55 protein-coding genes, 1 pseudogene and 1 riboswitch (2 of these 57 only partly in view) are annotated in these 55,983 nt (G+C 72.8%); of the genes and pseudogenes, 32 read left to right on the forward strand and 24 right to left on the reverse strand.

The genetic code is table 11. The features are described 5' to 3' along the window. Positions 1 to 694: the 5' portion of a serine hydrolase domain-containing protein gene (locus AB0B41_RS02355; protein ID WP_358198018.1), read on the reverse strand. 578 nt of this gene lie to the left of the window's left edge; 694 of the gene's 1,272 nt are visible here — the first part of the coding sequence; the start codon lies at positions 692 to 694; the stop codon falls past the left edge of the window. Positions 695 to 1,030: 336 nt separating this feature from the next. On the opposite strand from AB0B41_RS02355, the gene hutU reads away from it, so the two are divergent. Genes hutU through hutI form a run of 4 tightly spaced genes read left to right on the forward strand, consistent with a single transcriptional unit; the run spans position 1,031 to position 6,526 of the window. Then, positions 1,031 to 2,698: a urocanate hydratase gene (hutU, locus tag AB0B41_RS02360; protein WP_358198020.1), complete on the forward strand. Its 1,668-nt coding sequence runs from the start codon at positions 1,031 to 1,033 to the stop codon at positions 2,696 to 2,698. After that, positions 2,695 to 3,921, forward strand: coding sequence for an allantoate amidohydrolase (locus tag AB0B41_RS02365; protein WP_358198022.1), 1,227 nt, complete (start codon positions 2,695 to 2,697; stop codon positions 3,919 to 3,921). The genes hutU and AB0B41_RS02365 overlap by 4 nt, the downstream gene beginning before the upstream one ends. Beyond that, positions 3,918 to 5,351: a formimidoylglutamate deiminase gene (locus AB0B41_RS02370; protein WP_358198024.1), complete on the forward strand. Its 1,434-nt coding sequence runs from the start codon at positions 3,918 to 3,920 to the stop codon at positions 5,349 to 5,351. Before AB0B41_RS02365 ends, AB0B41_RS02370 begins: the two co-directional genes overlap by 4 nt. After that, entirely contained in the window at positions 5,348 to 6,526 is a 1,179-nt protein-coding gene (gene hutI / locus AB0B41_RS02375) for an imidazolonepropionase (RefSeq protein ID WP_358198026.1), read from the forward strand. Before AB0B41_RS02370 ends, hutI begins: the two co-directional genes overlap by 4 nt. Positions 6,527 to 6,547: 21 nt before the next feature. Here the strand turns inward: hutI and hutH are convergent, their stop codons facing one another. Both hutH and AB0B41_RS02385 read right to left on the reverse strand, forming a co-directional pair. Then, on the reverse strand, positions 6,548 to 8,113 hold the full coding sequence (hutH, locus tag AB0B41_RS02380) for a histidine ammonia-lyase (protein ID WP_358198027.1): 1,566 nt from the start codon (positions 8,111 to 8,113) through the stop codon (positions 6,548 to 6,550). 190 nt (positions 8,114 to 8,303) lie between these two features. Further along, the gene (locus AB0B41_RS02385; protein WP_358198029.1) at positions 8,304 to 8,885 is read right to left on the reverse strand and encodes a hypothetical protein; all 582 of its coding nucleotides are present in this window, start codon (positions 8,883 to 8,885) and stop codon (positions 8,304 to 8,306) included. A 148-nt stretch (positions 8,886 to 9,033) separates the two neighbouring features. Between AB0B41_RS02385 and AB0B41_RS02390 the strand changes: the two genes are divergently transcribed. The 11 genes from AB0B41_RS02390 (at position 9,034) to AB0B41_RS02440 (ending at position 19,567) form a co-directional block, all read left to right on the forward strand. Next, complete coding sequence (locus AB0B41_RS02390; protein ID WP_358198031.1) at positions 9,034 to 9,633, forward strand: TetR/AcrR family transcriptional regulator; 600 nt, start codon at positions 9,034 to 9,036, stop codon at positions 9,631 to 9,633. Positions 9,634 to 9,711: 78 nt separating this feature from the next. Next, a complete protein-coding gene (locus AB0B41_RS02395) occupies positions 9,712 to 10,425 on the forward strand; it encodes a GntR family transcriptional regulator (RefSeq protein ID WP_358198033.1) in 714 nt (237 codons plus the stop codon). A 402-nt stretch (positions 10,426 to 10,827) separates the two neighbouring features. Continuing rightward, complete coding sequence (locus AB0B41_RS02400) at positions 10,828 to 12,084, forward strand: MFS transporter (RefSeq protein ID WP_358198035.1); 1,257 nt, start codon at positions 10,828 to 10,830, stop codon at positions 12,082 to 12,084. A 12-nt stretch (positions 12,085 to 12,096) separates the two neighbouring features. Further along, entirely contained in the window at positions 12,097 to 13,254 is a 1,158-nt protein-coding gene (locus AB0B41_RS02405) for an amidohydrolase family protein (RefSeq protein ID WP_358198037.1), read from the forward strand. Between the two features lies 1 nt (position 13,255). Further along, the gene (locus AB0B41_RS02410; protein ID WP_358198039.1) at positions 13,256 to 14,479 is read left to right on the forward strand and encodes an alpha-hydroxy acid oxidase; all 1,224 of its coding nucleotides are present in this window, start codon (positions 13,256 to 13,258) and stop codon (positions 14,477 to 14,479) included. Next, positions 14,476 to 14,973: a Rieske (2Fe-2S) protein gene (locus tag AB0B41_RS02415; RefSeq protein ID WP_358198041.1), complete on the forward strand. Its 498-nt coding sequence runs from the start codon at positions 14,476 to 14,478 to the stop codon at positions 14,971 to 14,973. The genes AB0B41_RS02410 and AB0B41_RS02415 overlap by 4 nt, the downstream gene beginning before the upstream one ends. Continuing rightward, positions 14,970 to 16,136: an amidohydrolase family protein gene (locus AB0B41_RS02420; RefSeq protein ID WP_358198043.1), complete on the forward strand. Its 1,167-nt coding sequence runs from the start codon at positions 14,970 to 14,972 to the stop codon at positions 16,134 to 16,136. The genes AB0B41_RS02415 and AB0B41_RS02420 overlap by 4 nt, the downstream gene beginning before the upstream one ends. Further along, entirely contained in the window at positions 16,133 to 16,930 is a 798-nt protein-coding gene (locus AB0B41_RS02425; RefSeq protein WP_358198045.1) for an aldolase/citrate lyase family protein, read from the forward strand. Before AB0B41_RS02420 ends, AB0B41_RS02425 begins: the two co-directional genes overlap by 4 nt. After that, positions 16,927 to 17,955 carry a phosphotriesterase-related protein gene (locus AB0B41_RS02430; RefSeq protein WP_358198047.1) on the forward strand — a complete coding sequence of 343 codons (1,029 nt, stop codon included), beginning with the start codon at positions 16,927 to 16,929 and terminating at the stop codon, positions 17,953 to 17,955. The genes AB0B41_RS02425 and AB0B41_RS02430 overlap by 4 nt, the downstream gene beginning before the upstream one ends. Beyond that, positions 17,952 to 18,896: a PDR/VanB family oxidoreductase gene (locus tag AB0B41_RS02435; protein WP_358198049.1), complete on the forward strand. Its 945-nt coding sequence runs from the start codon at positions 17,952 to 17,954 to the stop codon at positions 18,894 to 18,896. The genes AB0B41_RS02430 and AB0B41_RS02435 overlap by 4 nt, the downstream gene beginning before the upstream one ends. Before the next feature lie 98 nt (positions 18,897 to 18,994). Further along, on the forward strand, positions 18,995 to 19,567 hold the full coding sequence (locus AB0B41_RS02440) for a helix-turn-helix domain-containing protein (protein WP_358198051.1): 573 nt from the start codon (positions 18,995 to 18,997) through the stop codon (positions 19,565 to 19,567). A gap of 55 nt (positions 19,568 to 19,622) precedes the next feature. Here the strand turns inward: AB0B41_RS02440 and AB0B41_RS02445 are convergent, their stop codons facing one another. Further along, complete coding sequence (locus tag AB0B41_RS02445; RefSeq protein WP_358198053.1) at positions 19,623 to 20,207, reverse strand: TetR family transcriptional regulator; 585 nt, start codon at positions 20,205 to 20,207, stop codon at positions 19,623 to 19,625. Positions 20,208 to 20,442: 235 nt separating this feature from the next. Between AB0B41_RS02445 and AB0B41_RS02450 the strand changes: the two genes are divergently transcribed. Genes AB0B41_RS02450 through AB0B41_RS02470 form a run of 5 tightly spaced genes read left to right on the forward strand, consistent with a single transcriptional unit; the run spans position 20,443 to position 24,653 of the window. Next, a complete protein-coding gene (locus AB0B41_RS02450) occupies positions 20,443 to 20,967 on the forward strand; it encodes a DUF4242 domain-containing protein (protein ID WP_358198055.1) in 525 nt (174 codons plus the stop codon). Next, positions 20,964 to 22,004, forward strand: coding sequence for an acyl-CoA dehydrogenase family protein (locus AB0B41_RS02455; protein ID WP_358198057.1), 1,041 nt, complete (start codon positions 20,964 to 20,966; stop codon positions 22,002 to 22,004). Before AB0B41_RS02450 ends, AB0B41_RS02455 begins: the two co-directional genes overlap by 4 nt. Further along, positions 21,980 to 22,696 (forward strand): ABC transporter ATP-binding protein, encoded by a 717-nt coding sequence (locus AB0B41_RS02460; protein WP_358198059.1) that lies wholly within the window; start codon positions 21,980 to 21,982, stop codon positions 22,694 to 22,696. The genes AB0B41_RS02455 and AB0B41_RS02460 overlap by 25 nt, the downstream gene beginning before the upstream one ends. After that, complete coding sequence (locus AB0B41_RS02465; RefSeq protein WP_358198061.1) at positions 22,693 to 23,880, forward strand: ABC transporter substrate-binding protein; 1,188 nt, start codon at positions 22,693 to 22,695, stop codon at positions 23,878 to 23,880. The genes AB0B41_RS02460 and AB0B41_RS02465 overlap by 4 nt, the downstream gene beginning before the upstream one ends. Further along, a complete protein-coding gene (locus AB0B41_RS02470) occupies positions 23,877 to 24,653 on the forward strand; it encodes an ABC transporter permease (RefSeq protein WP_358198062.1) in 777 nt (258 codons plus the stop codon). Before AB0B41_RS02465 ends, AB0B41_RS02470 begins: the two co-directional genes overlap by 4 nt. A 69-nt stretch (positions 24,654 to 24,722) precedes the next feature. On the opposite strand, the gene AB0B41_RS02475 is transcribed toward AB0B41_RS02470, so the two are convergent. After that, positions 24,723 to 25,478 carry a class I SAM-dependent methyltransferase gene (locus AB0B41_RS02475; protein WP_358198064.1) on the reverse strand — a complete coding sequence of 252 codons (756 nt, stop codon included), beginning with the start codon at positions 25,476 to 25,478 and terminating at the stop codon, positions 24,723 to 24,725. A 211-nt stretch (positions 25,479 to 25,689) separates the two neighbouring features. Further along, a riboswitch (SAM riboswitch) is annotated at positions 25,690 to 25,780 on the forward strand. A gap of 167 nt (positions 25,781 to 25,947) precedes the next feature. Here AB0B41_RS02475 and AB0B41_RS02480 point away from each other — a divergent pair. The 7 genes from AB0B41_RS02480 to AB0B41_RS02510 all read left to right on the forward strand — a co-directional run bounded on the left by AB0B41_RS02480 (position 25,948) and on the right by AB0B41_RS02510 (position 28,769). Further along, the gene (locus AB0B41_RS02480) at positions 25,948 to 26,172 is read left to right on the forward strand and encodes a hypothetical protein (protein ID WP_358198066.1); all 225 of its coding nucleotides are present in this window, start codon (positions 25,948 to 25,950) and stop codon (positions 26,170 to 26,172) included. A 98-nt stretch (positions 26,173 to 26,270) separates the two neighbouring features. Then, positions 26,271 to 26,399: a hypothetical protein gene (locus AB0B41_RS02485; RefSeq protein ID WP_358198068.1), complete on the forward strand. Its 129-nt coding sequence runs from the start codon at positions 26,271 to 26,273 to the stop codon at positions 26,397 to 26,399. Next, positions 26,396 to 26,512, forward strand: a complete 117-nt coding sequence (locus AB0B41_RS02490; protein WP_358198070.1) for a hypothetical protein — start codon at positions 26,396 to 26,398, stop codon at positions 26,510 to 26,512. Before AB0B41_RS02485 ends, AB0B41_RS02490 begins: the two co-directional genes overlap by 4 nt. Before the next feature lie 157 nt (positions 26,513 to 26,669). After that, positions 26,670 to 27,134: a 2OG-Fe(II) oxygenase family protein gene (locus tag AB0B41_RS02495; protein WP_358198072.1), complete on the forward strand. Its 465-nt coding sequence runs from the start codon at positions 26,670 to 26,672 to the stop codon at positions 27,132 to 27,134. Positions 27,135 to 27,172: 38 nt separating this feature from the next. Continuing rightward, entirely contained in the window at positions 27,173 to 27,370 is a 198-nt protein-coding gene (locus tag AB0B41_RS02500) for a hypothetical protein (RefSeq protein ID WP_358198074.1), read from the forward strand. Positions 27,371 to 27,394: 24 nt separating this feature from the next. Then, complete coding sequence (locus tag AB0B41_RS02505; RefSeq protein ID WP_358198076.1) at positions 27,395 to 27,934, forward strand: hypothetical protein; 540 nt, start codon at positions 27,395 to 27,397, stop codon at positions 27,932 to 27,934. A gap of 10 nt (positions 27,935 to 27,944) precedes the next feature. Beyond that, a complete protein-coding gene (locus tag AB0B41_RS02510; RefSeq protein WP_358198078.1) occupies positions 27,945 to 28,769 on the forward strand; it encodes an LLM class flavin-dependent oxidoreductase in 825 nt (274 codons plus the stop codon). Positions 28,770 to 28,929: 160 nt separating this feature from the next. On the opposite strand, the pseudogene AB0B41_RS02515 reads toward AB0B41_RS02510, so the two are convergent. The 12 genes and pseudogenes from AB0B41_RS02515 to AB0B41_RS02570 form a co-directional block, all read right to left on the reverse strand. Beyond that, a pseudogene (locus AB0B41_RS02515) lies at positions 28,930 to 29,151 on the reverse strand (MFS transporter); the annotation flags it as partial. Further along, positions 29,148 to 29,960, reverse strand: coding sequence for a hypothetical protein (locus AB0B41_RS02520; protein ID WP_358198080.1), 813 nt, complete (start codon positions 29,958 to 29,960; stop codon positions 29,148 to 29,150). The gene AB0B41_RS02520 and the pseudogene AB0B41_RS02515, both read right to left, overlap by 4 nt. Positions 29,961 to 30,048: 88 nt before the next feature. Further along, a complete protein-coding gene (locus AB0B41_RS02525) occupies positions 30,049 to 30,360 on the reverse strand; it encodes a hypothetical protein (RefSeq protein WP_358198082.1) in 312 nt (103 codons plus the stop codon). Then, positions 30,246 to 31,601, reverse strand: a complete 1,356-nt coding sequence (locus AB0B41_RS02530) for an FAD-binding protein (RefSeq protein ID WP_358198084.1) — start codon at positions 31,599 to 31,601, stop codon at positions 30,246 to 30,248. The genes AB0B41_RS02525 and AB0B41_RS02530 overlap by 115 nt, the downstream gene beginning before the upstream one ends. Before the next feature lie 55 nt (positions 31,602 to 31,656). Beyond that, the gene (locus AB0B41_RS02535) at positions 31,657 to 33,006 is read right to left on the reverse strand and encodes an NtaA/DmoA family FMN-dependent monooxygenase (RefSeq protein WP_358198086.1); all 1,350 of its coding nucleotides are present in this window, start codon (positions 33,004 to 33,006) and stop codon (positions 31,657 to 31,659) included. Further along, complete coding sequence (locus tag AB0B41_RS02540; protein WP_358198088.1) at positions 33,003 to 33,902, reverse strand: ABC transporter permease; 900 nt, start codon at positions 33,900 to 33,902, stop codon at positions 33,003 to 33,005. The genes AB0B41_RS02535 and AB0B41_RS02540 overlap by 4 nt, the downstream gene beginning before the upstream one ends. Continuing rightward, complete coding sequence (locus AB0B41_RS02545; protein WP_358198090.1) at positions 33,899 to 34,711, reverse strand: ABC transporter ATP-binding protein; 813 nt, start codon at positions 34,709 to 34,711, stop codon at positions 33,899 to 33,901. Before AB0B41_RS02545 ends, AB0B41_RS02540 begins: the two co-directional genes overlap by 4 nt. Then, complete coding sequence (locus tag AB0B41_RS02550; RefSeq protein ID WP_358198092.1) at positions 34,708 to 35,766, reverse strand: ABC transporter substrate-binding protein; 1,059 nt, start codon at positions 35,764 to 35,766, stop codon at positions 34,708 to 34,710. The genes AB0B41_RS02545 and AB0B41_RS02550 overlap by 4 nt, the downstream gene beginning before the upstream one ends. A 49-nt stretch (positions 35,767 to 35,815) precedes the next feature. Continuing rightward, entirely contained in the window at positions 35,816 to 36,796 is a 981-nt protein-coding gene (locus AB0B41_RS02555; RefSeq protein ID WP_358198094.1) for a TauD/TfdA family dioxygenase, read from the reverse strand. A gap of 230 nt (positions 36,797 to 37,026) precedes the next feature. Then, positions 37,027 to 38,262 carry an ROK family transcriptional regulator gene (locus tag AB0B41_RS02560; protein ID WP_358198096.1) on the reverse strand — a complete coding sequence of 412 codons (1,236 nt, stop codon included), beginning with the start codon at positions 38,260 to 38,262 and terminating at the stop codon, positions 37,027 to 37,029. 66 nt (positions 38,263 to 38,328) lie between these two features. Next, entirely contained in the window at positions 38,329 to 38,439 is a 111-nt protein-coding gene (locus tag AB0B41_RS02565; RefSeq protein ID WP_358198098.1) for a putative leader peptide, read from the reverse strand. Between the two features lie 168 nt (positions 38,440 to 38,607). Then, positions 38,608 to 39,447, reverse strand: coding sequence for a helix-turn-helix transcriptional regulator (locus AB0B41_RS02570; RefSeq protein ID WP_358198100.1), 840 nt, complete (start codon positions 39,445 to 39,447; stop codon positions 38,608 to 38,610). A gap of 233 nt (positions 39,448 to 39,680) precedes the next feature. Here AB0B41_RS02570 and AB0B41_RS02575 point away from each other — a divergent pair, with 233 nt between their 5' ends. Next, the gene (locus AB0B41_RS02575) at positions 39,681 to 40,625 is read left to right on the forward strand and encodes an SDR family oxidoreductase (RefSeq protein ID WP_358198102.1); all 945 of its coding nucleotides are present in this window, start codon (positions 39,681 to 39,683) and stop codon (positions 40,623 to 40,625) included. A gap of 59 nt (positions 40,626 to 40,684) precedes the next feature. On the opposite strand, the gene AB0B41_RS02580 is transcribed toward AB0B41_RS02575, so the two are convergent. Next, on the reverse strand, positions 40,685 to 42,295 hold the full coding sequence (locus AB0B41_RS02580) for an NAD(P)/FAD-dependent oxidoreductase (protein ID WP_358198104.1): 1,611 nt from the start codon (positions 42,293 to 42,295) through the stop codon (positions 40,685 to 40,687). A gap of 33 nt (positions 42,296 to 42,328) precedes the next feature. After that, positions 42,329 to 43,225 (reverse strand): alpha/beta hydrolase, encoded by an 897-nt coding sequence (locus AB0B41_RS02585; RefSeq protein ID WP_358198106.1) that lies wholly within the window; start codon positions 43,223 to 43,225, stop codon positions 42,329 to 42,331. Between the two features lie 194 nt (positions 43,226 to 43,419). Between AB0B41_RS02585 and AB0B41_RS02590 the strand changes: the two genes are divergently transcribed. Together AB0B41_RS02590 and rph are read left to right on the forward strand one after the other, a co-directional pair. Continuing rightward, positions 43,420 to 45,183, forward strand: a complete 1,764-nt coding sequence (locus AB0B41_RS02590) for a helix-turn-helix domain-containing protein (RefSeq protein WP_358198108.1) — start codon at positions 43,420 to 43,422, stop codon at positions 45,181 to 45,183. Positions 45,184 to 45,391: 208 nt separating this feature from the next. Further along, positions 45,392 to 47,965: a rifamycin-inactivating phosphotransferase gene (gene rph, locus AB0B41_RS02595; protein WP_358198110.1), complete on the forward strand. Its 2,574-nt coding sequence runs from the start codon at positions 45,392 to 45,394 to the stop codon at positions 47,963 to 47,965. A gap of 31 nt (positions 47,966 to 47,996) precedes the next feature. Here the strand turns inward: rph and AB0B41_RS02600 are convergent, their stop codons facing one another. The 3 genes from AB0B41_RS02600 to AB0B41_RS02610 form a co-directional block, all read right to left on the reverse strand. Then, positions 47,997 to 48,794 carry an SDR family oxidoreductase gene (locus AB0B41_RS02600; RefSeq protein ID WP_358198113.1) on the reverse strand — a complete coding sequence of 266 codons (798 nt, stop codon included), beginning with the start codon at positions 48,792 to 48,794 and terminating at the stop codon, positions 47,997 to 47,999. A 125-nt stretch (positions 48,795 to 48,919) separates the two neighbouring features. After that, the gene (locus AB0B41_RS02605; protein ID WP_358198115.1) at positions 48,920 to 50,266 is read right to left on the reverse strand and encodes an MFS transporter; all 1,347 of its coding nucleotides are present in this window, start codon (positions 50,264 to 50,266) and stop codon (positions 48,920 to 48,922) included. Between the two features lie 263 nt (positions 50,267 to 50,529). After that, entirely contained in the window at positions 50,530 to 51,222 is a 693-nt protein-coding gene (locus tag AB0B41_RS02610; protein WP_358198117.1) for an SDR family NAD(P)-dependent oxidoreductase, read from the reverse strand. A 452-nt stretch (positions 51,223 to 51,674) separates the two neighbouring features. On the opposite strand from AB0B41_RS02610, the gene AB0B41_RS02615 reads away from it, so the two are divergent. Beyond that, positions 51,675 to 54,281, forward strand: a complete 2,607-nt coding sequence (locus AB0B41_RS02615; RefSeq protein WP_358198120.1) for a Pls/PosA family non-ribosomal peptide synthetase — start codon at positions 51,675 to 51,677, stop codon at positions 54,279 to 54,281. Here the strand turns inward: AB0B41_RS02615 and AB0B41_RS02620 are convergent. Together AB0B41_RS02620 and AB0B41_RS02625 are read right to left on the reverse strand one after the other, a co-directional pair. Continuing rightward, a complete protein-coding gene (locus AB0B41_RS02620; RefSeq protein ID WP_358198123.1) occupies positions 54,205 to 55,014 on the reverse strand; it encodes a methyltransferase domain-containing protein in 810 nt (269 codons plus the stop codon). The genes AB0B41_RS02615 and AB0B41_RS02620 overlap by 77 nt on opposite strands. Further along, a complete protein-coding gene (locus AB0B41_RS02625; protein ID WP_358198125.1) occupies positions 55,007 to 55,381 on the reverse strand; it encodes a pyridoxamine 5'-phosphate oxidase family protein in 375 nt (124 codons plus the stop codon). Before AB0B41_RS02625 ends, AB0B41_RS02620 begins: the two co-directional genes overlap by 8 nt. Before the next feature lie 146 nt (positions 55,382 to 55,527). Here AB0B41_RS02625 and AB0B41_RS02630 point away from each other — a divergent pair, with 146 nt between their 5' ends. Continuing rightward, positions 55,528 to 55,983 carry the 5' portion of a TetR/AcrR family transcriptional regulator gene (locus AB0B41_RS02630; RefSeq protein ID WP_358198126.1) on the forward strand. It continues 168 nt past the right edge of the window, so 456 of the gene's 624 nt are visible here — the first part of the coding sequence; the start codon lies at positions 55,528 to 55,530; its stop codon lies off the right edge, out of view.

The raw sequence follows: 55,983 nt of genomic DNA on the forward strand, positions 1-55,983 counted from the left end.
GGCCCAGCACCTTCTGGCGCAGGAGCGAGGCGACGTCCTGCCCCGTGATCTTCTCGAGGGCGAGTCCGAGAATGACGTAGTTGGTGTGCGAGTAGTTCCAGTTCGTTCCGGGCTCGTAGAGGAGCGGGTGTCTGGTGCTGATCGCGATGAGGTCCTCGGGGGTGACGGTCCGGAACGGGTTCGCGTACTGCGCGTCGTCCAGCTCGGGGGTGGTCACGTAGTCCACGTATCCAGAAGTCATCTGGGCCAGCTGGCCGAGGGTCACCTTGTCCGTGTAGGGGATGTCGGGCAGCCACGTCGACACCTTGTCGTCGAGGCTCACCTTCTTCTCGTCGACGAGTTGCAGCAGCGCGGTGGCGACGTAGGAGATGGCCACGGCGCCGTTGCGGAAATGCATGTCCGTCGTCGCGGGCACGCCGGGCATCGAGTCGCCGACGGCCCGGGTGGCGATCTCCTTGCCGTCGATGGTGACGCGGACGATCACGGCTTTCAGATGGGCTTCGGCCCTGGCGTCCTCGACGACCTTCATCACGGCGTCGGCCTTGGCCGGGTCGGCCGACACCGACGAAGGGCCGCTGCTCGACGGCGAGGACGGCGGCGGCGCGGTGCCCGACGTGCACGCAAGGCACACGCCGAGGACACACACCAGCACGAGAAGCGTGCGCGGCAGCACCCCTCTGGTCATGACGTCCATCGCCGCCTCCAGCTCGAGAGCATGGTGCGTGGCAGCAAGGCCTCGACGGTCCCGCTCGGCCGTCACCCCGACTCGACGGCCTCCTGAACTGCAAGCCTGCTGGCCCACGGAGGCTCGTCGATCGGGGTGGAGAACCTTACCCGCACTTCAGGGACCTGTCCTCCACCTCGGCCGGGCCGTCGGCGAACGCGGCTGTCCGCTGCTCGGCATCGCCCGCGCACGTTCCGCATCGACGTCTCGGATCCGGGACAGTCAGCACTCCGTCGAGGTAGAGCGAGCGAGGGGATGTGAGGTCCACTAGCAGCACCACACGCCACGTGAACCGGGACGGTTTCGATGACTGACACATCCGCCGCGCGTACCGTGCGCGCGGCCCGCGGCCCGCAGCTGTCGTGTAAGGGCTGGCAGCAGGAAGCGGCGCTGCGGATGCTCATGAACAACCTCGACCCGGAGGTTGCCGAGCATCCCGACGAGCTCGTGGTCTACGGCGGGACGGGTCGAGCAGCGCGGAACTGGGGCGCGTTCGACGCCATCGTCGCCTCGCTGCGAGAGCTGGAGAACGACGAGACCCTCCTCGTCCAGTCCGGCAAGCCGGTGGGGATCCTCCGCACGCACGAGTGGGCCCCACGCGTGTTGCTCGCGAACTCGAACCTGGTGGGGGACTGGGCGAACTGGGAGCACTTCCGCAAGCTGGAGGCGGCCGGCCTGATGATGTACGGCCAGATGACGGCCGGCTCCTGGATCTACATCGGCACCCAGGGCATCCTCCAGGGCACCTTCGAGACCTTCGGTGCCGTCGCCCGCAAGCGCTTCGGTGGCTCGCTGGCCGGCACCATCACGCTGACCGCCGGCGTGGGAGGTATGGGCGGCGCTCAGCCGCTCGCGGTCACCATGAACGGCGGGGTGGTCATCTGCGTCGACTGCGACCGGACACGGATCGACCGCCGTATCGAGCACCGGTACCTCGACGTCCGCGCAACGGACGTCGAGGACGCGCTGCGCCGCGCGATCACCGCTCGCGACGCCCGCCGGCCACTGTCCATCGGTCTGGTCGGCAACGCGGCCGAGGTGTTCCCCGGGCTCCTCGCCCGGGAGGCGCCGATCGACGTGGTCACCGACCAGACGTCGGCCCACGACCCCCTCTCGTACCTGCCCCGTGGCGTCGCCTTCGAGGACATGAGGACGACCGCGGAGAAGGACCCCGCGTGGTTCACCGAGCAGGCTCGGCTGTCCATGGCCGCCCATGTCGAGGCGATGGTCGGCTTCAGGGACCGTGGGGCCGAGGTCTTCGACTACGGGAACTCGATCCGCGACGAGGCCCGCAGGGCCGGCTACGCGCGGGCCTTCGACTTCCCCGGCTTCGTGCCGGCCTACATCCGGCCGCTGTTCGAGGAGGGGCTGGGCCCGTTCCGGTGGGTCGCGCTGTCGGGTGACCCCGAGGACATCGAGGCGACCGACCGGGCGGTCCTCGACCTGTTCCCGGACAACGAGCACCTGCGGCGGTGGATCACCCTGGCCGGCGAGAAGGTCGCCTTCCAGGGGCTTCCCGCCCGCATCTGCTGGCTCGGCTACGGGGAGCGGCACCGTGCCGGGCTCCGCTTCAACGAGATGGTGGCCGCCGGCGAGCTGAGTGCTCCCGTCGTCATCGGCCGCGACCATCTCGACTCCGGGTCCGTCGCCTCGCCGTACCGCGAGACCGAGGCCATGATCGACGGCTCGGACGCCGTGGCGGACTGGCCGCTTCTGAACGCCCTGGTCAACACCTCGTCCGGTGCCTCATGGGTGTCCATCCACCACGGCGGCGGTGTCGGCATGGGCCGGTCCGTCCACGCCGGGCAGGTGACCGTCGCCGACGGGACCGAGCTGGCCGCACAGAAGCTCGCCCGCGTGCTGACCAACGATCCCGGGATGGGGATCCTCCGCCACGTCGACGCCGGGTACGCCCATGCTGCCGAGGTCGCCGCGGAGCGAGGGGTGCGCATCCCGATGCGGGAGGGCGGATGACGGAGTTCGAGACGCTCTGGTCGGAGATCGCCGGGATCGGACGGGTCGGTCGACTCGGCGGCTACCGACGCTTCGCCTGGACCGAGCCGGACCTGGTCCTGCGACAGTGGTTCGTCGACTGCGCCGACCGGCGCGGGATGAGCACCGAGCAGGACCGCAACGGAAACCTGTGGGCCTGGTGGTTCCCGCCGGGCTGGGCCGGCGACCCACGTGACGCCTTCGTCACGGGCTCGCACCTGGACTCCGTGCCCGACGGCGGTGCCTTCGACGGGCCGCTGGGCGTGGTGTCGGCGTTCGCCGCGGTCGCGCAGCTGCAGGAGGCCGGCTTCGAGCCGAGGACCCCGATCGGTGTCGTCGCCTTCTCCGACGAGGAGGGCGCCCGCTTCGGTGTCGCGTGTGTCGGCTCGCAGCTGTCGACCGGTGCGCTCGCGCCGGAGCGCGCGTTGGGCCTGCGTGACTCCGACGGCCGGACGCTGGCCGAGGTGCTCGAGGCCGCGGGACGCGACCCGAGGTCGGTCGGCCAGGATCGGCGGCTGCGTGATCGCGTAGGGGTCTTCGTCGAGCTTCACGTGGAGCAGGGACGGGCGCTGGACCTGCTGGACCGTCCGTTGGCAGTGGCCTCGTCGATCTGGCCCCACGGACGATGGCGGCTGTCCTTCACCGGGCAGGCCAACCACGCGGGCGCGACCCGGATGGTGGATCGGCGCGACCCGATGCTGGCCTATGCAGCCTCCGTGGCATCGGCGCGGTCGCGTGCCGTCCAGCACGGGTGCGTGGCGACCTTCGGCAAGCTCACCGTGCAGCCGAACGGGGCCAACGCCATCGCCTCGTCGGTGGAGAGCTGGCTGGACGCGCGCGCGGGATCGCAGAACGCCCTGGATCTCCTCACCCGAGAGATCTTCACCGACGCCGCGGAGCACGCCGCAGCCGAAGGTGTGCAGCTCCAGGTCAGCGCCGAGTCCGAGTCCCCGATCGTGGAGTTCCCGCGCGCCCTGCGCGACCGCATCGCCCGGGCGCTGACGGCCTTCGGCGAAGTCCCGGTCCTGGAGTCGGCCGCAGGCCACGACGCCGGCGTCCTGTCCGCGGTCGTGCCCAGCGCGATGGTGTTCGTGCGCAACCCGACGGGCGTGTCCCACTCGCCCGACGAGCACGCCGAACCGTCCGACTGCCGCCTCGGGGTAGCGGCACTCGCTGCGCTGATGAAGGAATGGGCAGCGGCATGACATCGCCGTCGAACGCCCTGCACCGCGCAGCCGATGCCCTGCGGTCGGACGACCCGGAGGAGCAGTGGTGGTGCGAACACGCGTGGCTGGGTGGCGGGCCCGTGGAACACGGGGTCCTCCTCACGGTCGCCGAAGGCCGCTTCACCCGTGTCGTGACCGGGGTCGAGCGCCCCGCTGCGGTACCCGTCCTGCGCGGGCTGGTCCTGCCCGGCCTGGCGAACGCACACTCCCACGCCTTCCACCGGGCACTGCGATCCCGCACGCAGCACGACCGAGGTTCCTTCTGGACCTGGCGTGACCTGATGTACCAGGCGGCGGACAAGCTCGACCCCGACACCTACCGGGATCTCGCCACGGCGGTCTTCACGGAGATGGCGCTGGCGGGGGTGACCTCGGTCGGCGAGTTCCACTATCTGCACCACGGCGCCCGCGGGGTGCCCTACGACGACCCCAACGCCATGGGCCGGGCACTGGTCGAGGCCGCAGCCTCCGCAGGCGTGCGCCTGACCCTCCTCGACACCTGTTATCTGAGCGCGAGCGTGGACGGATCCCCACTCGGCGACGTGCAACGTCGCTTCGGGGACGGCTCCGGCGAGCGTTGGGCGGAGCGCGTCGACCTCCTTCGTCGCGAGTTCGGCGGCTCGGACACCGTGATCGTCGGCGCGGCTCTGCATTCGGTACGCGGCGTGCCGCTGCAGCACATGCCCCCGGTCGTCGAGTGGGCCGACGCCCACCGCGCCCCCCTGCACGTGCACTCCTCGGAGCAGACGGCCGAGGTGGAGCAGTGCGTGGCCGTCCACGGACGAACCCCGACAGCCCTGCTCCACGACGCCGGCGTCCTCGGTCCGCGCACCACAGCCGTGCACGCGACGCACCTGACCGAGTCCGACCTGGCCATGCTGGACTCCACCGCCACCGGGGTCTGCTTCTGCCCGACCACCGAACGCGATCTCGGCGACGGCATCGGGCCCGCGTCCGCCCTTCTCGCCCGCTCGGCCGGCCTCTTCTCCGTGGGCTCCGACAGCCACGCCGTCATCGACCTGTTCGAGGAGGCGCGCGCGGTCGAGCTCGACGAACGACTGCGGTGCCGCGAGCGCGGGATCTTCCCCGCCGACCTGCTGCTGAAGTCGGCGACCTCGGACGGCCAGCACGCCCTGGGCTGGACCGACGCCGGGCACATCGTCCCCGGACACCGCGCCGACCTGGTCGCGGTCGACATGGAATCCGTGCGGACCGCGGGCGGTGGCCCGCGAGCCGAGACGGCGGTGTTCGCGGCCACCGCCGCCGACGTGACCGACGTCGTCGTCGACGGGCGGCCGGTGGTCCGGGACCGGGGCCACCTGGTGGTGACGGATGTGTCCCGCCGGCTGGTCGACGCAGCGGACCTGTTGTTCGGGGAGCACAGCAGGCAGGAGGGGGCCGTGCGGTGACGGTGCTGTTCACGAACATCGGTGAGCTGACCACGAACGACCCGACGCAGGGCGACGAGTCGCGGTTGGGCCTCGTCCGCGACGCGGCCGTGCTGGTCGACGGCGACCGGGTCGCGTGGGTCGGCCCCGAGAAGTCGGCCCCGGCGGCCGATCGACTGGTCGACGTCGGCGGGTGCGCGGTGATCCCCGGATTCGTCGACTCCCACGCACATCTGGTCTTCGCCGGCGACCGAGCGGAGGAGTTCGCCGCGCGCATGACAGGAGCCAGCTACGACGCCGGCGGCATTCAGACCACTGTGCGGGCGACCCGTCGGGCGGACGACCACGCCCTGCTCGCCACCGTCACCACGCTGCGACAGGAGATGCTGGCTCAGGGCACCACGACCTTCGAGTGCAAGAGCGGGTACGGCCTGACGGTCGACGACGAGGCCCGGTCGCTGAGGATCGCCGCCGAGGCCACCTCCGAGGTGACCTTCCTCGGCGCACACGTCGTGCCGCCGGAGTATCAGGGACACAGGGACGACTACGTGGATCTCGTCCGCGGGCCCATGCTCGACGCGTGCGCCCCACTGGCCAAATGGGCCGACGTGTTCTGCGACCGAGGGGCCTTCGAGGTCGACGAGGCCCGCGCGATCCTCGAGGCCGCAGCAGAACGCGGACTGCAACCGCGCCTCCACGCCGGCCAGCTGCAACACGGCCGAGGCATCGCACTGGCGGTCCAGCTGAAGGCGGCCTCCGTCGACCACTGCACCTTCGTCTCCGACGACGACCTCGAAGCCCTGGCCGAGGCCGGCGACGTCACCGTCGCCACGTTGTTGCCCGGAGTCGAGTTCTCGACGCGCTCACCGTGGCCCGACGGCAGACGGATGATCGACGCCGGAGTCACGGTCGCGCTCGCGACCGACTGCAACCCCGGCAGTTCCTACACCTCCAGCATGGCCTTCTGCATCGCGCTGGCGGTTCGCGAGATGGGACTCAGCCCTGCCGAGGCCCTGTGGTCAGCGACCTGTGGCGGCGCGGCGGCACTGCGCCGCAGCGACGTCGGCGTGATCGCACCGGGACGACGAGCCGACCTCCTCACGCTCAAGGCGCCGTCCTACATCCATCTCGCCTACCGCCCCGGCGTTCCGCTGATCGGCGGCGTCGTCCTCGCGGGGAACGTGGCGTGCACGTGACGAGGCGGACTGCGTCGGCGGCTACTGGAGGGGGCCGACCGCGGACTCGGCCGCTCGCACGACATCACCACGACGAACCAGTTCGGTGACCTGCTCGAGCTCGGGGGAGAGCCGACGGTCGGCGCCGACTCCGGCGATGCTCCGGCGCAGCAGGGTCACCACCGCGGTGGACGCGGCCCCGGGCTCGAGCGGAGCGCGAAGTTCCAGCCCGCGTGCCGCGGCGAGAATCTCGATGCCGATCACGCGCTGCAGGCCGTCGATGGCTCTGCGCAGCTTTCGCCCGGCCGACCAGCCCATCGACACGTGGTCCTCCTGCATCGCGGAGGACGGGATGGAGTCGACGCTCGCGGGGTTCGCCAGGCGCTTGAGTTCGCTGACGATTGCTGCCTGGGCGTACTGGGCGATCATCATGCCGGAGTCGATGCCGGGTGACTGCGCCAGAAAGGCCGGCAGCCCGTGCGAACGGCTCGGGTCGAGCAGGCGGTCGGTGCGTCGCTCGCTGATCGACGCCATGTCGGCCGCGGCGATGGCCAGGAAGTCCAGGACGTAGCCGACGGGGGCTCCATGGAAGTTCCCGTTGCTCTCCACGCGTCCGTCCTGAAGCACCACGGGATTGTCGACGGCGCTCCCCAGCTCGATCGTTGCCACGTCGGCGGCATGCCGAAGGGTGTCTCGCGCCGCTCCGGCGACCTGGGGTGCGCAGCGCAACGAGTAGGCGTCCTGCACCACGCTGCAGTCCTCGCCACGATGACTTTCCATGATTCCGGAGCCTGCGAGCAGACGGTGCAGGTTCTGCGCCGAGGCCACCTGCCCGGGATGGGGCCGCACGCCCTGCAACTCCGGCGCGAAGACACGGTCCGTACCCAGCAGGGCTTCGACGCTCATCGCCGCTGCGACGTCGGCAGCGGTGAACAGCGCGCCGAGGTCGTGGATGGCCAGGGCGAGCATCCCGAGCATGCCGTCCGTCCCGTTGATCAGTGCCAGCCCCTCCTTGGCCGCCAGCCGGAGCGGGACGAGTCCGTGCGCGGCCAGCGCCTCGCAACTCGGCACGACGTCGCCGTCGCCCGTGCGGACCTGGCCTTCTCCGATGGCGGCGAGGGCGCAGTGCGCAAGAGGAGCGAGGTCGCCCGAGCAGCCGAGGGAGCCGTACTCGTGGACCACCGGCGTCAGCCCGAGGTTCAGCATCGCCACGTACCGATCAGCCACCTCGGACCGCACACCCGTGTGGCCGGTCGTGAAGGTCTGCAGCCGCAGGAGCATCAGGGCGCGGACGACCTCGCGCTCGACCTCCGGGCCGGTGCCCGCAGCATGGGAACGGACCAGAGCATGCTGCAGCGCGTCCCGCGACGCCTTGCCGATCCTGGTCGAGGCCAGCGCACCGAAGCCCGTGGACACGCCGTAGATCGCGCGGTCGGATGCGGCGAGCTCATCGACAGCCGCCCGAGCGACGAACATCGCCGCTGCGGCGGTGGCGTCGATCTCGACCCGGGCATCGTGCCGAGCAACCGCGACCACCTCGGGCACCGTCAGCGGCCTGCCCCCGACGACGACTCGGCGAACGTCCGCGCCTGCATCCTGCGAAGCCACGGGGTACCACTCCTCTCGCCCGCCTCACATCCGCAGTGTGCGGATCAGCCGGGCCGCCCGCCAGATCCGACTTTCCGATGCGGCGAGCAGGGCGCGCTGGCCGTGATCGACGAGGTCGATCGTGAAGGATGGCCAGCCCGACCGGCACCGATCACGACGACGTCGACGGTCGCAGTCGTGGCGGTCGTGGTCAGCGCTCTGTGGTGGGGCGGCCGAGGCGCAGCGCCGAGACGAGGAAGAAGATTCCACCGAGGGTGGCGTAGCCGGCCACGTTGACCAGCGAGGGGTGCGCCGCGCCCGCCATGAGGAGGAACCCGGTGCCGGCGACGACGGAGATGCCGCCGCTGAGCATCATCGACCACTGGCCGCCCAGCGCCCGCCGGTTGATCCCGACCACGAGCTGGATCAGACCGGCGACGATGGCCCACACGCCCCAGACCTGCAGGACCACGGGGATGCCCGAGGCGACGGCGATGCCCAGGCCGAGCGCGGCGAGAAGGCTGACGGCGATGGTGAGATACGGCCCGCGGGTCGACGAGGTCGACCCGGTCGACCTCGAGGCCCGGGCGTCGACGACGGCGGATGCCACGTCGAACAGCGGGTAGAGCACGACCAGGACGGCCGCGACGGGCCCGAACTGACGTCCGGTCAGGACCACCAGGATCGCCCAGACGATCGCGAACCCGGACCGGACGAAGTAGAGCCGCCGCAGTGCCGGGGCGAAGCCGGCAGCGGTGGAGGTGACAGCGGCGGAGGTGACAGCGGTACTCACGGATGCTCCTTCGACGACGAGGTGGTCGAGCGGGCGCGCGGCCTCGACATGAGAGAGAGAACGTTCTGTCTCGCTCGACCTGGTCGACGGTCGCAGAGGCCCGTCGCTCCTGTCAAGACTGAACGTTCTATCTGATAGTTTCTGGCGCATGGGGCGCACCGCCGGCGACCGGCCGTCCGCGGCGCGGTCGCGCCTGCTCGGCACCGCGAGCCGGATCTTCTATTCCGAGGGGCTGCACACGGTGCCCGTCGACCGGATCCTGGAGGAGGCCGACACGACCCGGGCGACCTTCTACCGGCACTTCCCCGGTAAGGAGGACCTGGTGGTCGCCTACCTCCAGGAGGCCGATCGCCGCCTTCGCGAGCGTCTCGACGAGACCCGGGCAGCGCACGGGTCGGCCGAGGACGCTCTTCGGGCCATCGGCGCGGACATCGCCGCGGATGTCCAGGCCCCCGGCTTCCGTGGGTGCGCCTTCCTCAACGCCGCGGCGGAGTACCCCGATCCGACACACCCCGTGCACCGGCAGGTCGTCGCCCATCGCGAGTGGTTCCTGGGCGCGCTCTCGGATCTCTTCGCGCAGGTCGGGGACGGCCTTGCCGAGCCTGCCGCGCGGCATTTCGTCATGCTGCGGGACGGCGCGATGGCGGCCGGCTGCCTGTCCGACCCGGTGGCCGTGAGCAGGACCTTCCTCGACGGCGTCACGGGGCTCCTGTGGTCCCGCACCGTTCCGGGTGTGCCGCGGGGCTGAGGCTCGGCCCGGGAGACGTCGACCTTGTGTCATCGCACCGTCACTGTCGGCGATCGGGCGGCTCGGTAGGATCGGCGCGTGGGTCGGACGGGGAAGGAGCAGTTGCGCGGCAACGTCGCGAGCGCGATCCGGGACCAGATCATGGGCCGGACCGTGCAGCCTGGCGAGCCTCTGCGACTCGGCCAGTTGGCGGAGCAGCTCGGGGTGAGCGTGACGCCCGTCCGCGAGGCGCTACTGCTGTTGACCCAGGACGGCTGGGTGACACACGAGCCCAACCGGGGCTTCCGGGTGTCGGCGGTGCGCCGTAAGGACGTCGAGGACACCTACCTGATGTGGGGCACCGCCGAAGGGGAGCTCGCGGCACGGGCCGCCACCCGGGCCACGGCCCGTGACGTGGACGAGCTGCGGAAGCTGGACGCGCAGATCCGCGACGCCGACCCGTCCGACGGGCACCTGGCCACGTCGCTGAACTCGGCGCTGCACCACTACGTCTCGGTGATCGCCGACGCGCCCAAGTTGGAGTGGTTCGCCGAGGCGGCGAGCCGGCTCGTCCCGTTGCAGTTCCCGGAGAACTTCCACGTCGTGCCCGGCTGGTCCGAGGTGAACCGCACCCAGCACGCCCCGTTGATCGACGCGATCGCGGCCGGGGACGTCGACCGGGCGCGCATGCTGGCCAAGGATCACTTCATGGGCACGGGCAACCTGCTCATGCGGTGGCTGGACTCCCTGGACTTCTGGGGCGAGCCGGACGCGCCGCAGACCCCGCGGGGTCCGGGGCGCCTCGCCGGCTGACCGGCCGGATCCGGGCGAATCGCGGGGCGTCCCTCCTCGCCGCGCAGTAGGCGACGTACACGCGCTGGTGCGCGGCCGCCGTCGCGCGCGGAGTCGTCCCGGCCGTGAGCCTGCTCCGTGCGCGAGGTGTTCGGCCGCCTTGGTGTGACGCGTTCCCCAGCGCTCGGCCGCCTCCCCGTGCAGAGCGCGCCCAGCGCCACCGCCGCCGCGCCGCCGAAGCCGCGGACGCTCTGGACAGCGCCACCCGAGGAACGTATATTCTTCTGCACAAGAATATACGATCGGGTGTCCCGCCTGGTCGTGCTCCCACCACGGAGGTCGACGGTGACCGATTCGCAGATTGCTGCCCGCAGCGCCGACGGCGCTCCGGTCGGTGATCCCCCTCAACGATCCAGCCGCCGCATGCGGAACCGGGTGCTCGTGTCGAGCTTCTTCGGGTCCGTGATCGAGTGGTACGACTTCTACCTCTTCGGCATCGCCTCGGCGGCGGTGTTCAACCAGCTGTTCTTCCCGGAGTTCAGCTCCACAGCGGGCACCCTGGCCTCGTTCGCCACGCTCGCCGCGGGCTTCATCGCCCGGCCGATCGGCGGCATCATCTGGGGTCACTTCGGGGACAAGGTCGGCCGCAAGGGCATGCTCGTGCTGTCCATCGTGCTGATGGGCGTGTCCACCACGGTCGTGGGTCTGTTGCCCACGTACGCGAACATCGGGCTGGCCGCGCCGCTTCTGCTGGTGCTGATGCGCCTGATCCAGGGCGTCTCCGCCGGTGGCGAGTGGGGCGGCGCCGTGCTCATGACGATGGAGCACGCACCGAAGCGCCGTGGCCTGTCCAGCTCGGTGGCGCAGATGGGTCTCTACGGCGGCATCCTGCTGGCCAACGGCGTGTTCGCCCTGGCCGCGGCGCTCGCCGGGGACGCCTTCCTCGACTGGGGCTGGCGCATCCCGTTCCTGATCTCGGCCGTGCTCGTGGTGATCGGCCTGTGGATCCGGCTCGGGGTGCAGGAGAGCCCGATCTTCACGCAGGCCCGCGAGGAGGCGCAGCGGGCCGAGGCGCCGAAGGTGCCGCTGGTCGAGGTGCTCCGCCGGCCGAAGAACCTGCTGCTGTCGGTCGCGCTCGTGCTGGGCGCGTTCGCGGCGAGCGCGGTGTACGGCACCTGGATCGTCAGCTACGGCATCCAGGACGGCTTCCCGCGGGCGGACATCCTGAACGCCGTGCTCGTCTCCGCGGCGATCGGCCTGGTGTTCCAGCCGGTGTTCGCCTACCTGTCCGACCTCTGGGGCCGCAGGCTCGTCGTCGGCGTCGGCGCCGTCCTGCAGGCGCTCAGCATCCCGGTGATGTTCGCGCTCATGGACACCGGCAGCGTCGGAGCGATGTACCTGGGCATCTCGCTCGCGGCCTTCACGCACGCCATCGTCTACAGCCCGCTCGGGGCGTGGCTGGGCGAGCTGTTCCCCACGACCCAGCGCTACACCGGCGCCTCGCTCGGCTACCAGATCGCCGGGACGGTCGGCGGCGGGTTCACCCCGTTGATCTGCGCCTCGCTGCTCGCCGCCTCGGGCGGCGGTACCGCCGGCATCTCCCTGTTCATCGGCGCGACCTGCCTGCTCACGGTGATCGCGGTGTTCTTCGCCGCCGAGACCAGCCGCAGCGCCCTGTAAGGAGCACCTCTCATGACCCTCACCGACGTCCGGCCGGCCGCGACCCCGGTCGAGGAGAAGCTCGGCATCATCGACACGGACTTCCACCCGATGCCGCTGCCGACCGACCCGCAGGTCGCCGAGCACCTGCCGCAGCGCTGGCGCGACTACATCGCGCGCTACGGGCTGGGCGGCTTCGGCGGCGGCGTGGCCCCCTCGCAGCGCGAGTTCACCCACCGGCTGGACGCGGTGGACGAGCAGGGACGCGTCGGCGTCGACCCGCACCTGGCCGTGGAGCAGGTGGTCGACAAGTACGACATGTCCGCGGTCGTGCTGACCTGCCCGCAGACCTACATCATCACCCACGGCGGGGCGAACATGCCCTACGAGTGCGCCTTCGCGATCTACCGCGCCTACAACGACGCCCTGGCCCACACCTGGGCGGGTGCGGACGACCGGTTCAAGGCGAGCATCACCCTGCCCCGCGATCTCGCGGGTGCCGCCGACGAGATCGCGCGCTGCAAGGAGGGCCCCAACGCTGACTCCTACGTGCAGGTGCTGATGTCTCCCGCCGGTCAGGACCCGCTGGGCAAGCAGCGCTACTGGCCGATCTTCGAGGCGTGCGAGCACTACGACATCCCGTTGGGCTTCCACGTGCCGGGGATGGGCCGGCAGCCCACCGGGGCCGGTCGGCAGAACTTCTACGCCGAGATGCACGCGGCGTTCGCGGTCCTGCCGGTCTCGATGGTGCCCAGCCTGATCTTCGAGGGCGTGTTCGAGCGCTTCCCGAAGCTCAGGATCGCGCTGCTGGAGCTGGGCTGGGACTGGGCCGTGCCGTACTCCTGGCGGCTCGACGCCACCTACGAGAAGTTGCGCGACGAGGTTCCGCACCTGACCCGCAAGCCCTCGGACTACCTGCGCGAGCACTTCTGGTTCTCCACCCAGCCGGTCGAGGAGCCCGAGGACCCGGCGTGGACGCCCGACGTCTACGCGATGTTCGAGGAGTCCGGGTTCGCGGACCGGCTGATGTTCTCCTCCGACTACCCGCACTGGGACTTCGACTCGCCGTACGAGTCGGTGCCGCGGTCCTTCCCGCTGGAGCGGCGCCGTCGGATCCTGGGGGCGAACGCGAGCGCGCTGTACAAGATCCCGCTGCGGTCCGGCCACGGCATCCCGGCAGTCGGGGCCTGACATGACCCTCGTCGAACAGGCCCGCCGCAGGCGAGCCGCGCGACTGCTCGACGCCGGGGACGCCCAGCGCGCCGCCGCCCGGGCCCTGCCCCGCGGGATCCGGGAGTACGTCGACGGCGGCTCCGAGGGGGAGGTGACCCTCGCACGCAACGCCCGCGCCTTCAGGGACGTGGCCTTCGCCCCGCGGATGGCCACCTGGGTCGACCAGCCGGACCTGTCGACGAAGGTGCTCGGCACCCCGGTCGACCTGCCGGTGCTCACCGCCCCCTGCGGCGGGATGCGCCTGGTGCACCCGGACGGCGACATCGGCCTGGCGACGGGCGCGGCGCGGGCGGGCACGATCCACGTCGCCAGCTCCGCGGCCGGGTACACGCTCGAGGAGATCGCGACGGTCGAGGGACCGCAGTGGTTCCAGCTCTACCGGTTCTCCTCGCAGGCGACCATGGAGCATCTGGTCGGCCGGGCGGAGGCGGCGGGCTATTCGGCGTTGGTCGCCACGGTCGACACCGCCGTCGCGGGGTTCCGCTCGCGGGACTACAAGAACGGCTTCAGCTACTCGATGCGGGTCAACGCCCGCAACGCGGTGAAGCTCGCGCCCCAGCTGCTTCCGAAGCCGGCCTGGCTGGCCCGCTACGTGCTCGACGGGCTGCCGTTCGAGATCCCGAACACCGCCGAGGTGACCGTCGACGGCAAGCCGATGGTGCTCACCGAGATGACCAGGGGCGGGGCGGGCTCGCACTCGCCGACCTGGACCGACCTCGACTGGTTGCGCGCGAACTGGCCAGGGCCGCTCGTCGTCAAGGGGATCATCACCCCGGCCGACGCCCTGCGTGCCGTCGACGCCGGGGCGGACGCCGTGATCGTGTCCAACCACGGGGGCCGCCAGCTCGACGGTTCCCCGGCCACGCTGACGGCGCTCCCACGGATCGTCGACGCCGTCGGCGATCGGACCGAGGTGTTGCTGGACAGCGGGATCCGGCGGGGGAGCGACGTGCTGAAGGCGTTGTCGCTCGGCGCCCGCGCCGTGCTGGTGGGCAGGCTGCCGGCCTGGGGGCTGGCCGCGGCGGGCACCGCGGGCGTCGAGCGGGTCCTGGAGATCCTGCGCACCGAGATGGTCCGGACGATGCGGCTCATGGGCTGCCGCACCGTCGCCGACCTGGACCCGAGCTGGCTGGACGTCGAGACCGTGGCCGGCCCCCGAACGAAGGAGGTGGAGATCCTGTGACGACCTCACCCACCCGCCCGGCCCGCACCACCCGGTTCGTGGTCGGCCGGGCCGACGAGATCCCGCCGGGAGAGCGCCGGATCGTCGAGGCGAACGGCCGCGAGATCGGCGTGTTCAACATCGACGGGCGGTTCTACGCCATGCTCAACCGCTGCCCGCACCTCGGGGCGCCGCTCTGCGAGGGCGGGGTCGTCAACCAGATCGAGTCCGCCGTCCCCGGCGACGTCCGGCTCGACACCGCTCGGACCTTCGTGACCTGCCCGTACCACAACTGGGAGTTCGACGTCGAGGACGGCCGGTCCTACTGGAACCCGCGGCTGCGAGCCCGGCCGTTCGCGGTCGCGCTCGAGGGGGCCGACGAGGTGCAGGCCGCTCTCGACCGCGGCGAGCTCGGCCGGATCCCCGGCCCGTACACCGCCGAGACCGTCGACGTGACGGTCGAATCCGACTACATCGTGCTGTCCCTGCGGCCGGCCCGAGGAGGATCGTCATGAGTGCGTCGAGCTCATCCACCCTGCCGGCTGCCGGCCCCTGGCTCCGGGGCACCACTCGGGACGCCCTGTGGGCCGCCCGGGGCACCACTCGGGACGCCCTGTGGGCCGGGCCCGTCGTCGACTGCGACGTGCACGCCACCCCGCCCTCGCTGGAGGCGCTGTTCCCCTACACGGACCCGGTGTGGGTCCAGGGCGCTCGGGAGCGGGGCTGGAAGGGCCCCAACGGCCAGGCTCTGGCCTACCCACCGAACGCGCCGACCACGGCGCGGGACGAGTGGCGGCCCGAGGGGCGCCCGCCGGCGTCGCGCCTGGAGGATCTGCAGCAGCACGTCCTCGACCCGTGGCGGACCGAGGTCGCCCTGGTCAACACCGCCTACGGGGTGGACTCGTTGCGCCATCCGGACTGGGCCCCGGCGCTGGCCCGCGCGGTCAACGACTGGCTGATCGCCGAGTGGCTCGACCGCGACCCTCGGCTCGTCGGCTCGATGGTCGTTCCCGCCCGGGACCCCGCCGCGGCCGCCGCCGAGATCGAGCGCGTCGGCTCCCACCCGCGGATCGTGCAGGTCACGATGCCGGTGCGCTCCGAGCGGCTCTACGGCCAGCGCGTGTTCTGGCCGATCTACGAGGCCATGACGCGCCACGACCTGGTCATGGGCCTGAGCTGGGGCGGCACCTCGGAGGACGCACCCTCGCCCACGGGCTACGCCTCCTGGTACGCCGAGGAGTACGCCGCCGAGATCCAGGTCTACGGCGCCCAGATGACCAGCATGATCTACGAGGGCATCTTCCAGAAGTTCCCCGGCATGCGGGTCACCATGCTGGAGAGCGGCTTCGCCTGGGTGCCCACCTGGAGCTGGAGCATCAACAAGAAGTGGAAGGGCCTGCGCCGCGAGATCCCGTGGGTCGACCGCCTGCCCACCGAGATCATCCGGGACCACTTCCGCTTCTCGATCGCGCCGGCCGACCTGGGCCCGGCCCCGCACGCGCGGCGGATCATCGAGTGGCTCGGGTCCGAGGACATCCTGCTCTTCGCCACCGACTACCCGCACCTGCACACCGACGACCTCGCCGCCGTCCTCGACGTCATGCCGGAGTCCATGCGGCCCAAGGTGATGCACGAGTCAGCGCGGCAGTGGTACCGACTGGACAAGGCTCTGGCATGAGCTACGCGGTCACCACCGAGGCCCACCCCAACCGGCTCCGGGAGATCCTGGAGTCGGGTGGGCGGGCCGTGGGCCTGGCCTGCCACACGGGCGACCCGCACGTGGCGGAGACCTTGGCGATGGCCGGGTTCGACTACCTCTACCTCGACCAGCAGCACAGCGTCGGCGGGCTCGCCAGCCCGGTGGAGATGCTGCGGGCGACCGCCCGCACCGGCACCACCGCGCTGGTCCGGGTCGCAGCGAACGAACCCGTCCTGATCGGGCGGGCGCTCGACGCCGGCGCCGAAGGCGTCATCGTGCCGAACGTCGAGTCCGCCGAGGACGCCCGCCGGGCGGTCGCGGCGGCGCACTACCCACCGCTGGGCGTGCGCAGCTGGGGACCGACCCGTTCGGCCTACGGCCTCGGACCGGACCCGACGACGGTCAACGGCCAGGTGCTGTGCCTGGTCATGATCGAGACCGCAGAGGGCGTGGCGCGGGCGAAGGAGATCACCGCGGTCGAAGGCGTGCACGGCGTGTACGTCGGGCCCGGTGACCTCGCCGTGAGCCTCGGCCTGGACCCGGTGACCGGGCCCCGGGACGAGCGGCACCGCACCGCCGTCGCCGAGATCGCCGCGGCCTGCGCCGCGGCCGGGATCGCGGCCGGCATCACCGGCGACCCGGTGACCGAGGCCGACCGGGGGTTCCGGATGGTCACCGCCGGCTCGGACGTCGGCTTCCTCAAGGCGGGCCTGGCGGCGGCCCGCACCCGCCGCGACGCGCTGCACACCACCGAAGGAGAGAGCACCGCATGAGCACCGTGAACACCCTGCGCGGACCGATCGACAGCGCGCAGATCGGCACCACCCTGATGCACGAGCACATCATGGCCCGCAACCCGGAGCTCGAGCAGAACATCGTGCACCCGGAGTACGACGAGGCGGCGATCTTCGAGCGGGCGCGGAAGAGCCTGACCTCGCTGCACGAGGACAAGGGCATCGACACGTTCGTCGACCTGACGGTGCTCGGGCTGGGCCGCGACATCCCCACGGTGCAGCGCCTCGCCGAGGGCGTGCCGCTGAACATCGTGGTGGCCACGGGCTACTACACCGCCAAGGACCTCCCGACCTACTTCCACACCCACGGCCCGGACGGGCTCGTCGGGAAGACCCTCGGTGGGCCGGACGTGCTGGAGACGATGTTCGTCGAGGACATCACCACCGGCATCCCGCGCACGGACGGCGTCAAGGCCGGGATCATCAAGATCGTCACCGACGAGCACGGCATCACCCCGGACCTCGACAGGGTCTACCGGGCCGCGGCCCGGGCGCAGGCCGAGACCGGCGTGCCGATCTCGACCCACACGAACGTCTCCTACGCCAACGGGCGCGACCAGCAGAAGTGGTTCACGGCCAACGGCGTGGACCTCGAGCGCACGGTCATCGGGCACAGCGGCGACTCCACGGACCTGGACTACCTCAAGGAGCTGATGGACAACGGCTCCTTCATCGGCATGGACCGCTTCGGGATGGAGTTCGTGCTCGACGACGAGAGCCGCGTCGACACCCTCGCGAAGCTCCTCGAGCAGGGCTACGCGGAGAAGATCACGATCTCCCACGACGCCGGGTTCTTCTCGATCAACACCCCGCCGTCCTGGCGCGCGAAGCACACCCCGAACTGGCACCACCACCGCATCTCGGACCACGTGCTGCCCGAGCTGCGCAAGCGCGGGGTCACCGAGGACCAGATCACCCAGATGATGGTCGTCAACCCCGTGCAGGTGCTGACCGGGGACGCCGAGGCGACCAAGGCCGTCGCCGCGAAGGTGCTCGGGCCGTGACGGAGGACCTGACCGCGGTCGTCGCGGCCATCGAGGCCGAGGCGGACGGGATCGTCTCGCTGCGCCTGGAGCCCGCGGCGGGGGAGAAGATGCCCGCCTGGGAGCCCGGCGCGCACGTCGACCTCGTCCTCGGCCCGGACCTCGAGCGGCAGTACTCGCTGTGCGGTGATCCGGCGGACCTGTCCGGCTGGCGGCTGGGCGTCCTGCGGGAGCCGGAGAGTCGCGGCGGCTCGGCTCACGTGCACGAGCGGCTGGCGGTCGGCGACCAGGTCGTGTGCCGCGGGCCGCGGAACAACTTCGCCCTGGTCGACGCGAGCGATTACCTGTTCATCGCGGGCGGCATCGGGATCACCCCGATCCTGCCGATGATCGCGGCGTGCGAGGCGGCCGGGAAGCCCTGGCGGCTGTTCTACGGCGGCCGCCAGGAGTCGTCGATGGCCTTCCGCGGCGAGCTCTCCGGGCACGGAGACAAGGTGACGTTCTGGCCGCAGGAGACCCGCGGGATCCTCGACCTGGAGGCCATCCTCGGCACGCCCGAGCCGGGCACCGCGGTCTACTGCTGCGGGCCGGGGGTGCTGCTCGACGCCGTCGAGGAGCGTTGTGCCGCATGGCCTCCCGGCGCGCTGCACCTCGAGCGGTTCCGGCCCAAGGAGGGCGCGCTCGAGGGGGCGAACCTCCCGTTCGAGGTCGAGCTCGACGCCTCGGGCATCACCGTGACCGTCGGGGCCGACCAGACCCTCGCCGAGGCGATCGAGGAGGCCGGGATCGACCTGCCGACCTCGTGCCGGGAGGGCACCTGCGGAACCTGCGAGACCTACGTCCTCGAGGGGGAACCGGACCACCGCGACTCCTACCTGAGCGCCGAGGAGCAGGCGTCCGGCGAGGTCATCATGCCGTGCTGCTCCCGCTCTCGGTCGCCCCGACTCGTGCTGGATCTCTGACGAGCCCGCTCAGGCTGCCACCGCTGACGTGCGGAGGTGTCCGGTCGCAGCAGTACGATGCGGCGGGCCCCGCCACTTAGCACGCTCGGAGAGGACTCGTGGGTGATCACAAGCGCGCCGACGCCCGGCGCAACTACGCGCGCATCCTCGCCGTGGCCGAGGAGGAGGTCGCCGCGCACGGCGCCGGTGCGTCGCTGGAGCAGATCGCCCGTGCGGCGGGGGTCGGTTCGGCGACGGTGCGCCGGCACTTCCCCTCCCGTCGCGCGCTGTTGGAGTCGGTGTCGCGGGAGCGGATCGAGGCGTTGTGCGTGCGCGCGCGTGATCTCGCCGGAGAGGACGACAGCCGGGCGGCACTGTTGGCGTGGCTGACGGACCTGCTCGCCTACTCGGTCGCGGCTCGGGGGCTGGCGGCCGCTCTGTCCTATGACGACGCCGCCGCGGTCGGGTCCGATCCGGTGGCCAGTTCCTGTGCGGTGCTGATGGAGGAGGCGGGGGGACCGCTGCTCCGCCGTGCCGCCCGGGACGGCGCGGTGGCGCCGGACGTCACCGTCGCGGACCTGATCGCGCTGGTCGTCGGCGTCGTGCTGGCCACGGAACACCGGGCCGACCCCGCCGGCCAGGCCGAGCGCCTGTTCCGGCTGGCGGTGGCGGGCCTCAGCCCGGCGCAGTGATGACGGTCGCGTCGAACTGGGCGTCCGTCGGCCTGGTCGGACGTCCTGGTTCGGCTCAGCGGGTGCTGAGCAACTCGGCCGCGAGCGTGGCGGCCTCCTCGAGCGGTCCGACCTCATGGTCGGCCTTCGCTCCGACCAGTGCGCCGTCGTAGAGCAGTTGCAGGCGGGTGGCGAGCCGCTGCGGATCCACGGCGCCCGCCTGGCGCGCGGCGGCGGCGAACTCGGCGTGCTGCCACCGGCGGTGGGCGACCACGACTGCGTGGACCGGGTGGGTGGCGTCGGGGAACTCGGTCGCCGCGTTGACGTAGAGGCACCCGCGGAAGCGACGCCGGCGCATGCCGGCCGCGGCGAGCCGGAAGAACGCCGCGACCCGACCTGCCGGGTCCGTGCCGAGCGCCTTCACCGCCTGCGCGTAGCGGACGCGGTCCGCGCGGTCGGCGCGCTCGAGGTAGGCGACGACGAGGGCGTCCTTCGAGCCGAAGGACTGGTAGAGGCTGGCACGGGCGACGTCGGCCTCGGCGATGAGTCGCTCGATGCCGACGGCCCGGATCCCCTCCCGGTCGAAGAGATCCGCCGCGACGTCGAGCAGTCGCTCGGCCGGCAGGGGCCGGTTGGTCGCCTTCGCTGCTCGAACCGCCATGTGAGCAGCATAGACGTTCGCCTTGACAGACCGACTGGTCTATCCGTTACGGTGAGGCCGTGAGTTCCTTCGGCCTGGTGTCGCGCCGGCACGTCGACCTGCTCCGGGTCGTCGCCGCGGCATGTCCGGGCCGGCTCGCCCGTGCCGTCTGAGCCGTCTGCTCGACGCGCCCCCTCGTTTCCCGCTGCCCCGCCTGTCGCCGTGTCGGCGGCTCGTCCCTGCACGGAGGTCCGTCGTGCCGCTGTACCTGTACGAGTTCATCCCCGTCCGTACCGACCGCGAGGGTGCGAGCGCCGTGCTCGAGGAGATCGACAAGGCGGCTGCGGACGCCGCCGGCGAGCTGATCGAGTCCCAGGTCACGGGGAACCACGGGGTGGTGTTCGCCGTCGTCGAGGCCGAGCGGGCCCCGGGGCCGGCCTTCGCGGACCTGAGGTCGGCCGCGAGGGTCACGGGCCCCGACGAGGTGCGGTTGGTCGGCGCCGATCTCGCCCAGCTCAAGGCCGCGCGTCCGGCGGCAGGCTACCTCGTCGAGTGGGACCTGCCGGCGGAGCTGGACATGGACACTTACCTGGCGCGGAAGAAGGAGAAGGCGCCGCGCTACGCCGACGTGCCGGAGGTCAGTTTCCTGCGCACCTACGTCCGCGAGGACATGGCGAAGTGTCTGTGCTTCTACGACGCGGACTCCGAGGACACGGTCCGCCGCAGCCGCGCCGCCGTGGACACCCCGATCGACCGGCTGCACACCTTGGACCCGCGGTGACCGCTGTGGTGCCACAGACCCCTGCGTCGCCTCTCGACGAGGTCCGGGCCTGGTTCGCCGACCGTGCCTCCGGCGTCGACGACGGCGGCGAGGACGTCCGCGCGGGGCTCGCGTGGCTGGGTGCCGCCGACCTGATCGCACCGGACGGTTCCGGCCTGCCGCAGGCGGTCACGCTGGTGGAGGCCGTGGCGGGGGAGTGCCTGAGCTCGGCGTTCTCGTTGTGGGCCCAGCGGATCGTGGTCGAGTACCTGTCCCGTGGGGCCGGCGAGCACGCGGACGTCCTCGTCGGGCTCCGTACCGGCGAGCGCGTCGGCGCCACCGCCATGGCGCCGGCGCTGCGGGACCTGGCGGGTCTCGAACCGGTGCCGGTCCGGGCCACCCCGGACGGGGAGGGGCTGCGGCTCGACGGGCCGATCCGGTGGGCGTCGAACCTCTTCCCCGGGGCTGCGGTGGTACTGCCGGTGCGGGTCGGGGAGAGCGGCCGTGCCGTGGTGCGGATCGACACCGACCGCGCCGGCGTGCAGGTGGCGGTCCGGCCGGAGCTGTTGGCGCTCAACGGGACCGCGTCCTCCTCGGTGACGCTCGACGAGGTCCGGGTGGAGCCGCACGAGATCCTCGCGCGCGATCTCGCCGGTTTCGTCGGCCCGGTGCGCCCGGCGTTCCTGCTGATCCAGGCCGCATTCTGCTCCGGCCTGGCGCGGCGTTCCGCGCAGGAGGCCGAGCGCGCGGCGACCGGCGCGAACGCCGAGCTCGCGCCCGACGCCGCGGCGGCCGTGGGAAGGGCCGTCGCGCTCCACGAGCGGCTCCACGCGGCCGCAGCCGCGCCGCACGCCCTCGCCCCTGCCGATCTGCTGCGACTGCGGCTGGACGCCGCCCGCACCGCCACCGACGCCACACGCGTCGAGGCCGCCGCCCGGGGCGGTGCGGGCTACCTGGTCGGCAGTCCGGTCGCCCGCAGGCTGCGCGAGGGCGCGTTCCTGCCGATCCAGTCCCCGACGGAAGGACACCTGCGGTGGGAACTCTCGCGCTGCGCCTGACCGGGGGCGTGAAGGACTACGGCGGGCGACCGGTACTCGACGGCCTCGATCTCGAGGTCAGCCTGGGCGACCGGCTGGCCGTCCTCGGCCCGAGCGGAAGTGGGAAGTCGACCCTGCTGCGGGTGCTGGCCGACCTCGAACCTCTCGATGCGGGCACTGTGGAGCACGGCGCGACGTGTGCCACGGTGTTCCAGCAGCCGCTGCTGCTGCCCTGGCTCGACGTCGAGGCCAACATCCGGCTCGGCGGTCGTTTCAAGGCCAACCGCGGCCGCTACGGCGACGCCCGCGCGACCGAGCTCACCGAGCTGTTCGGGCTCGCCGACCTGGCCCGGTCCCGGCCGGCCCAGCTGTCCGGCGGGCAGGCGCAGCGGGTCGCGATCGCTCGTGCGATGGCCGTGGACGCGGACGTCCTGCTGCTCGACGAACCCTTCTCCGCACTGGACCCCGCCACCCGCCGCGACCTGCAGACGTGGTTGCGCGACACCGCGGACCGGCTCCGCCTGACCCTGGTACTGGTCACCCACGACGTCGACGAGGCCCTCTACCTGGGCACCACGATCGTCGCCCTGGACGGGGCGGGCGGTGTGGGCGCGCGGTGGGCCAACCCGGAACCCGGGGAGCACGACGCGGCCCACCCGCTGCGGGCCGAGCTGGTCGCCGGGTACCGCTCCCAGCTCGCAGGCGCCCCGTGATCGACCGGAGAACCCTGCTGCGCGGCGCGACCGGTCTCGGCGCGGCCGCGGTCGTCGGCGGCGGTCTGCCCGGCGTCGTGGACCTGGTGACCGGCAGCCGTCCGACGGGCCGGGCCAGCGCACCGGTCGCGGCCGGCGGCGCGCTGCGGGTCGGTTACCTGCCCATCACCGACGCGTCCCCGCTGCTCGTGGCGCACGCCCAGCAGCGGTTCACCGGTGTGCAGGCGATGCGGCCCGTGCTGTTCCGCAGCTGGGAGTCGCTGGCGCAGGCCTTCGTGGCCGACGAGGTCGACGTCGTCCACCTGCTGATGCCTTTCGCCGTCCAGCTGCGCTGGGCGCTCGGTGCGCGGGTGCGGATGGTCGCGTGGAACCACACCAACGGTTCCGCTCTGACCGTCGGCCCCGGGATCGGCGAGATCGGCGACCTGGCCGGGCGCCGGGTCGCGATCCCGTTCTGGTGGTCGATCCACAACGTGATGCTCCAACGGATCCTGCGGGGGGCGGGCCTGCGGGCGGTGGTGCGCGAGGACCCGTCGGCCGAGGCCGGGACGGTGCAGCTCGTGGTGATGAGCCCCGCCGACATGCTTCCCGCGCTGAGCACCGGCGCGGTCTCCGGCTACATCGTGGCGGACCCGTTCAACGCCGCCGCGGAGATCCGCAAGGTCGGGCGGATCGCCCGGTTCGTCGGCGACGCCTGGCGCGACCACGCGTGCTGCGTCGTCATGGTCCGCCAGGACCTGATCGACGAGGCGCCGGAGGCAGTGCAGGCCGTGACGGACGGCGTGACTTCCGCCCAGCAGTGGATCGGCGCGCACCGCAAGGACACCGCCGGCCTGCTGTCCGCCGACCGCTACCTGCCCCAGCCGCTGCCCGCGATCACCCGCGCGCTGACCTACCCGCAGGCCGACCACGCCGCGACGCTGCGGCACCCGGACTGGGCGGGGGAGCGGATCGGGTTCGCCCCGTACCCCTTCCCCTCCTACACCGAGGCGCTGGTCGGGGCCATGCGCGAGACCGTCGTCGACGGCGACCGCGGCTTTCTCGACCGGATCGACGCGGCCACGGCGCACGCCGAGCTGACCGACGAGCGCTTCGTGCGCCGCAGCATCGACGCCCTCGGCGGGCCCCCCGCGTTCGGCCTGCCGCCCTCGCTCACCCGGACCGAAGAGGTGTCTCCGGTATGACCTTGCTCTCGACCCGTCCGGCCCCCGAGCAGCGCACGCCCCCGCGGTTCGCGGTCCCGCTCGCCGGGGTCGTGGTCGCGGTCGTGCTGTGGTGGTTCGTCACCACCGTGCTCGTCGCCCCGCCGAACCTGCTCGCGGCGTTCGCGCCGCAACGGTCACTGCCCGCCCTGGTCGACCTGGCCACGAGCGGTGTCCTGCTCGACGACGTGCTCACCAGCCTGCGCCGGCTGCTCGGAGGCCTGCTCGTCGCCGCGGTCCTCGGCGTCGCCGTCGGGCTCGCGGTGGGGTCGTCCACCAGGGTCGACGAGGCCACCCGCCCGGTCTTCCAGTTCCTCCGGATGATCTCGCCCTTGTCCTGGGCCCCGGTCGCGATCGGGGTGTTCGGGATCGGGCACCGGCCCGTCGTGTTCCTGGTCGCGGCGGCCGCGGTGTGGCCGGTGGTGCTCAACACCGTCGCCGGCGTGCGGTCGGTCGACCCGGGCCACGTCCTCGCCGTGCGCTCGCTCGGCGCGACCCGCGGTGAGGTGCTCACCACCGTCGTGCTGCCGACCGTGCGCCCGCACCTGCTCACCGGGCTGCGGCTCGCCCTCGGCCTCGCCTGGGTCGTCCTGGTGCCCGCGGAGATGCTCGGCGTCACCTCCGGGCTCGGCTACGAGATCCTCAACTCCCGCGACCAGCTCGCGTACGACAAGGTCATGGCCGTCATCCTGGTCATCGGTGTGCTGGGTTACCTGCTCGACACCCTGGCCCGGCGGCTGCTGCGGTCGGCCTGAGACGGGGAGCGCTGCCGGCGACGCGGAGCCTGCGATGCGTCACGACGCTGGTCGCGGGGGTCGTGCCGGTCACGTCGGAATCGTTCGGCCGGGCGGCTTGCGCCAGACCGACACGTGGCCCTCGCTGTCGGAGGTGAAGGGGGTGCGGTCCCAGTCCGCGAACCGTTCCTCCAGGTCGAGCCCGGCCAGGCGGGCCATGAGGTCGCACTCCGACGGCCAGATGTAGCGGAAGTTCCCGGCGCGGTAGGTCACCGTCCCGTCGGCGTCGCGCCGGTAGTGGTGCGAGACGGTGTGCTGACCGACGAGGTCGTAGGTGTCGACGCCGACATGCCCGTCGCCGACGTCGAAGGGGACCGCCAGCTGGCCCGGTGGCAGTCGGCGCAGCGGGGGCACCCACAGTTCGACGACGAACCGCCCGCCCGGGCCGAGGTGCCGGGCGGCGTTGCGGAAGCAGGTCACCTGCTCGTCCTGCGTGCACAGGTTGGCGATGCTGTTCCAGACCAGGTAGACGAGCGAGAACCACCCCGGGACGGTGGTCGTGGCCATGTCCCCGACGACGACCGGCAGCGTCTCGGCGTCCACCTTGCCGCGCAGCCGGGTCAGCATCGGTTCCGAGAGCTCGATGCCGGTGACGGGCACGCCGCGGGCGGCGAGCGGGATCGCGACGCGCCCGGTCCCGACGGCGAACTCCAGGGCGGGTCCGGGCCCGGCGAGGCGGGCCAGGAACGCGACGGCGGGGTGGAGCACCTCCGGGGCGAACCTGTCGGCGTTGACCTCGTCGTAGCGCTCCGCAGTCGCAACGTCCCACACATCGCTCGTCGGCACACCGAACAGCGTCGCCGCCCGGTGGCGGGGTGTCGATCGAGTTCCTCCCGGCCGCCGATCATGGTCGGAGGACACCGCCCCGCGGTGCCGCCAGGTGGACGGCGGAGCGGGATGTCCGGACGTTTCGCCTGTTCAGTGGGGGTGTGGTGGCCGTGGCACCTGCACGTTCACGCGCTTGACAATCGGAACGGGTGACGGGTTGAGTGCAGGTTGTCCATCCTGAGCGGCCGAGAGACCCGGCTCGACGACGCCGCAGCAACCGCACCGAACGGTGCCGGTGCTTCCGCCGGGAGGGATGGGGGAGCCGTGCGCACGAGGAGCCAGGAGATCTGGTCCCGGCGCCGGCACGTCGACTTCTGCCGCACCGAGGCCGCCCTTTGTCGGTGACGACCACCGCGCCCGCCCGCCGGCGACCGCCGGCCGCGGACGCCCCGTCGTCCCCGATCCTGCGTCCTCCCGGAGCACAGCCATGTCCGTACCCGTTCCTCCCGATCCCACCGATCCGACCGAGCCGGCGGCCCTCGACCGTCGTCCCGACCTCGGCGACCGACTGCTCGCGTCGCTCGAGGCGCTGGTCGAGCAGCACCGCCGGCGCGCCACCGGCGACGCCACCGCCGACGGGGAACTGATCGCGGCCGAGGCGGCCCACCGGCTCGCGGTGGCGCGCACCGCCCCGTCGCGCACGCCGGGCTGACGGCGCACCAGGACCCGCAGGACCGACGTAGTCGCCTCCGACGGCCGCCGCCCCGACCGGTGGCGGCCGTCGGCGGCCCGGACCAGCCGAGGGACCGGATGACCGGACCCGCCGTCGACACGCTGCCCGTGGTCGACCTCTCCCGCTTCCGCGCCGAACCGGAGGAGCGCGCCCGCTCCGGGCCGAACTGCGCGCCGCCGCCCGCGAGGTCGGCTTCTCCTACGTGACCGGGCACGGTGTCCCCGCCGAGGTGACGGGCGGCATCGACACGTTGGCCCGGCGTTTTTTCGCGCTGCCCGTGGAGCAGCGGCTGGAGATCGAGAACGTCCACTCGCCCTAGTTCCGCGGCTACACCCGCACCGGTACCGAGCACACCAGCGGCACCGCGGACTGGCGCGAGCAGATCGACGTCGGGCCCGAGCGCCGGTGGAGCAGCGGCCGGGGGACCCGGACTGGGTGCGGCTGATCGGGCCGAACCAGTGGCCCACGGCGCTGCCGTGGGGCGCCCGGACCCGGACTCCGACCAGGGCGTCGGCGTGCACAAGGACTACGGCTACCTCGCCCTCCTGCAGCAGGACGAGGTGGGCGGGCTGCAGGTCGAAGGTCCGGACGGGCGGTGGATCGACGCCACCCCGATCCCCGGCACGTTCGTGGTCAACATCGGCGAGATGCTGGAGATCGCGACGCAGGGCTACCTGACAGCGACCCGGCACCGGGTGGTCAGCCCACCGGTGGGGGTGGACCGGTTCTCGGTGCCGTTCTTCCTCGGCCCGCGGCTGGACGCCGTCGTCGAGCCGCTGGAGCTGCCCGCCGAGCTGGCCGCGCAGGTCCGCGGGGTGAGCGAGGACCCGGACAACCCCCTGCACGCGCAGTTCGGGGAGAACGCCGTGGTGGGCTGGCTCCGTTCGCACCCGCGGGTGGCCGAGAAGTACTGGTCGGACGTGCGGGCGAGGCGGGCGTGACGTCCGGAAGGACGTCGTCTGGTAGATCGGCACGGCACGTGGTCCACGCGGAGCCGTTCCACGTCTCGAACCAGCTCTCCAGCCTCGACCACGGCTCGCGGGGCCGGGCCGGCTGGCTGCTGGGCACGGAGGCGACCGCCGCCCGCGCCGCGGCGCACGGCGTGCGGCACCAGGCCGATCCGTCGGTGCTCGCCGCGGAGGCGGCCGACGTCGTCGACGCCGCCCGGCGGCTCTGAGACTCCTGGCAGGACGACGCGATCGTGGCCGACGAGGCCACCGGCCGCTTCCTCGACGCCGACCGGGTGCACCACGTCGACTTCCGGGAGCGCACCTTCGGCATCCGGGGCCCGGCGCTGGTCCCCAGGCCCCCACAGGGCCAGGTCGTCGTGCTCGCCCCGGTGGGGACGCTCCCACCGGACCTGGTCGACGTCGAGACGGTCGCCGCGCCGACCGCGGACGCCGTGGTCGCCGCCGCGTCACGTGCCCGGGCGCCCCGGGTGCTCGCCGAGGTCGAGGTCGCGTTCGACGCCGGCCTCGTCGCCACCCTGGACGCGCGCACGCGGTGGCGGCCGGGCGCCCGGTTGCGGCACGTCGGCCCGGCCGCGGACCTCGTCGCGCTGCTGCGTCGGATCACCCCGCACGTCGACGCCGTCCGGCTGCTTCCCGCGGTGCTCGACCGCGACCTCCCCGTCCTCGCCGCCGGGGTCCTCCCGGCCCTCGACCTCCGCCGCCCCGCACCCGGACGCACCCTGCGCGACCTGCTGGACCTGCCGCGTCCCGCCGGCCGCTACGCCTCCTGAGAGGAGCTCCATGGCCGCTCCGCACCACGCCCGCCCGGACGCCCGTCTCCACCTCGCCGGCTTCTTCGGCTTCGGCCCGGCCTACGTCTGGTCCGAGGCCGAGCGCAACGACGTGTACTACGACTTCGCCGCCTGGCGCCGGCTCGCGCAGACCGCCGAGCGCGGTCTGTTCAGCACCCTGTTCCTCGGCGACAGCCAGCGACTGCGCGAGCACCTGGGGCGGATCACCGACCATTCGGTGACCGGTCGCCCCGACCAGCTGGTGCTCTTCGCGCACCTCGCCGCCGTGACCGAGCGGATCGGCCTGGTCGCGACCCTCAACACGACGTTCACCGATCCCGTGGACCTCGCCCGCCGGCTCGCGACCGTGGACGTGCTGAGCGGGGGACGGGCCGGCTGGAACGTCGTGACCACCGACAACGACTGGACCGGCGAGAACTTCCGGCGCGGCGGCGAGGTCGGGCACAGCGACCGCTACCGCAACGCCGAGGAGCATCTCGGGACGGTCGAGGCGCTGTGGGCCGCCTGGCCGGAGGGCGCGGTGCCCGGCTCCGACGCGTGGTCCGTGCCCGGTGCGCTGAGCCCGGTGGTCCGCGGCGCACGCCGGGCGTGGCCGCAGCTCCCGCCCAGCCCGCAGGGCCAGCCGGTCCTGTTCCAGGCGGGGAGTCCGCGGAGGGCCGCGACTTCGCCGCCCGGCACGCCGAGGGGATCTTCTCGCGGTACCTGCAGTTCGAGGCGGCCCCGGCGGTCGGGCGCCCGCAGGGCCGTGGGCCCGCCGCTGCCGCACGAGCCGCCGCCCGTCGTCCCCCAGACCGAGCGGCGCGCCGGATGCTGACGCGACGATCTCCCGCCGAGGGTGGGGGTTGGCCGTGCCCGCGCCGATCCCCTGCAGCAGCCTGGCCAGGATCAGGACCCAGGGCGCGGTCGCGAGCGCGCCGACCAGGCTGGCCGCGCTGAACAGGGCAAGCCCGCCGACGAGCAGGCGGCCGCGCCCGGTAGGCGTCGCCGAGCCGGCCCGCGGGGATCAGCGCCAGGCCGAAGGTCAGCGAGTAGATCGCCAGGACCCACTGGATCTCGCTGCCGGTCGCGCCCAGGTCGGCCCGCAGCGCGGGGACGGCGACGGTGAGGATCGCCTGGTCGATCAGCGTGGTGAACCCGGTGGCGAGGCAGACCGCCAGAACCGTGGGGGGACGTGCGGCCGAGGGGGCCGCGGTCATGCGGGGACCGCGCGGTGCCGGCGCGCGACCGCGGGCCGCAACCCCAGGTTCTCCCGCAGCGTCGTGCCCTCGTACTCCGTGCGGTAGACGCCGCGGTCCTGCAGGGCGGGGACCAGCCGGTCGACGACCTCGTCGAAGCCGCCGGGCACCGAGTTCGCCTGCAGGTTCAGCCCGTCGATCGCCCCGGCGCGGACGTACCGGGCCAGCTCGTCGGCCACCGCCGACGGGGTGCCCACGAACTCCACGGTGTCGTTGAGGTGCAGCACCAGCTCCCGCATCGTGAACCCGCGCTGCGCGGCCAGCTCCCGCCACGCCGCCGCGGTGCGCAGCGGCCGGTCGCTGGTGTTGACGACGCCGTGGGTGATCGTCTGCGTCGCGACGACCGGGTCGTGGGCCGGGAGGGGCTCGTCGACCGGGTGGTCGGACAGGTCGTGCCCCCAGATCGCCTCGACGACCGACCGCACTCGGCGGTCGCTCCAGGTCTTGTCCCGGAACCAGCGCGCCTTGTCCCGCGCCTCGCCCTCGCTGTCGCCGAGGATGATCCGCGTGGCCGGGAAGATCCGCAGGTCGTCCTCGAGCCGGCCGGCCCGGACCAGTCGTCGTCGGAGATCGGTGGCGAACTCGAGGGCGCCCCGGCCCCAGCCGAGCGCGGCCCGGTAACCGCCGAGCAGCCCGTCGGCGACGAGGTCCGCCTCGGCCGGGCGGCCGCCGGGCGTCGTGCCGGCGGCGACGAACAACGCGTCGACCGGGCAGTAGGCCTCGCACAGGCAGCAGGTCTGGCAGTCGGCCTGCCGCGCGATCCTCGGCACACGTCCGGTCCGGTGTCGAACACGCGCGTGGGGCAGACCTCCACCCACCGGCCGCACGCGATGCAGCGCTCCGCCGAGACCAGCTCGATCACGCGCCCACCGCCAGGGGTTCCGGACCCGCCGCCGCGCCGAGCGGCTCCGGCTCCACCGAGACGGTGTCCAACCCCCACACCCGCAGCCGGTGGTGCTGGGCGGGGTCGGCATCGGGGAAGTCGGCCCGCTTGTGCATGCCGCGCGACTCGGTCCGGGCGAGGGCCGCGGTGTACATCCAGCGCGCGTGCGCGGTCATCGCGGCGGCCTCGCGCGCCCGCAGCACGGCGGTCGCGGAGGGGTCGGCCGGGCGCAGTCCCTCCCGGACGGCTCGCCAGACGTCGTCGACGGCGTCGAGCGCCGCCCGCATCCCGTGCCCGGTCCGGAGCAGGTTCTTGTCGTACGGCAGCACCTCGTCCTGCACCGTAGGACGACCTCGGCCTGGTCGGGACCGGTGCCGCCGCGCTCGGGCCGCAGCCCGACCCCACCTGCGGGGCGCAGGCCCCAGGGGGAGCCCGGGCGCCCCGCGGCGAAGCGGGCCGCGCCCGCACCGGCCCAGCTGCCGGACGACATCGCCCAGGCGGCGTTGTGGCTGCCGCCCCCGGTGAACCCGCCGCAGATCAGCTCCCGGGTCGCGGTATCGCCGGCGACGAACAGGCCGGGGACCCCGGTGCCGCAGTCGCCGTCGCGCACGTGCACGCCGCCGGTGCCGCGGACGGTGCCCTCCAGGAGGAGGGTGATCGGGAACGGGTCGACGAAGGGGTCGATCCCGAGGCGGTCGAAGGGGAGGAAGAAGTTGGGCTGCCCGAGCCGCATCGCGGCGCGCACCTGCGCGTCTGCGCGGTCGAGGACGCAGTGGACGGGCTCGTCGAGCAGCGCCCGGGCGATGACCGACCGGCCCTTCGTGCTCCCCGCACCCTCGAGGACGCTGCCGTCGGACCGGTAGAAGCTGGCGTAGGAGTAGTACGCGGTCTTGGTGAGCGAGGTGCCGAGCGGAGCGAGGGCGTAGGCGTTGGAGAACTCCATCCCGGAGAGCTGCGCCCCGGCCTCCGCGGCGAGCAGGGCCCCGTCGCCGGTGTTCGGGTGGCAGCCCAGGGTGCCCGAGCGGAACGCGCAGCCGCCCGCGGCGAGGACGACCGCGCGGGCCCGGACCCGGTAGCCGGCGTCCTCGCCGTCCCGGAGCCGCACCCCGGCGGCGCCGGACACCACGCCGGACCGGTCGACGAGCAGCTCCGTGACCGGGCTGTGGTCGAGGATCCGGACGCCGGCCCGCAGCACGCGGGTCCGCATGCGCCGCATGTACTCCGGTCCCTGCACCCCGGTCCGGATCTGCCGGCCGTCGGCGTCGACGGGGAAGGGGTAGCGCCCGGCCGTCGCGAGCTCCCCGACCAGTTCCCAGGTGCGGTCGAGGACGCGGTCCATCCAGCCGTGGTCGGCGAGGTGCCCGCCCAGCGCCTCCCGGCTCGCCTTCGCCCGCGCCCGCGCCTCCGGTTCCGGCGGGACGTACCAGATCCCGGTGCCGGCGGCCGCGGTCGCGCCGCTGGTGCCGCAGTACCCCTTGTCCGCCAGGGTGACGTGGCCCCGGCCTGCGCGGCCTTCAGCGCGGCCCACGTGCCGGCGGGGCCGCCGCCGATCACGAGCACGTCGGCGTCGGTCGGTCGGATGGTCACGGAGCTCCTCCTGCGGTGGAGGTGGTCGGGCGGGTGACGAAGACGGGGCTGGCGCGGCCGAGCACGGCGGCGCCCGCCGCCGAGGCGCCCCGAGGGCGCGGCCGGCCGTCGTTCACGCCCCCGCCGCGAGCGACACGCCCGGCTCCTCGGCGAACCTGCTGCGCGGCAGGCCCAGCCCGACCGCGGAACCACTCCTCGATCGTGTCCGCCACCTGCTCCGCGGTGCCGGTGAAGACCCGGTGCCCGCGGGCCCCCGCCAGCCGGTGCAGCAGCCGCCGCACCGTCGGCCGTTCTCGCTTCACGATCCCGGCGACCACCTGCAGGCGGCTGCGGCCGTTGTCGGTGACGTCGCCGGCGTCGTGGAACAGCTCCGGGGGGACCGGCCCGTCGAGGGCGCTCTCGGTCAGCCGGACGCCGGTGAGCTGCTCGAGCTGGCGCAGCCCGTACTCGGGCACGGTGAGCTCGTTGAACTCGCGCTCCAGGGCGTGCGCCGCCTCCTCGGTGTCCCCGATGAACGGGCTGATCCCGGGCAGGATCACCACCTCGTCCGGGGCCCGGCCGAACCGGCGGGCCGTGTCCTTGATGTCGGCGTAGAAGGCCTGGCCGTCGGAGAGCCGCTGGTGCGCGGTGAAGATCGCCTCCGCGAACCGCCCGGCGAACGCGCGGCCCTCGTTGGAGGCCCCGGCCTGGACCAGCACCGGGCGACCCTGCGGGGAGCGCGGGACGTTGAGCGGGCCCTGCACCCGGAACCGCGGGCCGACGTGGTCGGCCCGGTGGATCCGGTCCGGGTCGGTGTAGCGGCCGCCGGCCCGGTCGAGCAGGATCGCGTCCGGTTCCCAGCTGTCCCACAGCTTGGTCACGACGTCGAGGAACTCGGTCGCCCGGGCGTAGCGGTCCGCCGGGTCGGGATGGGCGTCGAGGCCGTAGTTGGCCGCGGCGAGGTCCGCGGCGGTGGTGACGATGTTCCAGCCGGCGCGACCCTTGCTCAGCTGGTCGACGGAGGCGAACAGCCTGGCGAGGTTGTACGGCTCGTAATAGGTGGTCGACGCCGTGGCGATCAGCCCGATCCGGCTCGTCGCCGCCGCGATGGAGGCCAGCAGGGTGATCGGTTCCAGGCCGCTGACGGCGTTGTGCGCCACGTTCGGCCCCAGGGCGGGGATGTCGGCGAAGAACACCGCGTCGAACGCCGCCGCCTCGGCCGTGCGGGCGATCTGGTGGAAGTAGTCGGCGTCGAGGATGCGTTCGGGCTGCGACGACGGGTGGCGCCAGGCCGCCTCGTGGTGTCCGGCCGGGTGGATGAAGGCGTTGAGGTGCAACTGCCGGTGGAGCTGTCGCTCGGGGCTCATCCGTTCCTCCAGCGGGACAGCCGGCGCTCGACCCGCACGAGTCCGTAGTTGAAGGCCACGCCGATCACCGAGACGGTCACGATGCCGGCGTACATCTCGGGGATCTGGAAGTTGAACTGGGTGTTGTTGATCAGATAGCCGAGGCCGGACTTGGCGCCCACCATCTCGGCGGCGATCAGCATCAGGATCGACACCGCGCCGGCCAGCCGGACGCCGGTGAAGATCGTCGGCAGGGCGGCGGGCAGGATCACCTTCTGGAACAGCCGCACGCTGGGCAGGCCGACCGACCGGGCCGACTTGATCAGCAGCGGATCCACCCCGCGGACACCGCCGATCGTGTTGAGCAGGATCGGCCACACGCAGGCGAAGAGGATCAGGGCGATCTTCGACGTCTCGCCGATCCCCAGGATCAGCGTGAACACCGGCAGCAGCGCGAGCGCCGCGGTGTTGCGGAAGATCTCGAGGAGCGGGTCGAGGACGTCGGCGACGGGGCGGTACCAGGCGATCAGCAGGCCGAGCGGGACCGCCACCGCGATCGCGAGGAGGAAGCCGGTGAGCGAGCGCTGCAGGCTCACCACGACGTGCTCGGTGAGCTGCCCGCTCGCGGCGAGCTCCACCCAGCTCTGCAGGACCCGCGAGAAGGGGGGCAGCCACGTCGGGTCGACGAGGCCGACCAGCGGGACGACCTCCCACAGGGCGAGGAAGGCCACGACGGCGACGCTGCGCCGGGAGGCCCTGGACAGCAGCGTCGCGGGACGGCGGGTCCGCCGGCCGGGAGCCGGGCGCCGGGCGGCCGGCACCCCGCCGGGAGCGGGTGGGGTGGCCGCGGCGACGGGAGGCCGAGCGGCCCCGGTGATCTCGGTGGTTTCGGTGATCTCGGTCGTCTCGGTGGTCATCGGGCTCCCGCCTCCTCCAGCTCGCCGGCCCGGCGGACCTCGGAGTGCAGGAGCTCCCAGATCTGCCGGCGGTACCGCGTGAACCCCGGCTCGGAGCGCAGGTCCGAGTCCGGGTCCTCGGGCCGCTCGAGGTCGATCCGGACGACGTCCTTGATCCGGCCGGGCCGCGACGTCATGACGGCCACGCGCTGGCCGAGGTAGACCGCCTCGTCGATGCCGTGGGTGATGAACACGATCGTGGTGCCGGTCCGGCGCCAGATGCGCAGCAGCTCGTCCTGCAGCGACTCGCGGGTCTGCGCGTCGAGCGCGGCGTACGGCTCGTCCATCAGCAGCACCTCGGGCTCGTAGGCGAGGCTGCGGGCGATCGCGACGCGCTGCTTCATCCCGCCGGAGAGCTCGTGCGGGTAGCGCTGCTCGAACCCGGTCAGCCCCACGAGGGCGAGGGCCTCCCTGGCGACCCGGGTCCGCTCGCGGCGGCCCAGGCCCGCGGCCTCGAGGGTGAACTCCACGTTCGCCAGCGCGGTGCGCCACGGGAACAGGGCGTACTGCTGGAACACGACGCCGCGGTCCAGCCCGGGCCCGGTGACCGGGCGGCCGTCGAGCAGGACCTCGCCGCCGGATACCGTGCTCAGCCCCGCGACCAGGTCGAGCAGGCTGGACTTGCCGCATCCGCTGGGCCCGACGAGCGCGAGGAACTCCCCGGGGGCCACGTCGAGGGTGACGCCGTCGAGCGCGGTGAACGGGGCGTCCCCACCGCGGCCGGGGAAGGTCTTCGTCACCTCGCGCAGGCTGATCTTGGGTGTGGTCATCGCGCCGCCACCTCCGGGGATCCCGCTGCGGCGGGGCCGCCGGGCCGGTACGGGTTGAACTCGTTCGTGTAGAGCTTCGGGACGTCCACGTCGGGCACCCCGGTGTACTGCAGCCAGTCCGACCACCGCGTGAAGTCGGTGTCGGCGATGACGGTCGACGGGATGCCCGTGCTCTTCCAGTACTTCAGGTTCGCGGTGCTCTCGTTGCGGCCGCGCTTGTCGATGATCGCGGTGAACCGGGCGATCACCTCTTCGCGCGGCGTGGTGCGGGCCCACTCGATCGCCCGGGCGATGCCGCTCACCAGGATCTCGGTCGTCCGCGGGTTCTCCTCGATGAAGTCGTTGCGCAGGACGTACTGACCGCCGCTGAACGACCCGAAGAGGCCCGAGTCGGTGAACAGCGGCCGCAGCCCGCCGACCTCCAGTGCGTGGTCCTGGAGCACACCGCTCAGCGCGCCGACGTCGAGCTGGCCGCGGCGCAGGGACTCCTCCGTGTTGAGCGGCGGTAGCACCACGAGCTGGACCTGCGCGATCTCGTCGGGGGTCAGCCCGCCCTGCTTCAGGTAGGCGTTGATCACGGCCTCGGCCTGCCCGCCGAGCGTGTTGACGCCGATCTTCTTGCCGATCAGGTCCCGCGCCGTGCGGATCGGGCTGTCGGCGGGCACGTAGTACCCGCCGAACGTCTTGTCGTCGGAGCCGTAGTAGTTGACCACCGCGGTGACCGGGGCGCCCGAGGTGATCAGCTTGGCGACGGCGCCGGCGAACGCACCGCCGAAGTCGACCTGCCCGGTCGCGGCGGACTGGATGTCCTGCGGGCCCGAGATGGTGTTGCCCACCCAGTTCAGCTTGATGTCGCCCAGGTAGCCGAGGTCTGCGGCCAGCTCCGGGAAGGTGACCTGGTTGGCCCAGCCCTGGTAGGAGATCTCGAGCTTCTCCGGACCGTCACCGGCCGCGGTGTCCTGCCCGCCGGAGCCGGCGCAGCCGGAGGCGAGGAGAAGGGCCGAGACCAGCGCCGCGATCAACGCCGGTATCCGGCCGCCGCTTCGACTTCGCATGCTCACGCAACGTCCTTCGTCATGGGGAGGGGAGAGGGGACGTGCGGGCTCAGCCCGCGACGACGACCTCGGCGGGGGTGGCAGTGAACGGCCGGCCGGCGATGAGGGTGGACTCCCGCCCGTCCGGGCCGACCGGCACGTCGCCCACGAGCGTGACGCGGTGCAGGGTGCGCCGGACGTCGAGATGGTCCAGATCGGACGGGGCGAGGTGGGCGGTCGCGCGGTTGTCCCAGAAGGCAACACTGCCGGGCGCCCAGCGGAACCGCACGGTGTACTCGGGCCGCGCCAGCTCCGCGTAGAGCAGGTCGAGCAGAGCCCGGCTCTCCCGCGGGGACAGCCCGACGACGTGGCTCGTGAACCCGGGGTTGACGAACAGTCCGCGCTCGCCGGTCACCGGGTGCACCCGGACGACCGGGTGCTCGGCGACGAGCAGGTTGTCCTCGACGCGCTGCCGGTAGCGCTCGTTGCGCGGGCCCTCCTCGCCGCCGAAGCGGTGCACGGCCCGCAGGGTGGACACGAACTCGCGCAGCGGCTCCGACAGGCCCTCGTACGCGGCGACGAGATTGGTCCAGGTGGTGTCGCCGCCGAACTCCGGCACCGTCTCGGCGCGCAGGATCGACGCGGCCGGCGGGTTGACCGTGGCCGTGACGTCGGTGTGCCAGCCCGCGTAGTAGCTGTAGCGGCGGCGCTGCTCGGCGCGGTAGTCCTCGCCGTAGCGCGCGGCGTACTCGTCGGGGTCGATCGTGAGGATCTCGGGCGCTCCGGTCGGTGCCTGGTCCTCGTGGGGGTGGGCGTGGGTGAGCTCGCCGAACTGCCGTCCGAAGGCGACCTGCGCGGCGTGGTCGAGCTGCTGGTCGCGGAAGAACAGCACCTTGTGCCGGTTCAGGGCCTCGGTGAGAGCGCGGACGGTGGCCTCGTCGAGCGGCCGCGCGAGGTCGATGCCGGTGACGTCGGCGCCGATGTGGCCGGCGACCCGATGCACCGCGAGATCGGCGCCGGTACCGGAGATCGGGCTGTCGAGGACGGACATGACGGCTCCTTGGGGGTAGCGAGGGGCACCCGGATCCGTGCCCGGAAAAGGGCGCGGAAGGACCCGGGAAAAGGGAGTGGGAAAGAGTCGCCCGCCTCGTCGCAGGCTGGGGGAGAGCTAGCGGCAGCAGCAACGACAGCGGCCCGTGCGGGCGCTGTACCGGCCGGCGGTGCTCATGCAATCCATCCTGGTTCGCGTTTCGCGGCGTGTCAATTTTGCGATTCCTGGAATTAAGTCGCGCCCAGCCCGAGCGGGTGCGAATAGACGTCGTCGAGCACGACGGTCCCGGCCGCGAGGCCCAGCAGGTCCGGTCCGAACGTGCTCGGCAGGACGGTCGCCGCGGGGTCGACGCACACCTGCGACCGATCCGCCACCTCGGCGTGCAACTCGGCGAGCAGCATCGGTGCGATCTCGGGCACCAGGACGAGCCCGCCCTCGACGACCACGAGGACGTCGGGGTTGACGAGGTCGAGCAGCAGGGCTGCGGCGCGCCCCACCACCCGTGCGCGTTGCCGGAACAGGTCCACGGCGCGGTCGTCGCCGGCGCGGGCGGCGGCGACGAGGGCGTCGAACGAGGGTACGGGAACGACCCCCGCTGCGGCCGCCCGTTCGCCCATGGCCCGGTCGGACACCGAGGCCTGCAGGCATCCCGTCCGTCCACAGGGGCACCGCACCGTGCTCTCGCCCAGGGGCAGGTGGGCGATCTCGCCCGCCGCGGACCCGGGGCCGTGGTGCACGGTCCCGGCGGTGGACAGCGCGGCGTCGACCATGTTCCCGACGAACAGGTGCACCAGGCTGCGCCGGGCACGGTGGCGCAGGGGACCGAAGAGCAGCTCGGCCCGCGCGAGCGCGCGGGAGTGGTTCTCCACGCGGACCGGCCGGCCGAGCCGGTCGGCCAGCAGCCGCCCCGCCGGGACGTCCCGCCAGCCGAGGAGGTTGTGCCACACCACGTCCCCGGTGGTGGTGTCGACACGTCCGCCGGTCGCCAGCCCGATGCCGAGGACCCCGCGGCCGGCCGTGTGCTCCCGGAGCAGCCGGTCCAGAGTGTCCGCAGCCCGATCCAGGATCCGCTCCGGACCGGCGTCGCCGTGCGGGAGGACCTCCCGCACCAGCACCCGTCCGCGCAGGTCGCTGAGCGCGACGGTGGTGTGCGGGACCGCCACGTGGATGCCGCCGGCCACGTGCCGCCGGTCGTCGAGGTCGACCGGGACGTGCGGCCGGCCGAGGTTCGCCCGCGGTGCGCGCGCCGGGAGCTCGCGGATCAGGTCGCGGGCCGCGAGGTCCTGGCAGAGCCGAGACACGGCGGCAGCGCTCAGGCCGGTGCGGCGGGCGATCGTGCTCCGGGCGACGGGGCCCTCGTCCAGGATGGACCGCAGGATCGCGGACGCGTTCGTGCCCCGACGGTCCGTCGTCACGAGGGTGTCGGCGGGCGGCGCGGTGGTCTCGGGGGGAAGCAGTGTGGGCATCGTCGGATCTCCCGGACGCGGGGTGGTGGGCACGGGCGCAGACGGGGCTGCGTACGGGCCGGGTGCTCACCGCGTCGGCGGAAGGAGCGGTCCCCGGCCGGGCGCCGCACAGATCGCGCTCGCCTGCCGACGGAGGTCGACGTGGCGGCGCTGACGGAGCGTCGCGGCCTGGGACATCGGAAGGATGGTCGCAAACCCCTCCGGGCGACGCCAGTAACCGCGGTCACACGCGCCGTGATCCCCTGGTCACGGCGTGATTTCACACCCTGCAGCTCGGCGCTGTGCGCCCGGCACCCGAACGCGGACGCGCCGCGCCCCGTTCCGGGACGGTCGGGCAACGCGACCCTAGCGGAGCGATGGTGCGCCGATCACGGAGAGCAACTGCAGTTTCTCGTAGCTCTCGGTGCCGGGGACGGCGGTGTAGACCATCAGCGAGTGCGACTGGCCGGGGTCGACCAGCCTCTGGCAGGTGAGCTCCAGCCGGCCGAGCTCGGGATGGATGTAGCGCTTGACCTCGTGGGGACGGATTCCCACCTCGTGGTCCTCCCAGATGCGCCGGAACTCCTCGCTGCGACCGAGGAGGAGGTCGGCGAGCTGTGCCGCCCGGGATTCGCGGCCCCGGAGGGTGACGATCTCGCGGAGACCCGCGGCGTACATCCGTGACAGGAACGCGTGGTCTTCCGGCGCGTGGAGCTGCCGGGACGAGGGATCGGTGAACCAGCGGTAGCCGCTGCTGCGGGCGGGGCCGGTGAAGCGGGTCGTGTCGCCGGTGAGCGCGACCCCCAGCGGGCTCTGCCGCAGCGTCTCCCCGAGCTCGGTGCTGATCTCGGCGGGGGTGTCGTCGAGCCGGTCGAGCACCCGCAGGAGGCCGGGGCTGATGTGCTCACCGGCTGCGCCGCGGGCGGGCGGGCGATGTCCGGCGAGTCGGAAGAGGTGATCGCGCTCGTCGAGGGACAGGTGCAGTCCTTGCGCGATCGAGGCGATCATCTGCTCGGAGGGCTGCGGCCCGCGTTCACGCTCGATCCGCGCGTAGTAGTCGGTCGACATGTGGCACAGCGCCGCCACCTCCTCGCGGCGGAGACCGCTGGTGCGGCGGCGTCTCCCTCGTGCGAGGCCGACGTCCTCGGGCTGCAGCGACTCACGACGGCGTCGCAGGAACTCCGCCAGCCCGCTCCGGTCGATCACCGTCCGCTGCCTCCCTCCGGGTGCTCTGCTGTTTCTACCGCCACCTCGATCCGCTCAGCCACGGCCTGCCGATCCCCCCATCCGGGCCGAAGCCCGAGCCGCGTCAGCCACGGATCGGCAGGCCGTGGATAACGCCTCCACGACTCGGGATCTTGGTGGTGTCACCTCGACGCAGCCGTCGCACCACCGCGAGTGCGCGGATCCGACGCACCAGACCGGAGGAGTCCGAAGTCATGCCCCGTCGCCGCCCCGACATCACCGTCCCCGACCTCACCGGCAGGCGTGCCGTCCTCACCGGAGGCAGCGACGGGGTCGGTCTCGGTCTGGCCACACGGCTCGCCGCGGCCGGAGCCGAGGTGATCCTGCCCGTCCGCAACCCCCGCAAGGGCGAGGCGGCGCTGGCGAGGATCCACGCGCAGGTCCCCGGCGCGCACGTGTCGCTGCGCGAACTGGACCTGTCCTCGCTCGCCTCCGTCGCCGCGCTCGGGAAGACCCTGCGCGGCGAGGACCGGCCGATCCACATCTTGATCAACAACGCCGGCGTCATGACCCCGCCCGACCGGCAGACCACCGCGGACGGGTTCGAGCTGCAGTTCGGCACCAACCACGTCGGGCACTTCGCCCTCGTCACCCACCTGCTGCCCCTGCTCCGCGCCGGGAAGGCACGCGTGACGTCGCAGGTCAGCGTGGCCGCGGCGCGCGGAGCGATCAACTGGCCGGACCTGAACTGGGAACGCGCCTACGACGGCCGGCGCGCCTACGGCCAGTCGAAGATCGCCCTCGGGCTCTTCGGGCTCGAGCTCGATCGGCGCAGCCTCGCCCACCGCTGGGGCATCACCAGCAACCTGTCGCACCCCGGGGTCGCACCCACGAACCTGCTCGCCGCCCGGCCGGAGGTCGGGCGCGCCCGCGAGACCCCGGGCCGCAGGCTCATCGGCGCCCTCTCCGCCCGGGGGATCCTGCTCGGCACGGCCGACAGCGCGGGCCTGCCCGCTCTCCACGCGGCCACCTCGCCCGACGCCGAGCGCGGTCGGCTCTACGGCCCGAGCGGGCCCGGGCACCTCGGCGGTCCGCCCGCGGAACAGAAGCTCTACACCCCGCTGCGCAACACGGACGAGGCGAAGCGCATCTGGGAAACCTCCGAGGAGCTCGCCAAGGTGTCCGCCGCGAACGCCTGAGGCGCCGCGCCCTCCCCTCGGTCGGAGGCCGGCGGTCCCCGGCGGTTCCCGGAAGGTGCTCAGACGGCGTCGCGCTCGAAGCCCTTGTAGCCGGCGTCGGCGACCTCGGCGAGCTGCCCGCGGTACGCGCCGATCCCGGCCATGTAGAACATGACGGCGTTGCGCTTGCCCGGGATGTTCGCGCCGAAGATCCACGAGTCGGCCTGCGGGAACAGGGTCATGTTCGCGATCTCCTCGCAGGTGGCGGTCCAGCCGTCCTCGGCCTCCTGCGTCGGCTCGATGGTCCGCACGCCGCCGCGCTCGGCGTCGGCGATGAGCTCGCCGATCCAGTCGACCTGGGTCTCGATGCTCGGCGGCAGGTTGGTGAAGGGGCCGTTCGGGCCGAGGATCATGAACATGTTCGGGAAGCCCGCCTTGGACACGCCCAGGTAGCTGGTCGGGCCCGCCTCCCAGTGCTCGTCGATGTGCCGGCCGTCGCGGCCGCGCAGGTCCATCGCCCGGTAGTTGCCGTCGACGGCGTCGAAGCCGGTGGCGAAGACCAGGACGTCGAGCTCGTGCTCGACCCCGTCGGCGGTGCGCACGCCGGCCGGGGTGATCTCCTGGATGGGGTTCTCCTTGATCGAGACCAGCTCGACGTCGTCGCGGTTGTAGGTCTCGTAGTAGCCCTCGTTGCAGAGCGGCCGCTTGGCGTAGAGGTCGGTCGGGGTCAGCTTCCGGGCGGTCTCCGGGTCCTCGACGATCTCGGCGATCTTCGACCGGATGAACGCGGCCGCCGCGGCGTTGGCGTCGGGGTTCGTGGCGATGTCGCAGAACGTGCCGAACATGAACCGGAAGCCGTTGCCCTTGTCCCAGTTCTCCTGGAACACCCGGCGCCGCTCCTCCTCCGGGACGCTCATCGCCTCGACGGTGCTCTCCTCGAACCCGAAGGCCACGACGGAGCTGCGCACCTGCGCCCAGATCGCGTCGAAGTCCTGCTTGGTGCGGTCGACCTCGGCCTGGTCCACCGGGCCGTTTCCCGACGGCACGCAGTACTGCGGGGAGCGCTGGAAGACGGTGAGGTGCTCGGCCATCCGAGCGGCGGCGACGATGAACTGGGTGCCGGTCGAGCCGGTGCCGATCACCCCGACCCGCTTGCCGGTGATGTCGAGGTCGTCCGGCCAGGCGTTGGTGTGCACCAGCCGTCCGGCGAAGGAGTCCCGGCCGGGGACGTCCGGCATGTTGCTGCGCGCCAGCAGACCGAGGGCGTTGACGAGGTAACGGCTGGTCAGCTGCGCCCCGTCCGCGGTGCGCACCGTCCAGAGCGCGGTGTCCTCGTCGAAGGTCGCGCCGGTGACCTCGGTGTTCAGCGCGATGTCCCGGCCGAGGTCGAAGCGCTCGACGACGTGCTCGAGGTAGGCCAGGACGTCGGGCTGGTCGAGGTAGCGGGTCGACCAGTCCCACTCCTGCAGCAGGTCCTCGTCGAACGAGTAGCGGTAGACGAACCCCTCCGTGTCCGACTTGGCGCCGGGGTAACGGTTGAAGTACCAGGTGCCGCCGACGCCGCCGCCCTTCTCGAAGGCCTTGACCGTCAGCCCCAGCTCGTTGCGCAGCTTGTGCAGCATGTAGATGCCGCCGAACCCGGCACCGATCACGATCGCGTCGACGTCCGGGGTGGAGGTGGTGGTGCTCATCGGAAACTCCAGTGGTCTCGGGAGGCGGGCGGGTCAGGCGCGGAACCAGGCGGCGAGCGCGGCGATCTCCGCGTCGGCCTCGGGTGCGTTGCCGGCCATGAAGGGGAAGACGTGCTGCATGTCGTCGACCACGGACAGGGTCACGTCGACGCCCGCCGCACGGGCCCGCTCGGCGAGCCGGGTGGCGTTGTCGACCAGGGACTCGACAGCGCCCGCGTTCACGTAGAGCGGGGGGAAGCCGGTGAGGTCGGCGTAGAGCGGGTTCGCCAGCGGGGTGCGCGGGTCGATCCGGCCCTCGGCGAGGACCCCGGCGATCATGCCCTCGAGCAGCGGGACGGTGATGAGCGCGTCGGTGGCGTCGTTGGTCGCCAGGGTCTCGCCGGCGTTCTCCATGTCGAGCCACGGGGAGAACGCGATCACCCGGGTGGGCAGCGGGAGGCCCTGCTCGCGCAGGGCGAGCGGGATCGCGACGGCGAGGTTGCCGCCCGCCGAGTCCCCGATCGTCGTGATGTCGGTGATGCCGCGGTCGCGCAGCGCGGTGAACGCCGCGACCCCGTCCTCGACCTGCGCCGGGTGGGGGTGCTCCGGGGCGCGGCGGTAGTCGAGCACGAAGGCGGTCGCGCCCAGGGCCTTCGCGACGTGGGCGGCGAGCTTGCGGTGGCTGGCCGCCGACCCGACGGCGAAGCCGCCGCCGTGCGTGTACAGCAGCACCGTCGAGGTGTCCGCGCCGATCGGCAGCGCCCAGATCCCGGGTACGCCGCCGACGGTGTCCTCGCGGTAGGTCACGTCCTCGGGCTCGCGGGTGGCCTGGTGCCACTCGTCGAAGATGCTGCGGAAGAGCCGCGTCGTGAGGCCTGGCGTGGTCGCGAGGATCTCGGCCCAGTCGGCGTAGAGGGCGCGCAGGGCGTCCGGGCGCAGCGCCGTCGTCATCGTGTTCCTCCTCGAACTCCGGTGTGACGTGGCACTCACCATCGCCGAGGGGGCGGGTGCCCCGGTGTTCCGTTCTGGAACGGCTCGGGGTGTTCCAGAACGGAACACCCCGACGGCGACCTCGGCGACCTAGCCTCGGGCCCGCGCCGTCGGGCACAGTGGGGGCGCGACCGCCGAGGGATCACGGGGCAACGATGCGTCGAGACGAGGTCCGGAACCTGCCGACCCTGTCGTCGGCCGAGCGCGAACGCATCCGCACCACGCGCGAGTCCCTGGTGGGCGGTGGGCTGCTCAGCGCCGCCCCAGGTGCCATGGGCGTGCCGCAGCACATCGAGAACAGCTGGCGCCGCTGCGTCGGGAACAACGTCCCCGCCGTGTCCACGGAGATCGACTACCGCGATCCGGACGACGTGCTGCCTGCGCTGCGCCGCGCCGCCGGTCCGGTGTTCGAACGGCTGCGGGACAGCTTCGCCGACGTCCCCGTGGCGATGGTGCTCTCCGACGCCGAGGGCCGCATCGTCATGCGCTACGTCGCCCAACGACGCCAGCGCGACGTCATGGACCGGGCCAGCGCGGCGGAGGGTTTCGACTTCTCCGAGCACTCCATCGGCACCAACGGGATCGGCACCGTCCTCGTCGAGCGCAAGCCGGTACTGGTCCGAGGGCCGGAGCACTACAACCCCGTGCTCGAGCAGCTGACCTGCGCGGGCACACCGATCATCGAGCCCTGCACGGGCCGCCTGGTCGGCAGCTTCTCCCTCGCCTGCTCCCTGCGGGACGTGCACCCGCTGATGACGGTCATGGCCGGCGACATCGGCCGCCAGATCGAGGCCCGCATCCTCGACGAGGCGGGGGACCGCCACCGCGAGCTCGTGCAGGCCTACCTGTCCCTGGACCGCGTGGCGGGTCCCGCTCTGGTCGTCGACGCCGACACCGTGCTCGCCAACCGCCTCGGGCTCGCCCACACCGGCCCGGAGCTGCACGCCCTGCTCTGGCCGTACCTCGGCGAGCACGCGCCGCCCCGGCCCGAACGGATGCTCGTGCCCCTGGCCGACGGCCTGCGCGACGCCCTCGTCGAGCCCATCGAGCACGGTGGGCGCCGAGCGTTCAGCGTGCGCCCCCTCCCGGCCAGGGCGCCCGCACCGAGGCCGTCCGCGGGGTCGCCACGCAGGCCGACGAGGACCGCCGCACGGGAACCCGTGCACTTCGACCCGGCCGTGCAGCGGCACGTCGAGGTCGCGACGCTCCACGGCGAGACCATCGCGGTCACCGGGGCGGACGGGACGGGCAAGCTGCACACCGCACTGCGTGTGCTGCGCGAGCGGAGCGCCGAGGAGCCGGTGGTGGTCGAACCGGCACTGGAGCCGGGGTGGTTCGACCGCGCCCGGACGGCCGCCGCCCAGGGCCGCAGCCTGATCGTCCGCCGCGTCCACGCGACGCCCGCACCCACCGCGGCGCAGCTGCAGGCGCTGATCGACACCGGCGCCCCGATCGCGCTGACCGCCGACCTCGACGCGGCCGACGACACCGTGCTCGGCGTGGTGCGCCGGGTCGCGACCACCGTGCGCCTGCCCGGGCTCGCGCAGAGCACGGAGCACCTGCCCGCGCTGGTGCGGGCGATGCTGGCCGAGCTGCCCGACCCCGAGTCGGCGACCCGCCTGGCCCCGGCGGTGTGGCAGCGGCTGGCCGCGTGGCACTGGCCCGGCAACCTCGCCGAGCTCCACACCACGGTGCGCCTGCTCGCCCGGCGTGCGCGCGGCGGCACGGTCGGGCTCGACGACCTGCCGGACGAGCTCCGCACGGCCCGCCGCACCGTCGGGCTCATGGAGTCCGCCGAGCGGGACGCGGTCGCCGAGGCCCTGCGCGCGGCGGGCGGCAACCGCAGCCGGGCCGCCCAGGCGCTCGGCATCGGACGCAACACGCTCTACCGCAAGATGCGCGAGTTCGGACTCAGCTGACGTGCAGCCGTGGCGCATGTCGATCTCTGTCCCACCTCAACGTATAGCGCCCCCGGGGGCTTGCCACAAGACCCGGTGGGTGCCGCAGACTCTGCGGCCGTCGCCGGAATCCGCGATGCGTGGACGGTGGCTGCAGCCGACGAAAGTGGGGGAATTCGTGGTGGGTAGCGGGAGTGGCGCGGCAACGTCGGTCGCGCTCGGTCGTCCCGTGCTGGGGTTCGAAGAGATCGACCGCGGCCAGATTGCGCTGGTCGGAGGGAAGGGAGCACACCTGGGGGAGCTCTCGCGGATCGAGGGCGTCGACGTGCCGCCCGGCTTCTGTGTGACGACGGAGGCGTTCCGGCGGGTGACGGCGGACGTTCCGGCGTTCGAGGACCTGCTCGACCGGCTGTCGCGCCTGGACCCGGACGACCGAGAGGCGATCGCGACGCTGAGCGCCGAGATCCGCGACGTCGTCGCGACCCTTCCGGTCCCGGCCGACCTCGCGGCGGCCGTCACCGGCCCGCTCCGCGACGGGACCGCCTACGCGGTCCGGTCCAGTGCGACCGCCGAGGACCTCCCGGCGGCCTCCTTCGCGGGTCAGCAGGACACGTACCTGAACGTCGTGGGCACCGCGGCCGTCCTCGACCACGTCCGGCGGTGCTGGGCCTCGTTGTTCACCGAGCGTGCCGTGGCCTACCGGGTGCGCGGCGGGGTCGAGCACCGGCAGGTCCGGATGGCCGTCGTCGTGCAGGAGATGGTCGTCCCGGACGCGTCGGGCGTGCTGTTCACGGCCGACCCCGTGACGTCGAACCGGCTCGTCACCAGCGTGGAGGCCGTTCTCGGGCTCGGCGAGGCCCTGGTCTCGGGCCTGGTGAACGCCGACCGCTTCACGGTGCGCGACGGCGCCGTCGTCGACCGCGCCATCGCGGCGAAGCACTGGGCGGTCCGGGCCACGCCCGGCGGCGGGACAGAGACGCTGGACGTCGCGCCGGAGGCCCGGCAGCAGCCGGCGTTGACCGAGGCGCAGGTGCTGCGCCTCGCGGACCTGGGCCGCCGCATCGAGGCGTACTTCGGGTGCCCGCAGGACGTCGAGTGGTGCCTGGCCGGCGACGACGTCCGGATCGTGCAGAGCCGCCCGATCACCACGCTGTTCCCCGTCCCGCCGGCCGACGACGGGAGCGACCACGTCTACCTCTCCGTCGGCCACCAGCAGATGATGACCGACCCGCTGACGCCGCTCGGGCTCTCGTTCTGGCAGATGACGACACCGCGGCCGATGGCCGAGGCCGGCGGACGGCTGTTCGTCGACGTCGCCCGGATGCTGGCCTCGGCGGCCGGCCGGCAGAACCTGCTGGAGGCGATGGGCCGGTCCGACCCGCTCATGGCGGACGCGCTGCGCACGGTCCTGGACCGCGGCGACCTCGTCGGGGAGCCCTCGTCGGCCGCGGACGGCGGACCACGCGCCGTTCCGCCGACGGAGCCGGTCGACCCCGACCCGGCCGTCGTCGACGAGCTGATCGGGCAGACCCGGGCGTCGCTGGCCGTCCTCGACCGCGAGATCCACACCCGACAGGGAGCGGACCTGCTCGACTTCATCCGCGAGGACCTCCAGGAGCTGCGGCGGCTGCTGTTCGACCCGTTCAGCCACCGCGTGTTCATGACGGCGATGAACGCGGCGTGGTGGCTCGACGAGCACCTGCGGGAGTGGCTGGGGGAGGAGGGCGCGGCCGACACACTCACCCAGTCCGTCCCGAACAGCATCACGTCGGAGATGGGGCTTGCGCTCCTCGACGTCGCCGACGTCGTCCGCCCGCACCCGGAGGTGGTGGAGTTCCTGCGCGACGTCACCGACGACGGCTTCCTCGACGACCTGCCCCGGGTCGCGGGCGGGCGTGCGGCGCGGGACGCCATCCGCGGCTACCTCGACACCTACGGCATGCGCTGCGCCGGCGAGATCGACATCACGAGGCCCCGGTGGAGCGAGCAGCCCACCGTCCTGGTGCCCGTGCTGCTCGGTCACGTCGAGCACGCCGAGCCCGGCGCGAGCCGCCGGCGCTTCGAGCAGGGGCGGCAGGAGGCGCGGGAGAAGGAGCAGGACCTGCTCGCCCGGCTGCGGGCCCTGCCCGACGGGGACCGGCGGGCGGCCGAGACGAAGACGATGATCGACCGCCTGCGGACCTTCATCGGCTATCGCGAGTACCCCAAGTTCGGCATGGTCAGCCGCTACTTCCGCTACAAGCAGGCCCTGTTGCGCGAGGCCGACCGCCTCGTGCGCGACGGCGTCGTGGCCGACCGCGAGGACATCTACTACCTACGGTTCGACGAGCTCTACGACGTCATCCGCGCCGGGCGTGCCGACCGGCAGCTCATCGCGCGGCGCAGGGAGGAGTACCGCGGGTACCGGACGCTCACGCCACCGCGCGTGCTCACCTCGGACGGCGAGGCCCTCTCCGGGTCCTACCGGCGCGACGACCTCCCGGCCGGTGCGCTGGCCGGGCTGGCGGTGTCCGCCGGAACCGTCGAGGGGCGCGCCCGCGTCGTCCTGGACATGGCGCAGGCCGACCTCGACACCGACGACATCCTCGTCACCGCCTACACCGATCCCAGCTGGTCACCCGTGTTCGTGACCATCAAGGCACTCGTGACCGAGGTGGGCGGCCAGATGACCCACGGCGCGGTGGTCGCCCGCGAGTACGGCCTCCCCGCCGTGGTGGGCGTGGAACGGGCCACTCGGCTGATCCGGGACGGTCAGCGGATCCGGGTGAACGGGACGAGCGGGTACGTCGAGCTCCTGAGCTGACCTGCGCCGGATGGCAGGTCCGCTGCCGGCTTCAGGCCAAGCCCTTGCTCGTGTCGTTGCGGGTCGCGTCGCCGAGTTGGGAGCCGCCGTCGACGTCGAGGATCGTGCCGCTGACGTAGGAGGCGGACGGGCTGGAGAGGAAGACCGCGGCCTCGGCGACCTCCTCGATCTCGCCCCAGCGCTTCATCGGGATCCGCGCGTAGTGCGCCTCGCGGGTGCTGTCGTCGGGCGCGAGCCGGGCCATGCCCTCGGTGCCCGCGATGGGGCCGGGGGAGATGCCGTTGACGCGGACGTCCGGGCCCCACTCCATGGCCAGTACCCGGACGAGCTGGTTGATCCCTGCCTTGGCGGCGCAGGCGTGCGCCTGCATGGGCATGGCGTTGACCGCCTGCCCCGCCGTGATCGCGATGAGCGAGGCGCCAGGGGTGCGGAGCAGGTCGTAGCAGCCGCGGAAGACGTTGAACGTGCCGTTGAGGTCGATGTCGACCACCGTGCGGAAGGCGTTGGCCGACATCTGCGCAGCCGGGGCGAGGAAGTTGCCGGCTGCGCCGGACACCACGACATCGAGCGGGCCGAGCTCTGCCGCGACCTGCTCCATCGCGCCGCGGATGGCCTCGTAGTCGCGTACATCTGCCGAGAGTCCGAGCGCGCCGACACCGATCGAGTCGGCCGCGGTCTTCGCCTTCTCGGGGTTCCGCCCGGCCACGGCCACCCGCGCCCCGAGTTGCGCGAACCTGCGGGCGATGCCGAGGTTGATGCCGCTCGTGCCGCCGGCCACGAAAACCGTGCGATCCGCCATGAGGCCATCGTCGAACGCACTCATCGTCATGTCCTCTCCGTCGAGTCCCTGACATCATGGAGTGCTGAACGCGCGTTCAGTTCGAGTTCCGAGGTGATCTCGGACACCGCGTGGGGCTGTGTGGTCCCGGCCGGAGGACCGGGACGACACGCGTCTCACACGGCCGTCAGCGAGCGTTGGTGTGTCTCGGGGAGGCGGCGCAGGCACGCGACGGCGATCGCCAGTAGTCCCGCGATGCACAGGCCGAGGGTGATCGGGCCCCAGGCCGAGGCGGTCAGCGGCGCGGCGACCACGAGAATGACGGCGCCTCCGGCGACCCCGCCGAGGTTGTAGCTCACCCCGGCGCCGGTGTAGCGGTACCGGGTGGAGAACATCTCGGGCAGGTAGGCGCCGAGCGGACCGTAGGCCGGGCCGAGCAGCGCGAGCAGGACGACGATCCCGGCGCCGACCGCGAGGGGCGAGCGGGTGTCGAGGAGCGGGAAGAGCACGAGGGACCACACGCCCAGGCCGATGCAGCCTGCCGTGACGACCCGGCGGCGCCCGAGGCGGTCGGACAGGATGGCGGCGTAGGCGGTGGTCGCCACCGAGACGAGCGCGGCGATGATGTCGATCACGAGGATGCCGGCCTTGCTCATACCCAGGCTGCCGGTCGCGTAGCTCGTCAGGAAGGACGTGGCGACGGACATGGTGGCGAACACGCCGGTGGCCAGGCCGGTCGCCAGCAGCATCGTCCGGGGCCGGCGCCGCCACACCTCGAGGAACGGCGCGCCGCGGCGGGTGGCCGTGCGGGCGGCGGCGTCGGTGAACACGGGCGTCTCGTCGGTGTGCAGCCGCACGTAGAGCCCGACCCCGATCAGCAGCGCGCTGAGCAGGAACGGCACCCGCCAGCCCCAGGAGAGGAAGGCGTCGCTCGTCTCGCCGACCCCGAGGTCGACGGCGAGGAAGGTGGCGGCGGCGAGCGCGAACGCGACGGTCGCGCCGACCTGCGGGTAGAGGGCGAAGCGTCCGCGCCGCCCGTCGGGGGCGTTCTCGGTCGCGAACAGGGCGGCCCCGGCCCATTCGCCGCCCACGGCCAGGCCCTGCACGGCGCGGAGGGCGACCAGCAGGATCGGGGCGGCGACGCCGATGGTCGCCGCGCCGGGCATCAGCCCGACGGCGACGGTGCACAGGCCCATCGTCAACAGCGTGACGATCAGGGTCCGCTTGCGACCGAGCCGGTCGCCGACGTGCCCGAAGAGGACCGACCCGACCGGCCGGAACACGTAGACCAGGGCGAAGGTCCCGAACGCCGCGATCGCGCCGACGACGCCGTCCGTGTGCGGGAAGAAGACCTTGTGGAAGACGAGCGCGGCGGCCGTGCCGTAGATGAAGTAGTCGTAGAACTCGATCGTCGTGCCGGCCATGCTGGCGATGGTGATCCGGCGGACCGCCTTGCGGTCGGGCGGCAGGCCCGCGGAGGGCGTCGGGCCGGGGGACGGCGGGATGTGGACGGCGGTGGACACGGTTCCCCTCTCCGGTCGGTGCGGTGGGTGACCTCCAGCGTCGACCTGAGGGGACGCCGTCGGGATCGACCGGCCGGCCGGGCCCGTTGATGACGGGGGACTCGGGCGATCAGGGGACAGCGTGTCGGCGAATGCGCGAGGGCGGTCATGCGGGCTGAACAGCTCGCCGCGGGAGGTCTTGGTCGCGTCGCGAGCCGTCCACTGCGCGCCGCCCTGGCCGGGTCCCCTGCGCAGATGTGGATCGGCCTGGCGGAACGGGGCTTCTAGGCGTCCCCGTAGACCGGGATACGGGCTCCGCTGATCGGCGCGGCGTCCGGGCCGGCGAGGAAGGCGATCACCCGGGCGATCGCCTCCGGGCTGACGGCTCGGGCGGCGAGGTCCGGTGACATCCAGGTGCGGTTGGCCGGGGTGTCGATGACCGACGGCAGCACGGCGTTGACGCGGATCCGCTGGGGGCGGAGCTCCTCGGCCAGCAGTTCGGTCATCCGCACCACCGCCGCCTTGCTCGTCGCGTGCGCGAGGGGAGCGGGACCGCTCACGGCGGTCTTCGAGCCCACCGTGACGATGGCGCCCCCACCCGCAGGGCCGAACCGGGCGGCTGCCTCGCGGGCGCACCACAGCAGGGAGGCGACGTTGGACTGCCACATCGCGTCCCAGACGTCCTCGGTGAGCTCGGCCAGCGAGCTGGGGCGGAAGCCGCCGGCGAGCGCCACGAGCACGTCCGGGGTGCCGATCGAGTCGATCGTCGTCCAGGCGGTGGTCACCTCGGCGGGCTCGGACAGGCCGGCCGCGACCGGGTGAACTCCGTCGAGACGGCCGATCTCGTCGAGCGGGTCACCGGCGCGGTCCAGTGCCACGACCTCGCGCCCGGCTCCGAGGAACTCGGCGACCACCGCTCGGCCCAGCGCGCCGGCGGCACCGGTCACGACGACGAGGCGGTCCGTCGTGCTTCCCATCGCGCACTCCTCCCGTGGTCCAGACGATCTGCGGGTGGAGTGTCTCAGAGGGCGAGGACCGATGAGACAGCCGTGACGCCGGACGGCCCGACACGGTCGGGGGCCGACGGCGATAGGTCCCGAATGCTCCACGTTGTCTACGACGATCGCGTGAAGCTCGTTGTGTCATGCAACGTGAGCGGCTCGTCGCGGGATCTGTCAGCACGTCGGCCGCGCAGAAGCGGCCGCGGGGGGTGATCGGCGGCGCACGTGCCGCCGGTCGTGAAGGGGGAAGAAGCACCACCCACACCACACCGGAAGCGCACCGGGCCCGATCCGTGGCCTGCGCTTCCGGCGCGCCGGCCGTCTCCCACGCCGACGGCGCCGCGGCCGGACGCCCTCACCGGTACTCCTGCGGACGTGTGCGTCCGTACGGCTCCGGTACCGGACCCGACGTTCGAGAGTGAGACCTCGTGGCAGGAACACCTGTCGACCTCGTCACGACATCGCCCGACATCACCGGCACCGGGTCGGCGCTCGCCGCGCTCCTGGCCGACGTGGTCGGGGTGGAGCGGGTCGAGCCCGATGACGACTTCTTCGACCACCTCGGCGCCGACTCGATGGTGCTGGCCCGCTTCTGCGCGAGGGCGCGGAAGCGGGAGGATCTGCCGTCGCCGTCGATGCGCGACGTCTACGACCATCCGACGATCGCGAGCCTGGCCGCCGCCCTCGCCGTCGCGCCCGTCCCCGAACCGGCCCGCGCAACGGACGCCGCCGCGCCGGCGCGCCCGCGGGCCGGCACCGCCGGCTACCTCTTCTGCGGCCTCCTGCAGTTCCTGGCGTTCGTGGCCTACTGCTACGGCTTCGCGATCGCCACCACGCTCTCCTACGAGTACGTCGTCGCCGCCGGCTTCGGCCCGGCGAGCCTCTACCTGCGCGCGGTCGAGGCGGGGGCAACGATCTTCGTCTCGATGTGCCTGCTGCCGGTCGCGGCCAAGTGGGTGCTCGTCGGCCGGTGGCGGCCGCGCGAGATCCGCATCTGGAGCCTTGACTACTTCCGGTTCTGGCTGGTCAAGACCCTGGTCCGGGCGAGCCCCCTGCTGCTGCTCACCGGCGGCCGCTCGCACACCAGCTCGGCCTCGCCGCTGATGGTGCTGTACCTGCGGGCTCTCGGGGCGCGGGTGGGCAAGGGCGTGACGATCTACTCCCGGACGCTACCGGTGTGCACCGACCTGATCACCATCGGCGCCGGCACGGTCGTCCGCAAGGATGCGCAGTTGAACGGCTACCGCGCTCGCGGAGGGGTTCTCGAGACCGGTCCGGTGACGCTCGGTCGCGACGTCGTGGTCGGGGAGGGAGCCGTGCTGGACATCCGCACCGCGATGGACGACGGATCCCAGATCGGGCACGCCTCCGCGCTCGTCGCCGGACAAGCGGTGCCCGCGGGGGAGTCGTGGCACGGCGTGCCCGCCGTTCCCGGCGGTGCCGACCTGCACACCGGTGGATCGCTCCGGTGCGGCAGCGGGCGGCGCATCGTCCACGCGGCGGTCCAACTGGTTCTCGCGGTCGCGGTCTACCTCCCGGTCGCGGTCGGGTTCGCGGGGGTCCTGCTCGACGAGACCCCGCTCGGCGGCGTCCTCGACTCCGGGGCGACGGCCTTCACGACCTGGGCCTACTACCGCGATGCCCTGGTGGTGACGACGGTGCTGTTCCTCGGCGTCCTGCTGCTCGGCCTCGTGGGCGTGGCGGTGGTGCCGCGGCTGCTGAACCTGCCGCTGCGGGCGGATCGGACCTACCGGCTCTACGGCGTCCACTACGGCCTGCACCGCACGATCGGCCGGCTGACCAACGTCAGGTTCTTCAACCGCCTGTTCGGGGACAGCTCGTACATCGTGGGGTACCTGCGCTGGATCGGCTACGACGTCGACGCCGCCGAGCAGACCGGGTCGAACTTCGGGACCGAGCTGCGGCACGAGACGCCGTTCCACGTCACGGTCGGGCGCGGCACGATGGTGGCCGACGGGCTCTCGGTCATCAACGCGGACTTCTCGGCGACCTCGTTCCGGATCTCGCGGGTGACCATCGGGGCGCACAGCTTCCTCGGCAACCGGATCATGTACCCGTCGCAGGGCCGCACGGGCGAGAACGTCCTGCTGGCCACCAAGGTCCTGGTCCCGATGGACGGGGAGCCGCGCCACGACACCGGGCTGCTGGGGGCCCCGTGCTTCCCGATCCCGCGGACCGTCGAGCGCGACCACCGGTTCGCGGTGCGGAGCCGGGCCGAGCTGCGGCAGCGACTGTCCCGCAAGAACCGCTACAACCTGCGGAGCATGGCGCTGTTCCTCGTCGTGCGCTGGGTGCATCTGCTGGGCATGGTCCTGCTGGCCATGGCGGCCTCTGACATCTACCGGTCCGTCGGCGTGGAGGCGGTCGCCGCCGACCTGGTCGGGTCGCTGCTCTACACGGTCGTGTTCTTCTGCCTGGTCGAGCGGGCCGTCCTCCGGTACCGGTCGCTGACGCCGCGGTCCTGCTCGATCTACGACCCGTACTTCTGGTGGCACGAGCGGTTCTGGAAGCTCGTGATCCCCGACTTCGACCAGGCCTTCGCCGGCACGCCGTTCAAGAACCTGCTGTCGCGTGCGCTCGGGGTGCGGCTCGGCCGGCGGGTGTTCGACGACGGCTGCTTCCTCCCGGAACGCACCCTCGTGACGATCGGCGACGAGGCCACGCTCAACTTCGGCACGGTCGTGCAGTGCCACTCGCAGGAGGACGGCGCGTTCAAGTCCGACCGCAGCACCGTCGGCGCGCGGGCCACCCTCGGTGCCGGCGCCTTCGTGCACTACGGCGTGACGGTCGGCGACGGGGCCGAGCTCGACGCCGGGACCTTCGTCATGAAGGGCGAGGAGATCCCGCCGGGCGCCCGGTGGGAGGGCAACCCCGCCCGGGAGGCCGCCCCGCACACCGTGCTCGCCCGCCGGCCGGACGGGGAGGGCCTTCGTGGCGTCAGCTCCGCGCTCCGTCCGGGCGAGGACGGCCCGGTCGGACCGGCTTGCGCCCGACCAGGTGGAACACGCGGCTGAGCTGCCGGTACGGGTCACATGACGCGGCGCGGAGCTCGACCTCGGAGACGGCCCCGACGTCCGTGGTGTCGAGGGGGATGTCCATCCAGTCGGCGAAGAGCCACACGCCGTACCAGGCCTCGGCCTCGAGGCCTCCGTCCCGCAGCAGCCCCGACAGGCCCTCGACCGTGTCGGCGCGGGTCTCGGCTCCGAGCACGCCGGGCTCGGAGCCGGCGTCGAAGGCGGTCAGGGCGTCGGACCAGCGTCGCTCGAGTGCCGGCCGGACCGCCAGTGTCCGGCGGTTCAGTGCCATCAGGGACAGGGAACCTCCCGGGGCGACGCAGCGGCACAGCGCCGCCACCATCGGAGCCGGATCGGGCAGGTACATGAGCACGCCGTGGCACAGGACGGCGTCGAACTGGCGGGCGTCGGTCAGGACGTCGGCCTGTTCGCCCGGGCCCTCGAGCAGGCGGACCCGCCGCCGCACGGCCTCGGGCTCCGCCCCGAGGCGGTGCCGCGCCCGGGCCAGCATCGCCGCCGACGGGTCCAGCACGGTGATCTCATGGCCGAGCCGGGCCAACGGTAGGGACTGGTGGGCGGCGCCACCGCCCACGTCGAGGACGGCCGCTGGCGCGGTCGGGAGGTGCCGGAGCAGTTGCTGGTGCAGGACGTAGGTCCGCACCCGGCCCTTGACCGTGGCGTAGGCGCCGTCGACGAACGCGTCCGCCAGGGCCGCCCAGGCGTCGTCAGGCACCCGTCGGGACCTCCGCGCAGTCGGCGCCGCACCCGGGACCCGGGGTCGGGGCCGGCGCAGGGCGGTGCAGGACCGCCCGCGTCGGTGTGACGACGAGTGCGTCGCCGGACAGCGCCGCACTCCCGTCGACGATCAGCGAGTGCTCCTCCGCGGAGCTCGGCGGCCAGACCAGCGTGACGACGGGCCGCGCGGTCGCGTTGGCACGGGTGCGGCTGCCGAGACCGCCGACGACGAGGCCGCCGTCGGTCACCGCCGGCGAGACCGCGGCGACGTGCGGCCTGCCGTCGTCCGCGATGGTCAGAAGGTAGGCGAAGCCGAAGCGGGCGACGGTCGCGGCCAGGTCGTCGGTGGGAACGGCGATGCTCACGCGGTCGAGGTTAAAGCCGCATCCCTGCGTGGTCAGGCCACCAGGTGGAGGACCGTGCGCCGTTGACCCGTCACGGCCATTGTCATACGCTCGGGTATAAACCGACGAGTTGAACCTCGGGGCGCGACGACGCGACGGGAGGGCCGATGGCCAAGATCGGCCTGCGGGGCAGTGCCGTCCGCGATCCCGGGCACCGCGAGGAGCAGCGCCGCCGGATCCTCGCGGCCGCGGCGGAGGTGTTCGCCCGCAAGGGCTACGAGGCCGCGACGATGGAGGACATCGCCGCGCAGATGGGCGTCAGCAAGGGCGTCCTCTACTACCAGTTCCGCAGCAAGCAGGAGCTGGTCGTCGAGACCCGGCGGGCCACCTCGGGTGCTGCGGTCGAGCGGCTGGACGAGATCGTGCGCCGACCGGGGTCCGCCCGCGAGCGCATCGAGGCGGCGCTGCGGGATCTCGCCGCCGCGGCCTTCGACCCCCTCGCCAAGCACGTGATCCTCCTGCCGGTGCTGCACGGCCTCGACGCCGAGCACCTGGCCGAGGTCCGCGCCATCGAGCGTCGCTACGAACGCCTGCTCGAGACCCTGCTCCGCGAGGGCGCGGCC

The sequence above is a fragment of the Pseudonocardia sp. NPDC049154 genome (assembly GCF_040648315.1).
Classification (GTDB): Bacteria; Actinomycetota; Actinomycetes; order Mycobacteriales; family Pseudonocardiaceae; genus Pseudonocardia.

Excerpts from the sequence above, each read along its gene's own strand:
- AB0B41_RS02555 (WP_358198094.1), bottom strand. The coding sequence starts at position 36,796 with ATGTCCGTCCTCGACAGCCCGATCTCCGGTACCGGCGCCGATCTCGCG.
- AB0B41_RS02430 (WP_358198047.1), top strand. The coding sequence starts at position 16,927 with ATGAGCACCGTGAACACCCTGCGCGGACCGATCGACAGCGCGCAGATC.
- AB0B41_RS02400 (WP_358198035.1), top strand. The coding sequence starts at position 10,828 with ATGCGGAACCGGGTGCTCGTGTCGAGCTTCTTCGGGTCCGTGATCGAG.
- AB0B41_RS02480 (WP_358198066.1), top strand. The coding sequence starts at position 25,948 with ATGTCCGTACCCGTTCCTCCCGATCCCACCGATCCGACCGAGCCGGCG.
- AB0B41_RS02420 (WP_358198043.1), top strand. The coding sequence starts at position 14,970 with ATGAGTGCGTCGAGCTCATCCACCCTGCCGGCTGCCGGCCCCTGGCTC.
- AB0B41_RS02585 (WP_358198106.1), bottom strand. The coding sequence starts at position 43,225 with ATGACGACGGCGCTGCGCCCGGACGCCCTGCGCGCCCTCTACGCCGAC.
- AB0B41_RS02565 (WP_358198098.1), bottom strand. The coding sequence starts at position 38,439 with ATGTCCCAGGCCGCGACGCTCCGTCAGCGCCGCCACGTCGACCTCCGT.
- AB0B41_RS02590 (WP_358198108.1), top strand. The coding sequence starts at position 43,420 with ATGCGTCGAGACGAGGTCCGGAACCTGCCGACCCTGTCGTCGGCCGAG.
- AB0B41_RS02550 (WP_358198092.1), bottom strand. The coding sequence starts at position 35,766 with ATGCGAAGTCGAAGCGGCGGCCGGATACCGGCGTTGATCGCGGCGCTG.
- hutU (WP_358198020.1), top strand. The coding sequence starts at position 1,031 with ATGACTGACACATCCGCCGCGCGTACCGTGCGCGCGGCCCGCGGCCCG.
- AB0B41_RS02470 (WP_358198062.1), top strand. The coding sequence starts at position 23,877 with ATGACCTTGCTCTCGACCCGTCCGGCCCCCGAGCAGCGCACGCCCCCG.
- AB0B41_RS02535 (WP_358198086.1), bottom strand. The coding sequence starts at position 33,006 with ATGAGCCCCGAGCGACAGCTCCACCGGCAGTTGCACCTCAACGCCTTC.
- AB0B41_RS02510 (WP_358198078.1), top strand. The coding sequence starts at position 27,945 with ATGGCCGCTCCGCACCACGCCCGCCCGGACGCCCGTCTCCACCTCGCC.
- AB0B41_RS02525 (WP_358198082.1), bottom strand. The coding sequence starts at position 30,360 with ATGCGGGCGGCGCTCGACGCCGTCGACGACGTCTGGCGAGCCGTCCGG.
- AB0B41_RS02365 (WP_358198022.1), top strand. The coding sequence starts at position 2,695 with ATGACGGAGTTCGAGACGCTCTGGTCGGAGATCGCCGGGATCGGACGG.
- AB0B41_RS02610 (WP_358198117.1), bottom strand. The coding sequence starts at position 51,222 with ATGGGAAGCACGACGGACCGCCTCGTCGTCGTGACCGGTGCCGCCGGC.
- AB0B41_RS02425 (WP_358198045.1), top strand. The coding sequence starts at position 16,133 with ATGAGCTACGCGGTCACCACCGAGGCCCACCCCAACCGGCTCCGGGAG.
- AB0B41_RS02390 (WP_358198031.1), top strand. The coding sequence starts at position 9,034 with ATGGGGCGCACCGCCGGCGACCGGCCGTCCGCGGCGCGGTCGCGCCTG.
- AB0B41_RS02600 (WP_358198113.1), bottom strand. The coding sequence starts at position 48,794 with ATGACGATGAGTGCGTTCGACGATGGCCTCATGGCGGATCGCACGGTT.
- AB0B41_RS02540 (WP_358198088.1), bottom strand. The coding sequence starts at position 33,902 with ATGACCACCGAGACGACCGAGATCACCGAAACCACCGAGATCACCGGG.
- AB0B41_RS02405 (WP_358198037.1), top strand. The coding sequence starts at position 12,097 with ATGACCCTCACCGACGTCCGGCCGGCCGCGACCCCGGTCGAGGAGAAG.
- AB0B41_RS02560 (WP_358198096.1), bottom strand. The coding sequence starts at position 38,262 with ATGCCCACACTGCTTCCCCCCGAGACCACCGCGCCGCCCGCCGACACC.
- AB0B41_RS02445 (WP_358198053.1), bottom strand. The coding sequence starts at position 20,207 with ATGGCGGTTCGAGCAGCGAAGGCGACCAACCGGCCCCTGCCGGCCGAG.
- AB0B41_RS02485 (WP_358198068.1), top strand. The coding sequence starts at position 26,271 with ATGACCGGACCCGCCGTCGACACGCTGCCCGTGGTCGACCTCTCCCGC.
- AB0B41_RS02370 (WP_358198024.1), top strand. The coding sequence starts at position 3,918 with ATGACATCGCCGTCGAACGCCCTGCACCGCGCAGCCGATGCCCTGCGG.
- AB0B41_RS02575 (WP_358198102.1), top strand. The coding sequence starts at position 39,681 with ATGCCCCGTCGCCGCCCCGACATCACCGTCCCCGACCTCACCGGCAGG.
- AB0B41_RS02410 (WP_358198039.1), top strand. The coding sequence starts at position 13,256 with ATGACCCTCGTCGAACAGGCCCGCCGCAGGCGAGCCGCGCGACTGCTC.
- AB0B41_RS02580 (WP_358198104.1), bottom strand. The coding sequence starts at position 42,295 with ATGAGCACCACCACCTCCACCCCGGACGTCGACGCGATCGTGATCGGT.
- AB0B41_RS02545 (WP_358198090.1), bottom strand. The coding sequence starts at position 34,711 with ATGACCACACCCAAGATCAGCCTGCGCGAGGTGACGAAGACCTTCCCC.